This window comes from bacterium, assembly GCA_021108215.1.
GTDB lineage: Bacteria > Oederibacteriota > JAAXVQ01 > JAAXVQ01 > JAUVAV01 > JAIORK01.
The window spans coordinates 1-57,671 of record JAIORK010000048.1; the positions used below are offsets into that span (position 1 = coordinate 1).

General features: G+C 47.1%; 27 protein-coding genes (1 of these 27 running past the window's edge). 23 read left to right on the plus strand and 4 right to left on the minus strand.

Translation table 11 applies throughout. The features are described from left to right. The first annotated feature begins 143 nt into the window (after window positions 1-143). A complete protein-coding gene (locus K8S19_10990; protein ID MCD4814202.1) occupies window positions 144-1,073 on the plus strand; it encodes a methyltransferase domain-containing protein in 930 nt (309 codons plus the stop codon). A gap of 92 nt (window positions 1,074-1,165) precedes the next feature. Here K8S19_10990 and K8S19_10995 read toward each other — a convergent pair whose 3' ends face one another. Then, a complete protein-coding gene (locus K8S19_10995; GenBank protein ID MCD4814203.1) occupies window positions 1,166-2,269 on the minus strand; it encodes an NHL repeat-containing protein in 1,104 nt (367 codons plus the stop codon). 484 nt (window positions 2,270-2,753) lie between these two features. Between K8S19_10995 and K8S19_11000 the strand changes: the two genes are divergently transcribed. From K8S19_11000 to K8S19_11080, 17 genes are all read left to right on the plus strand, one after another. Beyond that, complete coding sequence (locus K8S19_11000; GenBank protein MCD4814204.1) at window positions 2,754-3,905, plus strand: DegT/DnrJ/EryC1/StrS family aminotransferase; 1,152 nt, start codon at window positions 2,754-2,756, stop codon at window positions 3,903-3,905. Window positions 3,906-4,111: 206 nt separating this feature from the next. Beyond that, the gene (locus tag K8S19_11005; protein MCD4814205.1) at window positions 4,112-6,709 is read left to right on the plus strand and encodes a glycosyltransferase family 39 protein; all 2,598 of its coding nucleotides are present in this window, start codon (window positions 4,112-4,114) and stop codon (window positions 6,707-6,709) included. 82 nt (window positions 6,710-6,791) lie between these two features. Further along, the gene (locus tag K8S19_11010; protein ID MCD4814206.1) at window positions 6,792-7,817 is read left to right on the plus strand and encodes a flippase-like domain-containing protein; all 1,026 of its coding nucleotides are present in this window, start codon (window positions 6,792-6,794) and stop codon (window positions 7,815-7,817) included. A gap of 209 nt (window positions 7,818-8,026) precedes the next feature. Next, the gene (locus K8S19_11015; protein MCD4814207.1) at window positions 8,027-9,439 is read left to right on the plus strand and encodes an NAD(P)/FAD-dependent oxidoreductase; all 1,413 of its coding nucleotides are present in this window, start codon (window positions 8,027-8,029) and stop codon (window positions 9,437-9,439) included. Window positions 9,440-9,536: 97 nt separating this feature from the next. Then, window positions 9,537-10,241, plus strand: coding sequence for a glycosyltransferase family 2 protein (locus K8S19_11020; protein ID MCD4814208.1), 705 nt, complete (start codon window positions 9,537-9,539; stop codon window positions 10,239-10,241). 20 nt (window positions 10,242-10,261) lie between these two features. Continuing rightward, window positions 10,262-10,990 carry a class I SAM-dependent methyltransferase gene (locus tag K8S19_11025; GenBank protein MCD4814209.1) on the plus strand — a complete coding sequence of 243 codons (729 nt, stop codon included), beginning with the start codon at window positions 10,262-10,264 and terminating at the stop codon, window positions 10,988-10,990. 86 nt (window positions 10,991-11,076) lie between these two features. Further along, a complete protein-coding gene (locus tag K8S19_11030) occupies window positions 11,077-12,006 on the plus strand; it encodes a PorV/PorQ family protein (GenBank protein ID MCD4814210.1) in 930 nt (309 codons plus the stop codon). A gap of 47 nt (window positions 12,007-12,053) precedes the next feature. After that, a complete protein-coding gene (locus K8S19_11035; GenBank protein MCD4814211.1) occupies window positions 12,054-12,350 on the plus strand; it encodes a nucleotidyltransferase domain-containing protein in 297 nt (98 codons plus the stop codon). Then, window positions 12,340-12,732 carry a nucleotidyltransferase substrate binding protein gene (locus tag K8S19_11040; GenBank protein MCD4814212.1) on the plus strand — a complete coding sequence of 131 codons (393 nt, stop codon included), beginning with the start codon at window positions 12,340-12,342 and terminating at the stop codon, window positions 12,730-12,732. Before K8S19_11035 ends, K8S19_11040 begins: the two co-directional genes overlap by 11 nt. Before the next feature lie 84 nt (window positions 12,733-12,816). Further along, window positions 12,817-13,617 carry a DUF3575 domain-containing protein gene (locus tag K8S19_11045; GenBank protein MCD4814213.1) on the plus strand — a complete coding sequence of 267 codons (801 nt, stop codon included), beginning with the start codon at window positions 12,817-12,819 and terminating at the stop codon, window positions 13,615-13,617. Between the two features lie 33 nt (window positions 13,618-13,650). Next, window positions 13,651-14,634, plus strand: a complete 984-nt coding sequence (locus K8S19_11050; protein ID MCD4814214.1) for a HEAT repeat domain-containing protein — start codon at window positions 13,651-13,653, stop codon at window positions 14,632-14,634. Further along, window positions 14,634-15,968: an amidase domain-containing protein gene (locus K8S19_11055; GenBank protein MCD4814215.1), complete on the plus strand. Its 1,335-nt coding sequence runs from the start codon at window positions 14,634-14,636 to the stop codon at window positions 15,966-15,968. The genes K8S19_11050 and K8S19_11055 overlap by 1 nt, the downstream gene beginning before the upstream one ends. A gap of 11 nt (window positions 15,969-15,979) precedes the next feature. After that, window positions 15,980-16,906: a PorV/PorQ family protein gene (locus K8S19_11060; GenBank protein MCD4814216.1), complete on the plus strand. Its 927-nt coding sequence runs from the start codon at window positions 15,980-15,982 to the stop codon at window positions 16,904-16,906. A 100-nt stretch (window positions 16,907-17,006) separates the two neighbouring features. After that, window positions 17,007-18,023: a T9SS type A sorting domain-containing protein gene (locus tag K8S19_11065; protein ID MCD4814217.1), complete on the plus strand. Its 1,017-nt coding sequence runs from the start codon at window positions 17,007-17,009 to the stop codon at window positions 18,021-18,023. Between the two features lie 46 nt (window positions 18,024-18,069). Next, window positions 18,070-18,390 (plus strand): nucleotidyltransferase domain-containing protein, encoded by a 321-nt coding sequence (locus K8S19_11070; GenBank protein ID MCD4814218.1) that lies wholly within the window; start codon window positions 18,070-18,072, stop codon window positions 18,388-18,390. Next, on the plus strand, window positions 18,374-18,787 hold the full coding sequence (locus tag K8S19_11075) for a HEPN domain-containing protein (GenBank protein ID MCD4814219.1): 414 nt from the start codon (window positions 18,374-18,376) through the stop codon (window positions 18,785-18,787). The genes K8S19_11070 and K8S19_11075 overlap by 17 nt, the downstream gene beginning before the upstream one ends. After that, window positions 18,784-20,628, plus strand: coding sequence for a PorV/PorQ family protein (locus tag K8S19_11080; protein ID MCD4814220.1), 1,845 nt, complete (start codon window positions 18,784-18,786; stop codon window positions 20,626-20,628). The genes K8S19_11075 and K8S19_11080 overlap by 4 nt, the downstream gene beginning before the upstream one ends. Here the strand turns inward: K8S19_11080 and K8S19_11085 are convergent. Then, window positions 20,609-21,925, minus strand: coding sequence for an NHL repeat-containing protein (locus tag K8S19_11085; protein MCD4814221.1), 1,317 nt, complete (start codon window positions 21,923-21,925; stop codon window positions 20,609-20,611). The genes K8S19_11080 and K8S19_11085 overlap by 20 nt on opposite strands. 216 nt (window positions 21,926-22,141) lie before the next feature. Between K8S19_11085 and amrB the strand changes: the two genes are divergently transcribed. Further along, window positions 22,142-22,957 carry an AmmeMemoRadiSam system protein B gene (gene amrB / locus K8S19_11090; GenBank protein MCD4814222.1) on the plus strand — a complete coding sequence of 272 codons (816 nt, stop codon included), beginning with the start codon at window positions 22,142-22,144 and terminating at the stop codon, window positions 22,955-22,957. A gap of 108 nt (window positions 22,958-23,065) precedes the next feature. Further along, window positions 23,066-25,270 (plus strand): GAF domain-containing protein, encoded by a 2,205-nt coding sequence (locus K8S19_11095; protein ID MCD4814223.1) that lies wholly within the window; start codon window positions 23,066-23,068, stop codon window positions 25,268-25,270. 22 nt (window positions 25,271-25,292) lie between these two features. On the opposite strand, the gene K8S19_11100 is transcribed toward K8S19_11095, so the two are convergent. Continuing rightward, entirely contained in the window at window positions 25,293-26,231 is a 939-nt protein-coding gene (locus tag K8S19_11100; protein MCD4814224.1) for a transketolase family protein, read from the minus strand. A 97-nt stretch (window positions 26,232-26,328) separates the two neighbouring features. Then, window positions 26,329-27,090: a transketolase gene (locus K8S19_11105; GenBank protein ID MCD4814225.1), complete on the minus strand. Its 762-nt coding sequence runs from the start codon at window positions 27,088-27,090 to the stop codon at window positions 26,329-26,331. Window positions 27,091-27,706: 616 nt separating this feature from the next. Here K8S19_11105 and lnt point away from each other — a divergent pair. The 3 genes from lnt to K8S19_11120 all read left to right on the plus strand — a co-directional run. Continuing rightward, entirely contained in the window at window positions 27,707-29,377 is a 1,671-nt protein-coding gene (lnt, locus tag K8S19_11110) for an apolipoprotein N-acyltransferase (protein MCD4814226.1), read from the plus strand. Between the two features lie 264 nt (window positions 29,378-29,641). Then, entirely contained in the window at window positions 29,642-52,693 is a 23,052-nt protein-coding gene (locus K8S19_11115; GenBank protein MCD4814227.1) for a hypothetical protein, read from the plus strand. Between the two features lie 534 nt (window positions 52,694-53,227). Further along, the coding region annotated (locus tag K8S19_11120; GenBank protein ID MCD4814228.1) for a hypothetical protein crosses the window boundary (this coding region is incomplete at its 3' end): on the plus strand, window positions 53,228-57,671 show 4,444 of its 8,732 nt. 4,288 nt of the annotated region lie beyond the right edge of the window.

The following is a 57,671-nucleotide window of genomic DNA, read 5'->3' on the forward strand; positions in this document are numbered from 1 at the left end:
TTACGCAAAAAGGTCTTCTGAGTTGAATGTGTCGCACTATAAGTTACAATTCACCGTTCGACAAAAAAATGGTGAACGGTATTGACTTATCGAAGACGAATGGATGTAGAAAATATGCAAAAAAAGGATCGCGATCAGTGATAATGACCGACCAAAAAAAAATTATTGAGCACTTACTGTCGTGTCCGGTTTGCCAATCATCAATAAAAATGGAGGGTGAGTGTATTCAATGCCAATCATGCCAGGCTTTTTTTCCCGTCGTGGAAGGTATTCCGATCATGCTTCCCGGAGAAAAAGATAAAGCATCCATTCAACAGGCAAAAGCAGTTTGGGATGCCAATTGGCAAGCTGTCGAAATGATCGATATCAATCGGATTGAAGATGATCCGGCCTATGCGGATGCGATGAATCATATTCGTGAACATGCGCCTGGAAAATCCTGGGATGTTTTTTTTGAAGCCGGATGTGGTGATGCACGTAAATCTTTGGTGCTTGCGCGGGAAAAAAAAATTCAGGTCATTGGTGTGGATACCAGTCTGTCAGCTTGTCGCCGCGCACGGGATTTATTTACTCAAGCCGGACTTGAGGCTTTATTTGTTGTAGGTGATTTGCGCCAATTGCCCATTCGAGCGTCTGTGGTTGATTATATCTATGCGGGCGGGTCTATGGAGCATTTTCCTGAGACAGAATTGGCGGTCCAAGAGGCCTATCGTGTTCTTACACCGCAGGGGCGCATCACATCAACCGTTCCTTGTTTGTCGATCGCATCATTGACTTATGCACAACTGTGGGGAAATATTCCTGAGCTGCCCATCATCCGTCCTATTGCAGAATGGTTTCATATGCGTTTATTGAAGGGGAAGCATATGAAGTATGGATATGAAAAATCATTTATGCTAAATACATGGAAAAAATATTTTTTAAACGTTGGATTTAAAAATGTTCGCGTGGATTTGTTTAAAACGTATATGGGTTTTCAATTTATTCCCTGGAATTGGTTAAAACGTATCGCGAGAATGCTTACTGGTTTTCGTTGGTTTTGGCCTGTTATCTATGTGGATGCCGACCGTTGAACGGTGTTTGAAAAAAACGGATTAAATGTTTTTATCGTCTGTCAACAAGCATGTTGATTGATTAAGAACGAATGATTTTTTAAAAATAAACTTTATTTTTCGGCGATAAAACTTTCAATTCCGCCACTGCCGGACATATAGAAAACATTTTTTTTATCGACCGCCAATGTGACAGGGAATGGGATGGCGGCTTGCCAGGCCAGTTTCCCTTTGGACGTATATTTTTTTAGCATGTTGTCAGTTAAATCAAGCATATAGACTTCGTTTCCCTGGAGATCAATTACTTCAGCGGTGGTTTTCCAATACCGGACGAACTTACCGGTTGGAGAAAAAACATTGACCCGCTTTGCACCCTTATCCACCACGTAAAGATTTCCCTCGTCGTCCGTGGTCAGGTTTCGCGGTTGGGTGAGTTTGTTTTTTCCAATCGTTTTGAGTTGTTGTCCTGTTGGGCTAAACTGAACCACCACATTTCGGGTTGCATCAGAAATATAAACATTCCCAATCGAATCAAAAGTCAGTCCGCTGGTGGGAGGAACCTGCCAGCGTTGCATGAATTTCCCGGTGCTATTAAAAATAACAATTTCACTGTTGGTTCGGTCCCAAGCTGCGATATTACCATCACCATCAACATCAACCAGGTAAGGATCAAAGGTTTCTTTTTTTGCTTGTATGCGGGTTATATCAAACAGGGATTTCCGTGTTGCAATATCCCATACAATAATTTTATGCAAATTAATATCAACCAGTAAAAGTCGATTGAGGGAATCTTTTCTTAAATATATGGGACCGGTAAAATGGCCGGGTCTGTCGGGGAGACCCCGGACACCAATGATATCGGGCAATCGTCGCAGGACCCTTTGCTGATCAGTTTTTGTTTTCACGACATAGAAGACTTCAAAAGAAACCAAAATGCCGAGTAATAAAATGATTCCAACACGAAGAAAATTCGGAAGTCCCCGTTTTGGGGGTATTGGCTCAGGTTGGATTGTTTGTATTGGAACTGTCACGACAGGTTCCGGAACGCCTTTTTTTTGTTCAATGTGCGCCTTGGTTGGGATAGGATCAGCGGCAACCACTTTTTTTGTCGCTGTTTTTTTTGTTACAGCCTTTTTTGTGGTGACTATGCGTGCTTTGGTTGCCTTTTTTTTGGTTGTTTTGGCCGTTTTTGTCTGTTTTATTGATTTATCTGGCATTGTGGCAGCACCTTTTCAAAGAATTTTATCGTGCCAACGCAAACACAATGGGTAGCCTGCCCGGCGAATGCCGGGTAAGCCCATTGATGAAGCGAGTTAATATCGCCGAAGGCGAACATCTCAGGACAAAAATACCACGGGCGTCAAGTGTGGACCCGAGAAGAATTATCATATATCATGTGGGTTAAGTCTGTGGATTTTTATCGTTAAATTTTAAGATATTATAGAATAATCAATATGCTCATACAAGTAAATTAAACAAAGATATCCGGTTGGTATAAAATAAAATATTGGAATGCACGACTAGAGGAATAAAAAAGTAGAAAAAATATATGAAATAAGTAAAAATAGCTCTGCTTCTTTTGAAGAGAACTTTTTTGTGATCACGCAAACAAGTGATGGTTAAAGCAGGTTGAATAAAATGTTGATTTTTTAAGGATGAGCAATCAAGCAATACAGAGAAAAATTATAAGGATACCAAGAAATGAGGCATATTGGATCGATGAAAAATAAGGCGCAAACCGTGAAAAAAAATCTTGTACCATTTATAAATTTACCCCAACAGCATAAAGGTTTGAAAAAAGAATTGCTGGCAGTTCTGGGGGAAACCCTTGATTCGGCCCAATTTATTATGGGGCCTCAGACTAAGGCATTGGAGAAGGAGCTGGCCCACGTTTGTAAAGCGAAGCATGCCTTGGGTGTCAATTCCGGAACCGATGCCCTGATTTTAGCCTTGCGGGCATTGGATATTGGTCCGGGTGATGAGGTGATTGTACCGGATTTTACTTTTGTAGCAACGGCCACAGCTGTCATGCTGGTTGGTGCGACGCCGGTGCTGGTTGACATTGATGAGGCGTCATTTCATCTTGATTTGGATGCTGTTCAAAAAAGCATAACCCGTAAAACCAAGGCAATCATCCCGGTTCATTTATACGGGCAGGCAGCGGACATGAACCGGCTGATGGCCATTGCCAGGAAAAATAAAGTAGCGGTGATTGAAGATGCCGCCCAGGCGATCGGTGCCATGTACCGGAAAATGCCGGTCGGTGCGATCGGTCACGTGGGGTGTCTCTCGTTTTTCCCAACAAAGAACCTGGGCGCCTTGGGTGATGCCGGAATGGTGATGACCAATAACGCAGATTTGGCAAAACGGTTAAACCGGCTCCGGCAGCATGGTGCTGACCGTAAATATTACCACGATGAATTGGGGGTGAACTCCCGATTGGCGGAAGTACAGGCAGCGGCCCTGCGTGTTAAGCTGCCATTGCTGCGCGCGTGGAACAAAAGGCGTCAATCCATCGCTGCGGCCTATGCCAAAGCATTTGCAAAGCTGCCGATTTTCACACCACAGGTGGTAAAAGGCAATACGCATGTTTTTCATCAGTACGCGATTCGCACAGCTAAGCGTGATTTGCTCCAGCACTATCTTTTGGAAAAAGGCATCAGCACGGCAGTGCATTATCCGCTGCCGCTGCATCAACAGCCGGTATTGTCCAACAATGTTTCGGCACGCAGGAAGTTTCCCAACAGTGACCAAGCGGCCAAGGAAGTTCTCTGCCTGCCGATTGTACCGGAAACCACGGACCAGGATGTCAAGCAGGTGATTACACAGGTGCAGGCTTTTTTTAAGTGTTAATAAAAAAGATTTTATAAAAGCTTGAAAACAAAGGCATGATCCACAGATTTCGCAGATTTTTTGGATTAGGTCTAAAAGACAAAACATAAAAGCAAATGATTTAAAGTTTTTTAAAATCGGCGTAATCGGTGTAATCTGCGGATAGGAATTTGACTTTATTTGGACAAGAATGCTTGGGAAAGCAAAAAATAAAAACGAGGAATGCAATGGCAGGTAAAACGATGCGCAAGAAAAAAATATCTCAGCAAAAGCGTGGGCAGCGAAAAAATATTGTAGCAACTGCCGGAGCACCCAAAATTTTTCAATGGCTTGAACTGTATAAACCCGGTTTTGTCGGTATGGCAGTGATCCTGGCCTGGTTGGGACAAAATCAGTTTGCGGCCCGGCACTTATCTCTGGGGCTTTTATTTTGGGTTTTGGCAGCAGTGTTTGCTGTGATCGCTTTTTGGAAACAGTCCGATCACAGATCTTCTGAAATCGACCAGGACTCCAAATTTGAGGCAATGGCATTGGGACTTATTGTTGTGGTTGCCATCGTGGTCCGGGTATGGCGGTTGGCGGAGATTCCGCACGGGTTTCATTTTGATGAGGCGGTCAATGCGTTGATTGCGCTTCAGATTATTCAGGAACCGGGTTATTTGCCTATCTTTGGTCCTTCTGACGCACCTTTACCGACATTGTTTCATTATTTTAATGTTGTGGCGCTTGTTTTTATTGGGGTCAGCGCTACGGCCGTGAAGTTTGTTCCGGTATTTGCCGGGACCGCGACGGTAATTATGTTTTATTTTCTTGCACGGCGGATGGTTTCCCGTCCGGTTGCCCTGGCAGGCGCGCTCCTGTTTGCACTGCTGCGCTGGCATATCAATTTTTCGCGGATTAATTTTGTGGGTATTCTCACACCCCTTTTCGGGGTGGCGGCGGCTTATTTTTTAATTCGCGGGATGGAGACCAAGAACCGGTGGCATATGGCTTTTTCCGGGTTGTCCGTCGCACTGGGATTGTACACCTATTATGCCTCCAATTTAGTGCCGTTTGTGCTCGGCCCTTATATGGTGCTCCAGCTGGCCTGGGACAGAAAATTTCTCAAGGAACAGTGGCAAGGACTTTTGGCTTTTTTGGTTGTTTCCCTGGCGGTTTTTATACCGCTGGGTCATTTTGCACTGACTGAGAAGCATCGTTTTTTTTCCCGCAACGGGCAGGTGATTATTTTTAGTCATGTGCCGCCCGAACAAGCGCTGGAAGCCCTATGGCGAAATATTAAGACTACACTTTTGATGTTTCATTATTTTGGAGATTGTAATGGCAGACACAATCTTCCGGAAGCACCCATGCTTTCGCCGATTGCCGGACTGTTGTTCGGTTTTGGTCTGATTTGGTCATTCATGCGGCTGCATCGCCGGCATACGTTTCTTGCGGTCTGGTGGTTTTTGGTTGCGTTGGTGCCGGGATTTTTAACCATTGAAGCACCGCAGAGTTATCGCTGTATTGGCGCGATTGTTCCGGTGATGCTCATTATGACCTTTGGCTTGGAACGACTCTGGCAGGCGGTGCGCGAGTTGACCGAGGGGATGCGTATCCGGCCGTGGCTTTGGGTCGGTCTGGTTTTGTTGGTTGCGGTGATCGGCTCCCGCAACCTGTATGATTATTTTGTGCGGCAGGCCGGGCATGTTGCCAGTTGGTCGGAGTTTTCTTCTCAACAACATGCGATCGGCAGCCGGATTCATGCGCTGGGATCCGATTACCATACTTATATTTCAGCCGGGTCGTATTATTATCCCACGATTCGTTTTATGGGATATCCCCATCATGATACGGAACCATTTGATATGATTCAGTCCATTCCATCGGACTACCAGAAAGAAAAAAATCTGTCCTATATGTTACTGCCGATTCATGACGGCGCTTTGGAACTGCTGCGTTATTACTATCCCGATGGGAAAGAAACAATCCATCACAGTCCGTATGATTTTTCCTTGTTTACATCGTATGAGGTGCTTCAGGCGGAGATCCAGGCCTCGCGGGGTTTGCTGGCAAGTTATCAAGACAGCCGAGGCAGGGTCATCACGGAGCACGCCGGCAAACAGGGATTCAGCATCAACCTTGCAATACACGAACTGGCGGCACCTATCCGGGTAAGCTGGACCGGAAGCATACGCGCACCTGCTTGGGAAACCTATCAGTTTCGTTTGCAGGGGGAAGAACGCGCTGTGATACGAATTGAGGACCGGGTTGTTTCGGGTAAGGGTGTTGAATTGGCGCAGGGCATGCACCGTATTTCCGTTCAGGCCAGGTTGAGGGATAGTCGGAAAACAGTGACCTTGCAATGGAAGCGCGGTACTACCGGACCCTGGAACACGGTTCCCGGACATGTTTTATCGCCGCGAATCCAGGTGCATGGACTGGTGGGGACGTATTACCGCGCAACCGACTGGAGCGGCCGGCCCACATTTTGCCGCGTGGATCCGCTGATTTCCATGTTGGGTCATGATTTTACCATGGCATCACCCTTCTCGGTTCGTTGGGCAGGCACCATTTTGATACCTGAGACAGGCCGTTATACCTTTGGGACGTTATCCAATGAGCGTTCCTGGGTCTTTATTGATGGCCAGGCAGTGGTGGCCAATGATAAAGTTGATCGTGAAGCACAGGGCAGTACACGCCTGAGTAAAGGGAAACATTCGATTCGGATTGATTATCAAAAGACCGAGGGAGCCTATCCCAGAATTGTTTTTTACTGGACGCCGCCGGGTAAACCCAAGGAGAAAGTACCTTTTACCGTGCTATCCGTCGAGCAGGGACGCTGAGCCGGACGTAAAGATTAGGGCGGTAATTTTTTTAATCTGATTGGATCAAGAAAAAAGGCATGATCCTATTAAGGAAGGCAAAATGAGTTTACTAAAAAAGAAAAGATTTTGGATCGGTATTTTTATGACCGGTTTGTTTTTGTATTTGGTTTTTCGTCAGGTGGATGTGTTCGGTTTGAAAACCGCGCTGGTGCATGCGGACTATCGCTGGTTGGTGCCCGCATTGATTGTTTATCTGTTGGGGTATGTGTTGCGTGCGATTCGCTGGCAATACTTGATGCACACGATTAAGCGGATATCCTGGCAGCAGCTGTTCCCTCCGCTGATTTTAGGGTTTATGTTTAATAATGTTTTTCCTGCGCGGGCAGGTGAATTTGTCCGGGCGTATGTGGTTGGGAAACGTGAAAATATATCCAAGAGTGCGGTTTTTGCCACCGTGATCATGCAACGTGCTTACGATGGCCTGGTGATGGTATTGTTTGCCGGTGTGGTGCTTTATTTTTATCACCTGCCGGAAACGCAGGGGAATGCGGAGTTTGTCCAAATGATTAATTTGATTGTTAATCTGACAACGCTGCTGTTTGTTGCCATGTTTATAATCCTGTTTGCGATCATCACCTGGAAAAAATTAGCGACAACTGTTTTAGGGAAGTTGACCCGGATGTTGCCCGAGAAAATCGGCCGGCCTGTGGATAAGATATTCGGTTCATTGCTTGATGGTTTTTCCGTACTTAAAAGTAAGCGCAACAGCATGCTGGCGTTTACTTTTTCCGTATTGGCCTGGAGCGGCGAGAGTGCGGCCTATTATTTTGTGCTCCGTGCCTTTGGGCTGGAGCTGCCGGCCTATGTGGCGATTATGCTTATGGCAGTCGTGAATCTCGGTATTATGATTCCGTCCTCGCCGGGCTATATCGGACCTTTTGAGTTTTTTGGTGTCGGTACTTTGATGCTTTTTGGTATTGTGAAAAGCACGGCCCTGCCATGCATTTTAGTGATTCATACATTGGTGTGGCTGCCGATTACATTGTGGGGATTTTATTATATGTGGACCATGAAACTCAGCTTTCGCGAGATGGAGGCTAAAGCGCAGGAATCCGCAGGAATATAGCACGAGATGGGTATTCCCGGCAAGTGGTTATTTTATTCATGCGAACACGAAAAATCCCGGATTATTTACCGTAAATGTTGCTGGGCGAACAGTTTTAGTATACTCAATGATATCGCTTCGCATGAATAAAATAACCACTTGCCGGGAATAGTAATGTCTTGGGATGCTGACGCTGAATCGGGAAATTTTTAGTACAAGGAGCCTATTGTATGAATATCGGTATTATCGGAGCAGGGCTGGCCGGGTTGACGGCGGCCCGTCAATTATTAAAAGCCGGGCACAACGTTACGGTTATTGAAAAAGAAAAAAAAACAGGCGGACTGGCCGGGACTTTTTCGTTTCAAGGTACGCGCCTGGAGATTTTTTATCACCATTTTTTCACCACCGACCAAGAGACCGTGCAACTGATTAAAGAGGTGGGTCTGGCGGATGAAATTATCTGGCAAGAGACGCCCATGGGGATTTTTAAGAACAACCGGCTGTTTAAGTTTGCCTCACCCCTGGATTTGATCCGTTTTAAACCGCTCTCGTTTTTTAACCGCATCCGGTTTGGTGTGGTTGTGCTGTATTTATCCAGGATAAAAAATTGGTGGAAATATGAGAATGTTTGTGCCAAAGATTGGATTATCCAGGCGTTTGGAAAGCAAGCATGGGAGGTTATTTGGGGCCCCTTGCTGCATGGGAAATTTGGTGAGTATGCATCTGAAATCGGTATGCCCTGGTTTTATTCCCGGATTCACACCCGCGCCGGGAGCCGCGAAAAAGGGATGACCAAAGAAAGCCTGGGATATCTTCGGGGAAGTTTTCAGGTGTTGCATGACCGTTTGGTACAGGACATTAAAAAGTTGGGCGGCAGCGTCCGCTGCAGCGAAGCAGTCCGTCAAATCGTGGTAAAGAATGGGAGGGCTCGAGGTTGGAAGACATCCGCCAAAACAGAGATATTCGATAGTGTGCTGGCAACCTTGGCGCCTCAGGGTCTTATAAAATTACTTTCAAAAAACAGTGTTGGCGATTACTGGGACCGTCTCCGGCAGGTGACCTATATCGGCAATGTCTGCGCAGTGTTGACATTGAAGCGGTCATTGTCACCGATTTACTGGATGAATATTCCTGATCGACAAAGTCCCTTCATTGCTGTGATTGAGCATTCCAATTTTATTGATAAGAAAAATTATCAAGACCGGCATGTACTCTATCTTTCTTCCTATCTGCCGACAGAGCATCCCCGCTACCGTGCAGACGATAAGACACTGCTCAAAGAATATTACGACTATCTTAAAAAAATTATTCCTTCTTTTACGCCGGCGGATGTTGTACAGAGTCATGTTTTTCATGCGCCGTTTGCCCAACCCGTCATTCGGGCTGGATTCGGAAAAACCCTGGTTCCGTATGCGTCGCCCATTACCGGGTTGTATCTGGCAAATATGGCCCAAATTTATCCGGAGGATCGGGGGATGAGTTACAGCATCCGCCTGGGTCGGGAAGCGGCGGAAACCATAAAAGAATATATACCGGAAAAGAAAGCTGTGCGGTCCGGGATTACGAAAGCAACTGGTTTGAAAAAGATTAAAAAAGCCGGGCAAAAACGCGTAATTTGGAAGAAAACCACGAAGCGAAAATAAAAAACTGCTATACTGGATGCATTCATGCAAGGGAAGTTGTATCATTTGTAGTAATATATTTTTCAAATTTTTTTTTAAAAAGGATCGGTTTATCATGATGGACAAACAAAAATTAAATATTTCCGCTTTCTTTCCTGCGTACAATGAGGCTGCGAATTTAGAAAAACTAACCCGCAAAACCGTGGAGACTTTACAACAGCTGGCCAACCAATGGGAGGTCATTATTGTGGATGACGGCTCATCAGACCATACGGCTGAGGTGGCGGCAAAACTGGAAAAAGAATTTCCCGGTGTCCGTTATATCCGGCATCAAAAAAACCAGGGATACGGCGGTGCGGTCAAGACCGGTCTGCGTGAGGCTAAACTGGATTGGATTTTTTTTACAGACGGTGACGGCCAATTTGATACTTCAGAGATCGCCCTGCTGCTGCCGGCAACCCAAGCAGCTGATTTTGTTGCCGGATACCGCCTGAAGCGGCAGGACGGTTTTCTACGCTCCTTAAATGCTTTTGCCTGGGGAACGCTGGTGAGGACTTTGTTTGGGCTGCATGGCAAGGTCCGGGATATTGACTGCGCGTTTAAACTTTTCCAGCGGCGTGTGGTGGATGGTGATGAAATTCAAGCCAAGGGCGCCATGATTTCAACCGAACTTTTAGCCCGGGCAAAAAAGATGGGGTACACGTTTCGGGAGGTGGGGGTCCACCATTACCCGCGCATTGCCGGGACACAGACCGGAGCAAATATTAAAGTGATCCTGCGTGCATTCGGGGAGTTGTTCCGGCTGTATGGGAAATTGAAATGATCGGACGGAGTGTTTGAGCCATGGTACGATCCATTTCGCGGAACAGGATTGTCCGCACTATTTTTACAAAATTGGCAATATTCTATGATGTACTTGAACCGGCTTTAATCAGCAAACAAGGAGCGCAGTGGCGCAGTCATGCGATAGATATTTCCGGTTTGGTGAAGCCGCATCGTATTTTGGATGCGTGTTCCGGGACCGGCATTCAGTCCATACAGCTGGCGCGCCATTTTGGGTCACCCACGCATGTGGTGGCGGTCGATTTCTGCCCTGCCATGGTGACGCTTGCCAAACAAAAAATTCGCAGCGACCATCTGCACCGGCGGATTGAGTGCAAAACCGAGAATGTTGAGATTATGCCTTTTCCGGATGAATTTTTTGATGCCGTGTTTATTTCTTTTGGGATGCGCTTTGTCTCTGATATTCGCACTGTGCTCAAAGAATGCCGCCGCGTTTTGAAAAAAGACGCCCCCATGATTATCCTTGAATTGGCAGTGCCGGTAAATCCCTTCTGGCGTTTGTTGACGATCGTGCAGCGGGAATACTGGCTGCCATTTTGGGGATGGTGGAAGGCGCGTATTCCCAGCAGTATGCTGCACCATCTGAATGATTCACTGATCCACTATCCGGATGCCGACAAATTAGGGCGCATGTTGATTCGTGCCGGTTATGATGAGGTGGAGTACGAAGAACTCAGCGGCGGGACGTTTACCCTCCATCGGGCCATCAAACCCGGCGGAGAGGAATAATTTTTTTTAAAAAAAGTGCATGGAAAAAAGCGAAAATCAGTCTAATAGTAAAGGCTGAAATTCAATTGAGGGGAGAAAAAACCAGAATGAAAAAAGTTATTATTTTACTGAGTATTTTGCTAATGCCGTGTGTGGCAGGGGCGGATGGCAACAACTATGGTGCCGGGTCTTATTTGTTCCAAGGTGTGGGCAGCAGAGCATCCGGTATGGGCGGTGCCTTTGTCGCGCTGGCGGATGATGCCACTGCCGGTTATTGGAATCCGGCCGGTTTGGGGCAGATGGATTTATATATGTACCAGGCAGGCATGCAATATGCTTTTTTGGATAATAAGATGAGTTCAAGTTATCTGTCGTATTCTTTTCAAATTCCCGATCTGGGTGCATTTTCCCTGTCATGGATCAACTTTGGTGTGGGTGAACTGGAGGGCCGGGGTGAAAGCGGAGAGGTCACCAATACGTTTAGCAGTTCAGAAAACACACTTATTGTCAGCTATGGCAAAAAAATCCATAATTGGGTCAAGGGATTGAGTCTGGGGGCCAATTTGAAAATGCTTCATCAAGGTATTGATGCCTATTCAGCGTATGGGTTTGGGCTTGATGTGGGGGCTCTTTGGCAGCCGGTACTGTATTGGGACCATACCCTCGGGATTAATATCCAGAATCTTTTCCAGCAGCTTCACTGGCAGGATTCGGATGCCAAGGATGCTTCGCTGGTAAATGTCAAGCTGGGTGCTGCTATGCGTTTTTTGCCGTCTCAGGAAGAAATATATTTTAATCATTTGATAACCGCCATTGATTTTGAATTCACAGAATATCAGCGTTTCAATGCCCGGATCGGGGTGGAGTACTGGTATGTCGAGAGTCTGGGTGCGCGGGTGGGGTACAATGGCCAGGAAGTGACTGCCGGCGCGTCCTACCGTCCGAATATTTATGAAATTGATTATGCATTTCATTATGATTTGTCCGAAGTCGGCGCCCACCAGCACCGGATATCGGTCTTGTTGCGGTTTAAGTAGGATAGCCATGGTTGTTTGCAGGCGGTGTGTGATACAATAAATTCGCTATGACAAACAGAGAGCAGGAAATTCAACAAAAAATTATTGCGGTTCTTCAAAAACAGTTGGCACCTGACAGGATTATATTGTTCGGTTCACGCGGCAAGGGTTTACATGCACCTCAGGCGGATTTTGATGTTGCATTGCCCGGGAAATCACCGGGTATTGATAAAATGCAACAGATGCGTCAGGAACTTGAAACTGTTTTAGGGCTGTACAAAGTGGATGTTGTTTTTCTAAATGATGTAGATCCGGAATTCAAACAAATTATTTTGCAAACCGGGAAAACACTCTATGAAAAATGAAATTAAGTTTGCATTTGAAAAATTAGGGAAAGCGCTCACGAAACTGGATGAAGGTGCGCGGTCGGCGCGCGAGGAACTGGAAAGAGACGGCGTCATCCAGCGTTTCGAATTTTCTTTTGAACTTTTTTGGAAAACTTTGAAAATTATTTTGGCAGACCAGGGCATCCAGGCTGCCACGCCCAAAGCCATCCTCCAGGAGGCTTTTCGGCTGGGATGGATTACAGAAGATCAAGTATTCCTAAACATGCTTGAAGACCGCAATCGTACGTCCCACATCTATGACAGCCGGACAGCTCTCGCCATTTTTAACCGCATTCAGGAACAGTATGTGTCCCATTTGAAAGAAGTTTTTCAAAAAGTTGCGGAACAGTATCACGATTAAAAATAATTTTAAAAAAATTAAATGAAAATCAGAAAAGATCAGTCTAAGTAATTAAAGGGTGATATCCCAAAAAAAGGAATGTAAATGAGGAATAAAATAATTATTATTTTTTTTCTGTTTATACTGTCGATTTGTACGATGTGTCGGGCAGAAAAACCATCAGAGGAAATATCCTGGATAAGTCTGGAGCAATTGGATAATCAGGATGAATGGGAACCATTGGAAAGAAGCAATCCCGATTCACAGGGCAATTCAGTCAATGCAGGGGAAGTGATTGTTTCTGTTGATCTTGAAGAACCATCTGAGGTGCTGAATCCGCCGGAAGTGCTTATGGTCGGGACTGCCGAAGATGGAAAAAATATGGAAGAAAATTCGGTGGCATTTCGATACAGCCTGTTGTTTGACCCCCTGAGATTGGCTATTGAAGATGATGATTGGACACAGACGGTCGAGGCTCAATTGGAAAGTACGATTACAGACAAAATATCCATTGTACTCATTGGATTGTATTCTTTTTTAACTTCTGAACGAAATTATTTGGCGGGGAAATATAACCGGTACGGATTTGGAGGTGGGATGCGTTATTATCCTGCCGGAGAGACGGGGAGCCAATGCGGCTTCTGGTTGGGTCCCAAAGCGACTGCTCAGTTTGGAAGGTATGCCTTTGAAACCGTAAGCGGTTATTCAAGCACGCTTGATGATACAATTCTGACTGTCGGCGCCGAGGCTGGTTTTAAATGGTTTGTCGGCAGGGATGTGGGGATCGTTATTTCGCCTTATGCCGGTTATTACTACATGACGGTCCAATATCCTGATGAAGATTATTTGGAGAAGTTGGAACATGATTACTTTTTTATGGGGATTTATATTGGGATGGGATTTTAAAGAAGAGGACTATTAAAAAAAGAGGATTAAAAAATGAAAATGAATAAAAAGGTCATCATCATTTTATCTGCAGTCGGTATTGTTGCCATTGCTACAGCAATCACAGCAACTACCGGAGGACAAATGTCGTTTGAAGAGGCGTTTGCGAAAAAAAATGCGGCTAGAAAGGCCGCCTATCAAAAGAAATTTAAAAAAGAAAAACCTTTAGAATGGAATTCGGAAATTCAGGCGCGTCAGTTACAGGAAAAATATGGAAAAAAAGTGGATGCAAATATCAAACGGGTGGAAGAAGTATTGGCCAATCCGGGGAAATCCAGTGATCAAACGATCATGTACTTAGGATGGGCTAAAGATATTAAAGCAATACCTGTATTAAAAAAAGTACTGGAAAAAGATATATGCGCAAAGAGTCGGCAATTTGCGGTTGTGGCATTGCAGACAATCGGGGATCATTCAGTTATCCCTGCTTTGCAAAAAGCATTGGAGGATAAAGACCAACGCGTGAAGGTTGCAGCAGCCATAGCATTAGCCAAATTCAATCAAATTAATCAGGCATTTCCAACATTAAGGGATACTGCGCTAAAGAAGGGCATCGAAAATTGGATCATTGATTTTAATGGAGAAGCAGGCAAGAAATATTTATTAAAAAATCGAAGAGATGTCCAAAGTAAGACTAAAAGCTTACCAAGTAAAGCATTGAGGGCTTTAGGGGAAATTGGAGACGAAAAATCCATTGAAGTTGTGCGTCAAAGCCTAAATGATAAAGTGACCTACGTGAGGTTTATTTCGGCATCAATTTTGCTCAAAAAAAATGATAAAAAACGCGCATTACCTGTACTTGAAGCAATAATCCTTGATTCAAATACTTCGAGCACAATTAGGCCATCGGCCATTGGCGTGGTTGTTCAAAGTAAAGGATGGCAAGAGAAAAAGCTCATCAAGCAATTGCTCAATTCTCGGAATTCGATTATTGTGCAGGAAACAGAAAAAGCAATTCAAAGGCATAAGGACGATTGATGATGAAAAGAAAAATAATATTTATTCTAACCGCTTTATTTGGGTTTTCTTTTTTAGCGCAATCAGTTGTTGCTTACAATACTGCGGTTGTTGCGCAATATGCCGATGATTATTGGGATAGGAGAAATCCTGATTATGACAATTTTCATGGTGCTGATTGTGCGAATTTTGTTTCACAATGCCTGATTGCGGGTGGGATGATGCTTGGAACAGATGAAGACAAAGCTCTTTTTATCGATGGTGTACTGGAGGATCACATAAAAAAAGGCGGTGTCATATCAACAGTGGTCAGTTTGATGCCCTATATTGAAAATTTTGAGCATGCTGAAAAAATAATATCAAATTCTGTTGAATATTTAAATACCGTACTGAATGTTGGCGATGTTGTGGTATTTGGCTACGACGATGGAGATGTTTTGAGTAATGAATATGATGAGTTTTCACATTCAGCGATTGTGTATAAAAAAGATCAGGGTGAAATATTATTAGCATACCATTCAACGGATAGTATTGACGTTACGATTCAAGAAGCAATTAATAATGGGAATTATAACAGAATTATTGCATACCATTTTCCGAACAGCACAGAGACCGGTCAACATGTAAGGTTTTACGGAACCGGGGAATATTATGGTGATCATACGTTGGACATGATTGTGATGGATTCGGGATATAATTATGAAGGTTATATTATTGATTCAACAGATGATGGTGAACAGGATCTTGTGGTTGGTGAAAATACCAGCTCATTAAATGGCTGCGCGCACTTCATCAAGGCCTATTGCAGTGATGCGCATAAAGGTATTCCGGATGACGGATTGATATTCGGACAGCCCTGGACCAGTCACGATCCAGATCATTGGGCCTATTGGGCCAGGTTGGCGGTTGTTTATGCCAACCAAAATAATTATTCCAGCTTGGATACGTTACAGGCTATTTGGTATATTACGGATCGCTCAGGTTCGTACAATCAAATTTTAACAGGCATCGGATATGCTTCTGACGGGCCGGATAAAAATATTTCAGGCTATTATCCTCCTGTGAATGACAATTCCATCAAGTTATTTCATAATAAGTTCAATCCAATAAATAACGAGACGATGAGTATTGTTTACAATCTTTTCGAAAGCGGACCGGTTTCCATTAAAATTTATACGATTGACGGTACATTAGTGGTGACAATTTTGAATGGCGTTTTTCGAAATGCGGGGTCACATTTGGAAGTGTGGCATGGTAAAAATGAACGGCTAAATATTGTTGCCAGCGGTATTTATTTTTTGCATATTGAAGCGCCAGGGCTTAAGGATACCAAGAAAATATGTGTTGTGAAATAAGGAAGGCGTCTATGTTTTTAAGTTTTTTAAGAAAAATAAAAAGAACTTCAATTGTTTCGGTGATGGTTTTTGTCTGCTTGCCGTTTGCGGTTTATTCAGAGGATTATGCAGAGACAGGCGGCAGGTTTTTGTTGCAGACTGCAGGAGCGAGAGTATTGGCGATTGGTGAGGCGTATACTGCAGTTGCAGATGATATTTATGCACTCTATTATAATCCTGGCGGTTTGGCCAAGGTCAAACGCGGTGAATTGAACGCACAATATCGCAAGGGCTTGGTGGATACCTATTATGGTTTTTTAGGTATCACGGTTCCGACCGAGCATTCAACACTGGGAGCAAGTTTTTTTACTTTTCAGGGCGGCGAGATTGAGATTAATGAGCTGGATGGGACCTCGGAAACCTTGAAAGCGGAGGAAGACTATGTTGTGAGTCTGGGGATAGGATATTATCTGGATAGTGTGCCTGGAAAATTGGGGTTTGGTGTGGCAGTGAAGGTTATTTCTTCAAAGTTGGTTGAAGAATACGAAGCCTATGCACTTGCGATGGACATTGGCGGTTATTATGATACAGCGGTCAAAGGATTGTCGATTGGTTTTGTTTTTCAAAATATTGGGACAAAAATAAATTATCTGGAACATGCTGATCCATTACATTTTACTTCCAGGCTGGGTATTGCTTATAAGCTTGACATGGGCATGCAAAACCATTTATGGACATCTCTGGATATTATAAGTGAGGATAAAGTAAACGTTGGTATGGAATTCGCCATCAAACAAGTTGTTTTTTTTCGTGCAGGATATAAACATGGATATGATCTGGAGTCCTTTACCTGTGGTGTTGGTTTCTCGGTAGGGATGCTTAGGATTGATTATGCATTGGGCTTGATGGGGACGCTGGGAGAAAATCACCTGATTTCAATCACATTCCGTGATAGCTAAAAATTATATTCAAAATTGGTTCGGTTTGAATCCAAAGCTTGAGACTGGTCAGGAAATAGGCTATACTAATAAGATAGCGTATCGCTAATTGGAGCCTGTTATGATAAAAAAATGGTTTTCTGGAATCGTAGTGGGGTTGACTGTTGCAATGGTTTTGACCCCGACACTATTTGCGGCTGAACTGATTTTGAATCGTGATTTTTTATCATCCAATCCTTCTTATATTCCGCAATGGGTGACCGGAGCCAGTCCCACGTCTTTTAACCCGACGATTCATTCCGGGGTTGTCCAGCCGGACGCCAATCCAGGCAATGTTGCGGTGGCACCGGGCAATAGTCTGGGCGGGTATACAAATTCTTATTTACAGCAATATTTGCATATTCCCAGAGATGCGGTGGGCAGCACCCTGACGTTTTATTATCAATGGAAAATTTCCTATGTCTTTGGAACACAGTTGTATATGGATGCGCATTTTGGCGGGATTGAAGTGGCCCGTGAACAGGGGAATGGGGAGTTGATCCAGGCGACACCCACACCCGGCTGGACACAGGTTCAGCACTATCTGAATCTACCGGCTTACAGCGATCAAAATGTTACCTTGCGGTTTCGGGCGTTTGATGACGGGGTTTCGGACCCTAATTATATATATGTAGATGATGTCTCTTTGGATGTGATCACTGCCACCAAGACCATTACCCCGACGATCACACTGACTGCGACGCGCACACCAACGTATACCATCACACCGACATTCACCTATACACCGACCATTACGCCTACCTATACAATTACACCCACCATAACCCAGACGGCCAGTGTCACCCCCTGGCCGGTGCCGCAAGGGGATGTGATTGTCTATCCCAATCCGGCTTCCGGTGATCAGGTGACGTTTATGTATTCGCTTAGTGCACCGGCGGATATCAGTATTGATATCTATAATTTACTGGGATACAAGGTTGCGCATCTGGAGGATAACAATAAAATTGCGAACATCAACCGCAAGACAACCTGGAATATTAAAGATATTGCGCCTGGGGTGTATTTGTTTCAAGCTAGTGTGAAAAGTGCCCAGGGGACCAGTAAAAATAAAATCCGGCGTTTGGTGATTACAAAATAATGAAAGTAGGGAACGGTCGCGACCGTTCCCTACTGGGAGTTTTGAAATGATTTCGGAAGAAACCATCAATCAGGTCACAAATTTGTTAAAAGCGGCAGCCCCGCATGCCACGGTGATCCTCTTTGGATCGCAGGCCCGGGGAGAGGCAGGTGTACACAGTGATTTGGATATTATGGTCATTGAACCAAAGGTAACTGCCAGGCGTGCTGAAATGGTACGGCTTTCCGATGTTCTTCGTCCCTTGAAAATTCCGGTGGATATCGTTGTTTCCAGCCGGGATGATTTTCAAGAGTGGTCTGACATGCCAGGCACGGTTTTTCATAGAGCAGCCCGTGAAGGACGTGTTTTATATGACACAGCAGGATAAACAATTTTTTCTTTTAATGAAAAAGGCCAGGCAGGATGAGTATATTCTTGAAAAATTGGTTGGTGATGAAGATGCGCCGGTTGAAATTTTTGGTTTTCATGCCCAGCAAGCATCAGAAAAAATACTGAAGGCGGTTTTGGCAAAAAGCGGATTGTTGTTTCCGCCAACGCATCGGCTGGTGGAATTAATTGACCTGGCAAAAGACGGTGGGATTGAGGTGCCGGATCAGTTTGAAGAAATAAGGCATTTAACACCCTTTGCTGTGGAATATCGTTATGATGTTTTTGAAGATGCGCAATTTGAACCATTGGATAAAGAACACATCCGCCAATTGGTGCACCAATTGCATGAATGGGCGGAAATAACACGTTTCCATAAAACAGGAAATCACTCATGAATTATTTTTTTAAGTATCAAAAGATACCCATAATGAAAATGACAACTTTTCTGTTTTTTTGTGTATTTTTTGGATTGTTGGCAGTTAATCACGCCGCTGACCTTGAAGAAAACTACGCCTATTCGCAGGTGGCGATGCCGGAGATTATGATCGGCGCGGGGACCCGGGCAACTGCCATGGGCGGTGCGGCAGTTGCCGCCGGCAATGACTTGAGCTCGCTTTTTTGGAATCCGGCAGGCTTGGAACAGTTGAAGTCCACCCAATTTTCGTTTATTCACAATACCTGGTTGCAGGATATCAACCGCGAAACAGTGATTTTTGCTGTGCCGTTTGGTAAGGATTTGGTCGTGGCCCTGGGAGGTAATTACTTGGGACTCGGTAGTTATGAGAAGACCGGGATTGCCGCAGACGGGGTGATGATTTATAACGAAGAATCGGTTGCCATGGCGATGTTTGGCGGCTCATTGGGTGCGGGCATGGCAATAACCTCCGATATCAGTGTCGGGGGTGCGGTGAGTTTTGCCATGCAGGATTTGGGTGAGGTCTCGCCCATGACAGTGTATGCTGATTTGGGAGCGCAATACCATGGGATGAAAAATATGGTGCTGGGCATCAACTTTGAAAATTTGGGAATGGGCGTTGAGGGATATTCGATTCCCATGGGTGTTCAAGCGGGCGGCACCTATCAGTTTAATTTTGGGAATCCGGGCGAACTGCTGCTTGCATTGGACACAGAAGTGTTATTTCATGAAATTGCCGATTCGATTATTCATTTTGGGTTTGAATACATCTATGTCCGGATATTAAAAATCCGGGCAGGCTATCAGTTTTCCGCAGCTGCCAAACCGGAAGGATTATGGGGGTTGACCGCCGGTTTGGGGGTCAATCTGGGTGCTTGGGATTTTGGATACAGCTTTGCGCCGCAAGGTGACCTGGGCATTGCCCACCGTATTTCTCTTACACTGGATTTGAAAGATATTGGCAAGTCGTCCAAAAAAAAGCGGAAGAAAAAAGAGAAGAAAAAGCCGATCATGACACCGCGGATGGGATTCGGCATTGATGGTGGTTCCATAAGCGCAAGGCGGGTTTCGCCGATTGCTGCGATATCAAAAGAAGAGGCAGCCATGCGATCCTTTTTGAAGGGGAGCTTGAAGATAGAGGCACGCGTGACCAAAGCCAGGAAAAAAGGGGCCCGGGAAGTGCATTTTCGTGTCAAGCGCAGCTCAGGGGCACGCGTGAAAAATTGGAAAATGACTTTGCGGGACCGGCAGGGCAAGACGCTGCAGGAATTCAAGGGCAAAGAAATTCCCAAGCTTATTCGTTGGAACGGCCGGGACAAAAAAGACCGGATTGTTGAGGATATCAAGGGCGTACGTTACCTTATGGCGTTGCAGGATATCAACGGCCAAAAAGAGGAGCAGCAGGGAAGAATTGGGGTTAGTAGCAAGGGGACGCTGCCTATGCAGAAAAATCCGCGCCAAGAATTTTTTAATTCAAAAACATTTGGGCCGATTCTTTTTGGCCGGAACCAGGCAGAGGTTTCGTCTAAAGCAGCCCGACAAGTTGCCGCTATAGCGGAATTTATTTATCAGCATCCGAACACTAAAATTTATATTGAAGGTTATACCGATTCGGTCAATGAAGGGAGCAGAAAAGTTTATCTTGCAAAAGCCCGTGCCGAGGCGGTTGCCCGTTATCTGACTGCTTATCATAAAATTCCTATGTCGCGCATTCTTATGCGTGGACGCGGCGCTTCCAATCCTGTTGCCAATAATCTTGATCCGGATCTGCGGTACAAAAATCGCCGGGTTATTATTACGGTCAAGGGGCAGAAGAGATAGCCGGTACGAGTTTTAGCAGTTTTCGTTTGGCTTTAAATTGACTGGATGAATACGTCGCAACCGCCAGCACTTCGATCGCAGAAGCTTTCGCCGCACTCTGACTTGGCAGATGCCAGTGGTGCAGATGCGCTCCTGAATCAAACCATTTTTTATCAAACAGTATTTCTTGTTTCTTTGTGGACGGATTCATTCGAATTGTGATCCAGGCAGGTTCGGTTAAAAAATAGCTGATTTTTATAGTGGCTGATTTGAGTGGATCACGAATTGCCCGGGCATCAAGAATATCTGTTCCGATCCAGAAATAATGGGCAGCCTGTTTGTCTGCGACAAAAACCTGACCAAAATGCCGGTGAATGGCAATGCCGGTCGGAGATTGAAAAAAGCCGTCCCCTTTGCCTGGTTGCCCAAAGCTTACCAGATGATCCAGCTGCCGGTTGAATTTGTGAATTTCCGAGCGCTGCGGATCAGTGACCCAAATATTTTCATAGTAGTCCAGTTCCAGCCAGGCAAAAGCAGCGGGTTCTCCGGAAAAACCCAGAGAGGCGGCAGTGCGTTGATGATGCAAATTACCCGCGAAATCCATTCGTGAAATTCGTTGTCCATCCTGATCGGAAAAAAAAATAAAAGCACTTTTGTAAAAGGACCAGGGTTCACCGGGATCAACCACAGAAATTGCACGGGGAGCTGCCAGACGTTTTTTATTTGGCAGATCGGGTCCGATACTTTTGGTATAGGCGTGGTCCGGCGTGTAAATTAGAATTTGGTTTCGCAAGGTATCGGTAATAAACAGGGTCCCTTGGGAATCCAATGCAATGCCCCAGGGTTTTTGCCAGCCGCCGGGTGGTTGTGGCAAGACTCCTTTTGGGATCAATCGGTTGTTTTTTAATTTTAAGATGACAACCTCTTTTCGTCCGGGATCAACGACATAGGCCGTACCATTCGTGTGGAGAGCGACTCCGGCCGGTTGGAGGAACGCATGCGGAGAATTCAGATCATCGCCCACTACATCGAGATGGGTCAGGTCGGGATTGTAAATAAGGTGGCCTTGGCCGCTGTTGGCGCCCAGTACGCTGATTTGAAACTGAGGTCCCGGTTTTTGTATGCCAAGGTTATGCAAAAGCAGGTTACACGTCAGGTCTTGTGGTTGGTCGAGATAGGTGCGATTACCCAAAAACAGCCGGAGCAATTCCGGGGTTCCCCGATGGATGCCGAAGGGAGTATGCCAAAAAGGCGGATAGAGTAGAGACGTCGGTTCTTTTTCCACAAGCTGCGGCCCGGCAAAAAGAGTGTGCGCCATGAATGTTAGCGAACCTGTCAGGATGAACAACCGGACCCAAGAGTGCATCTCTTTGTGTTAGCATGGAGGAGGGGTAACTGTCAAATTGAAAAGTCGGCAAGCTGCGGGGAACAAGCGATGTGCTTGCAGTTATTATCTTTTGAAAATTCCGATTCAATTTTAAGATGAGATATGGCATTATTTGAGCAGAGACATCAGTATGTGAAGGAGGACGGTATGCTGCGTTATCCGGCAGTTGCCGGGATGTTTTACGAAGAAAACAAGGCGGCGCTGCAACTTCAATTGGACGGGCTCTGGCCTGAACCGGGCATGCCAAAGCGGTCTGCGCTTGGCGCCATGGTGCCTCATGCAGGATATGTTTTTTCCGGACGGACGGCGGCCAAAGTCTATGCAACTTTGAAACCGGCAGATGTCTATTTTCTTTTAGGCCCCACGCACAGTGGGCAAGGGGGTGCAATTGCACTTTCCCGGGCAGCGGAATGGGAGACACCCTTGGGACGCGTTTTGGTTGATGGTCCCATGAGTGCGGCCTTGAAAAAAAGTTGTTCCGGTGTATCGTACAGCGACCAGGCGCATGAAGGGGAGCATGCCATAGAGGTGCAGCTTCCGTTCTTGCAGAAAATGAGTGGTGGGTTTTCCATTGTGCCGATAGGATTGGGAACGCATTGCATGACGCAGCTTCGCAGGCTGGGGGAAAGCATTGCGGCGTTGATCCAAAACAGCCGGAAAAAATGTGTGGTACTGGCATCATCTGACATGAATCACTTTGCATCTTTGGAAGACACACAGACGCTGGATAAAAAGGCGTTGCAACCTTTGCTGGCATTGGATGCAGAGGGACTTATGGAGACCGTGGCTGAACAGAATATTTCAATGTGTGGTGTCGGACCGGCGGTTGTGATGGCAGTTGCTTCCAAAGCGCTGGGTGCGACTCGGGCAGAGCTGATAGATTATACAACCTCGGCGGAGGTATCAGGTGACGAAGACCGGGTGGTGGGTTATGCCGGTGTGTTGGTCTGTGCGGACACATGATACCGTCAAATGATCGCTGGGAAAGCGGCGAGACAATGTCCCTATGTGCGGCAGGCTTTCAGGATTATCATGACTGGGTGATCAAAGAAACCGGAGATGTTTCCTAGTATGCCGGGAAAGAAAACAGTAAAAAAACCTATTCGGAAAACGCCTAAAAAAATGAAGGATTCGTTTGTCCAAGGCGTGCTCAAAGCCGGCAGCCGGAAAGAGGTTGCCGGACTTATTGCCCGGGAAGCCGGACGGTTGTTTGGTGCATGTCCTGCCTGGATTGTGATTTTACCTCCGGATGGGAGCAGACCGGTGCTGGTGGCGGCATCCAAACAGCTTCGTTTGCCAAAAGCACCGGACGATGAGCTTATCCAATGGGTCGCGGATCAGAAAAATATTTTACAGGTGATCCCGGGAAGGCAAGTCATTTTTCAGGAATTGAAACCCAACGGGGAACAATGGCGCAGTCCAGCAGGTCCGGCAATCATGCTGCGTCGTTATCAAAAAAGTCGGGCATGGTTGGGTAAATCCTTTGAAAAAGGCGCAGTGTTCATTGCTTCGCTGGACACACCGAAAAAAAAGAGCCGAATACTTCCCAAGGATGGAAAAACGATTTTGGTTTTGTTTGCCACGGCGTTGACCGAACAGGTTAAAGCGGAGGTGCAACCTTTTATACAGACGGCACGCATGGCAGTCGGTATGACAGGTCAGAAAAAGAGTCTGGCAAAGCGTCTGCGGCAAACCACTTCCATTGCCGAGATTGCGCAAAATATTAACGCTATTTTGGATCTAGATATTCTTTTGCGGTTGATCATTCTTGAAGTGGCAAATGCCATGCAATGTCAGGCCAGTGATATATGGATGACAGGTGAGCAAACATCAGAATTGGTTTGCAAAACAAGCCTGGGTCTGGCGGCTGATTTGCGGGGGCGTCCTTTGGCGGCAGCGTATACCCGGCAAGCCATGAAGACGGGTGATGCGGTTTGGATTGAAAATGTCGGAGATGACGAAAAATTGGATCAGGAACTTTTGCGTAGCGCCGGGATTGTATCGATGGCGGTTATACCGCTGAAAATTAAAAATAAAATAATAGGTGTTCTCCACCTTTTTGCGAAAAAACAGCATGCCTTTGTTTCCGAGGAACGGGTGTTGCTGAAAACGTTGGTCAATCAGGCCACGACCGCGATCGACAATGCCAATCTGTTTGAGGAGACCAAACAGCGTGCCCAGGAATTATTGGCACTGTATGAGGTGGCGCAAGTCATCAGTGAGGTGTCTAATCTAACTCATGCTCTGGAGCAGATTGTCGGGAGGGTGAGCGAGGTTTTAAATGTCGAAAAATGCTGGCTGATGTTCTTGGATAAAAAAAACGGGAGGTTAAGCGCGCATTCCGCCGCAGTGGGATTTTATGAAGAACAAATTGAGGCGATGAATTTGCCGCTGGATGCGCCGGGAATTTCTTCCCGGGTTTTTCACAGTGCACGTGAAATGTTTACCAATACCGCAGAGCAGGAGCCGTTGGTTGAGGCGGAATTTAAAAAGCAGTTTAAGTTGCGAAATTTAATGGCTGTGCCCTTGCGCGGTCAGGAAGAAACCTTTGGTGTGTTTTTTGTAGCTAATAAAAAAGGCGGCAATTTGTTCAAAGGCAATGACGTACGTTTGTTTAGAACCATGGCTTCAGAGGCTTCTGTGATTATTCGAAATGCCACGCTGTATAATAAGCTCAAGAGCAGTTATCAATCAGTGATTCAGATTATCACCGGTATGATTGATGTTCGGGAACCCTATACCCGGGGGCATTCGGGGCGGGTTGCGGTTTATAGTGCCATGATTGCCAAACAGTTACAGCTGCCGGAAGACATCATTGAGCGTATTCGGATGGCGGGTCTGATGCATGATATCGGTAAGATCGGTATTCCGGAAAATGTACTGCTCAAAACCGAAGCATTGACCCCGGAAGAACAGGCTGCCATGGAACGCCATCCGGAAATCGGCGGTCAGATACTGGAAAATATTGAATTGCCCTGGAATATTCATGATTTGGTTTTGTGTCATCACGAAGCCTATGATGGCAGTGGATTTCCCAATGGATTGCAGCAAGAGGATATTCCGCTGGGATCGAGGATTATTGCAGTGGCCGATGCCTTTGATGTGGCCACCAGCAGCGTGGGGCAGCAACCTTCCGAATTATCCCAAGATGGGTTTGCGATGATTTTGAAAGAATCCGGCAGGCATTTTGATCCGCGTGTGGTGAGCGCATTTGAGAAAATCCGGACGAAAGTGCAAGCCGTGATGGCGGAACGGCACCGGCGGAAAGTGGATTGAATGATCCGGAGTCTTGAGTTGTTTACCGCGCGGCGAGCAGTTGTCTGACTTGGTCGGCAAGTTGTTTTGCAGTCAATCCATGTTTTTCGAAGAGTTCTTCCGGTTCGCCGGATTCACCGAATTGATCACGTACACCCAGCCGCTTGAATTTTGTCGGGATCGCTGATTCTGCCAACACTTCAGCTACCGCACTTCCCAACCCACCGATAATCGTATGCTCTTCGGCAGTGAGAACAATGCCGGTTTCCTGAGCGGCTTTATAGACAGCAACTTCATCCAGTGGTTTGATCGTGTGCATATTAATAACCCGAAGGGTGATGTTTTCTTTTTCTAAAATTTCCGCTGCTTTGATGGATTCCTGTACCAAGGTGCCACAGGCAATCATGGCGGCATCAGATCCATCCCGAAGCACCTGGGCTTTGCCGATTTCAAATGATTGGTCCGTCTTCAGACTTTCAACCTTTGGCCGTCCCAGACGAAGGTAAACCGGTCCTGGTAGATAATAAATCGCCTTGGTGGCTGCCGCAGCCTGCGGACCGTCGGCAGGGACAACTACTGTGAAATTGGGCATGACCCGCATAAGCGCAATGTCCTCAATGGCTTGATGGGAAGCACCGTCAGGACCGACCGAGAGTCCGGCATGGGTGGCACAAATTTTGACATTTAATTTGGGGAAAGCGATTGAGTTGCGAATTTGATCAAACGCGCGGGCAGTGGCAAAGACTGCGAAGGTGGAGGTAAAGGGGATTTTTCCCGAAACGGCCAGTCCGGCCGCCCAGCCGGTCATGTTTTGTTCGGCCACTCCGATATTATAAAAGCGGTCCGGATATTTTTTTGCAAAAACACAGGTTTTGGTAGAGCAGGAAAGATCCGCGTCAAGCACCACCAGGTTATCATGTTGTTCCCCCAGTTCGGCCAGCATGTTTCCATAGGCTTCCCGGGTTGCGATTTTTTCAGTCATACAAAAACTCCTTCGAATAATTACCGTCTCAACCGTATGTCTGCTAAAAGTGTTCGCTGCGGTTGGGTTTTATCAAGGGGAGAAAGCCCGTTGATTTTTATTTTTTTAGTTCCTCCAAGGCCTGACAGACCTGCTCTTGCGAGGGGGCCACACCGTGCCAGCCGGCTTTGTTTTCCATGAAGGTGATGCCTTTTCCTTTGACCGTCTTGGCAACAATAACGGTCGGCCGGCCGGTTTCATTTCGGGCTGAAGAAAGAGCGGCCAAGAGATTTTGCATGTCATGCCCATCGGCTTCAATGACATTCCATCCAAAAGCCTTCCATTTGTCGGAAATGGAATCCATATTCATAACATCCTGTGTCCTGCCATCAATCTGCAGGCCGTTGTTGTCAACAATGGCACAGAGATTATCCAATTTGTAATGAGACGCACTGGCGGCAGCCTCCCAGACTTGTCCTTCGTTTAACTCACCATCACCCAATACGGCATAAACCCGGTAGCCCGGTTTTCCGCTTTTATCACGGGCGGCGACGGCCATACCACACGCGACAGACAAACCCTGTCCGAGTGATCCGGTGGACATCTCAACACCCGGAGTTTTATTCATATCCGGATGACCCTGTAAGCTGGAATTGAGCTTGCGGATGGTTAAGAGTTCATCGCTGGAAAAATAACCGGTTCTCGCCAAAGCCGCATAAAGCGCAGGCGCAGCGTGTCCCTTGGATAAAATAAAGCGGTCCCGTTCCTGCCAGGACGGATTTTGGGGATCATGTTTGAGTTCTGAGAAAAAGAGAGTGGTTAGGATATCTGTTACCGAGAGTGACCCGCCGGTATGTCCTGAGCCGGCTTCTCCTAGCATTGCGATAATATCGCATCGGATGATTGTCGCCTGTTTCGCCAGAAAGGCAGGATCTGAATTTGTTGGGAATGGCACGATTAGAAAACCTCCATAAAATATGGGGGAAATGGTACTATTCCGGTCTGGTCTTTGTCAAGTGATAAAACCGGAACATTTTTGATTAAATAGTTGATCCTGAAAAAATCAAATTGGAACTCATTTCCCGATGGAGCCTGGTCAAACGATTGAGCAAGTACGCCGGGCATTGCCCGGCGAATGCCGGGTGCCGGGATTCGGATGATACGATGATACCTCGCCTTCGTTGACCGCTACTTTAGTGTCTATCCATATCCCCGTTCCGTACTTTGTTCTTTGGCAGCTCACGCGATCAATTGTTTGACCAACCGATAGTAGGGAATGGTCGCGACCATTCCCTACTATCGGTTGAGACCTGTGCGTATTGTTTCACTCCCATGCAGCCTATTCGTTCAACAACACGCGTACCAATATCCCTAACACTTTTCGTGTTTTTTAGGATCGACTCAATAATTAAAGAAGTATGGGTTTCGGCTGCTTTTCGAAAACTGCGGCAACGGCTAAAAAAGAATGTTATACTTTTTTCACGAAGGAGGTATTTGTGGGCGCACTCTCATTTTTTAAGCAATCGTCCCTTTGGAGGGATTATGCATTTGCCGGTTTTTCCGGTATGTTGCTTTGGTTTTCCTGGCCCAATGCCCTGTGGCCAGGATTTTCCTCACTTCCCGGCTGGCTGGCTTTGATTGCTTTGGTGCCTTATTTTTCTCTTTGGCGAAAAACCGGCTGGCGGGGTAATTTTGTCTATGGCTGGGTGGTAGGGTTTATTTATTTTTTGGGAATTATTTATTGGCTCCGGCTTATCAACAAAGATACAAATGTAGACAATACGATCGGCTGGATTTTTTTTGCTGCATGCGGAGGAATTTATTTCGGGCTTTTTGGCGCTTCGGCGCGTCTGCTCCGCGACCGGTTGCAGCTCCCTCATTGGTTGGTACTCCCGATTGTTTGGACAGCCTGGGAATATGTGCGTGGACAGATTCTCACCGGCGGGTGGCCCTGGGGGAGTTTGGGGCATTCCCAGTACGCCAATCCGCTTTTGCGACAAGTGGCGGCAGTCGCCGGTGTGGGCGGGGTTTCGTTTATGCTGGTTTGGATCAATTATTTTGTCCTTTTGGGCATAGACCGGCTAAACAATAGTGTTAGACATAGGGAACCGGATTTTTCAAGCATGTATTTTTCAAAAAAAAGAATTCAAGCGGCGCTGTTTCGAAAACCGCTTCATTTAATCCTGGGCGCAGTCATCATCCTCGTCTGGAGTGGCCTGCTGGGTATGCTGGTTATAGAGACGGTCCGGTTCGTGAGGGTAAAACCGCAGGCCCTCACCATTGCAATGGTCCAGGGAAATATTAATACGGACCAGCGTTGGGATGCTAGCTACAAGGACAAGGTTATGACCAAGATGGAGAGTCTGCATGCCCAGGCGGCGCAGGGGAAGCCGGATCTTATTATTTGGGCTGAGTCCTGTTTTCCGAGTTTCCTGGAATACACCCCGGAAAAAAAATGGGAAGACCGATTACGTGCATTGATACGCCAACACCAAATTCCGACAGTATTGACCAGCAATGAGTACCAGAAAACCTACTTGCTTGAGGGGCCTAAATACCATCATTATAACAGTGCTTTTTTATTAGGTCCGCAAGGTGAGGTTCTGGGGCGCTACCGGAAAATAAAATTGGTTCCCGGCGGGGAGTATATTCCATGGGAGTGGATGAAATCTTTCATGCAGGCAGTGGTGCGCGAACCGATTCCAGTGGATTTTGAACCCGGAACAGAGTATACGGTATTTCAGTGGGAGTCTTCCAAATTTTCAACGTTGATTTGCTATGAGGATCAATATGAAGTTCTGGCCACCCGAATGGCCCGGAAGGGTGCGGATTTTTTTATCTCACTTTCCAATGACGGATGGGCAGGAAAATCCGCCATGAGTACTCAGCGGGTTGCCATGTCGGTTTTTTTAGCTATTGAAAATCGTGCTTATTTTGTAAAAGCTGGTATGACCGGGCCCAGTATGCTGATTGATCCCTGGGGACGCCTTGGCAAACCCATTCCGCTTTTTGAGCCGGGAATCAATCCGGTTGTCATTTATCCCAGGACATTTTTAACAAGTTACGCGTGTTTTGGGCATCTTTTTTCTTTTGCCTGTTTCATCCTGATGAGTGCTTTTTTTTTGGCTGCGTTTTTACCAGTTCGGGTGCGCGGGAAGGTTGCCTAGCACTTCAATTGCCCAATTTTTTATAAATTAAAATTTTTTAAACCTGTAAAAAAAAATACTATTTTTGTAAATTATAGTTTTCCAATAATATCCTTTTAAAACAGCTGTATTATTTTTGCGTTGAATTTTGACTCTGCTATTTTTCGGTGATATACTTTAAAAGGCAAGAATTATTTGAGTAAATTTTTGCAGATTTTAATAGAAACAAAAAATTGAATAAATTTTTGCAGACTTACACAATAATTGTATAACGGGGTGATGATTATGATGCACTTACATTTAATCATGAATAAAGGAAAAAAGACGATGGATGACTTCTGGCGAATGCTGCGGGAGCGGCAACGCAAGATCATTTCACTGATCATCGCTGTAACCTTTGTGTTCAGCATGACCGGTATTGATGTGATCTTGGTCCATGCGTTTGACCAGAATCATCATGAAAATTATAATCAGATGGATGATTTGTATGCGCCGGCCAACCCCCTGGCGGATAGCAACCCCGATGCGTTTATTGATATTTCCACAGATGAAAAATCCAGTGACCCCATTATTAGTGACACAAAATTAAATGTTTTAAAAGCGGAGTATGGAGATCTGCTTAATACGGTTTCTTTGCAGACCGTGGCTGAGCGGTCAACCAGTGGTGTGAATCTTGAGTCCGCGGTTATCAATGCATTGCAAGACCAGGGGCAATTAACCGGTACCGAGCAACCGGTGGATTCCGGCACTGAAATGATGCCGGAAATCGATCCGACGTTGATTGCTGAAGCAGCGACGACCGGTCAGGGCCCGCTTTCGTTTACCCTTGAGCTGGGAAGCCTGGACATTGGTGTGCGTCAGGATGAGGGAGGGACCGGTATTGTGAAACTTCCGGTTCCGGTGGTTGCAGTTCAGGAAGAGGAGCCGCAGCCGGAGACAACGGACACGAGTACGCAAGTGGCGGAAACAGAAGAGGACACTGCCGGCGCGACGATTGCCACGAATGAAACACAGCCGCAAGCGGATGTCGCAATACTCCAAAGTGAAGACCAAACCGATCAGAATCAAACAGTCCCCGTGGATACGGAACAAGCTGAAACCCAGGAGATCGTAGACCTCCCGGATATCCAGGATTCCGAGCAACCGGCCGAGACCACGGAGACAGAACAGGCGGAAGAATCTGAAGGTACGTTGATGGATCTGGCCAATGAATTTCTTTCCCGCCTGGGATTTGGGACAGAAGACCAGAAGGATGATGTGCTCAATGTTGAAGAGGTCGCGGTGGAAAATGAAGCTGAGACAGCAGGAACCCAAGAAACGCAGGAAGAAGGCAATGAAACAGTAGACCCGGAAACTGAAAATACCGAAGACATTATTGTGATGACAGATACTGAAGGTGAAGAAGGAGAAGGCGAGGCAACCCCGGGGACGGAGGATGAAGAGGAAGGTGAGGTTGTTGTCCCGGGCGAGGAGAGTCCTGAAGAAATTGCCGCCAAAAACGATGAGGATGAAGGTGAAGGCACGGAAGAAGAAGCGAGCCTGCCTGATTTGATTGCGGCCTTGCTGCTGGGCGAAGATGAAGGCGAGACGGAAGGTGAAGTTGATACGGAATTATTGGAAGCGATTATGGATGAATTTCCCGAGGAGCTGCCTGAGATTGATACGGGTGAGGGAATGGAAGGTGAAGTGGATATTTCCGCTTTGTTGGATGAGATGGGGATTGAACTCGATAACGAAGGCATGCCTGCTGAAGCGGAAGAACTCTCGTCGGTATTGGTGGAAGAAGATGCACCCGATGCGGAGCAAGGTGAAGAAGTGATTGAGGAAGATACCGGATTGGAAGATGCGCCGGTGACCAATACGGATTCAGAGCACGCGGAAGAAGATGAGACCAGCCTGGTCGGTCCTGAAACCACGATGAAGGAAGAAAAACTGGTTGAAGAGGAAGAGGAAGAACCTGAGGAAGGAGATCCGAGTCCGGAAGATGTGGCGGAAGCAGCAACGGTGGCGAAAGACGATGTACTGGAAAAAGATCTTTCGGATTTTACCAAAGAAGCATCTGCGATTAATGTTCTCAAGAGTATGAATCTTGATCTTCCCAGCGGCGTGGAAGCCGGTTATTTGAAAAAATTGGGAGGCAGTTTTAAAGACGGATTGAATTTGATTACCGGCAAAGACAAGCTGGATACCCAATTTCTCAAAGGCATAAATGAGAGCGGCGTGGACCCGAAAAATCTTGAAGTTCCCGAAGAGATCGGCATGACGGTTCAGGCACTGCCTGAGCAGATTGATGTTAATATGAAGCTGGTCATGGGTCAGGTGAAAGACGATATTAAAAAAGGCAAGGATGAGATCGGCCGACTTAAATTAATGAGTGTGATGGCGGTCGCAGGGCTCTTGGAAGAAGGCAGTTCAATCCCGGATGCGCCCAATGTAGATACCGATCCTGTGTATCAAGATTGGACCGGGAGTCATAGTGTGAGCGGGAGCGATCCCTGGACGATTTCAGAAATGTATAGCCATCCGGAACCGCCCGAGGAAGAGCAGCCGGATCCGGAATGTTCGGATTATCTTTCTTTTGGTATTGTGCTGTTAATTTTCGGTATTTTTGTTGAATTTGAAAATTTCCTGGAAAATCCCAGTTGGGAATCATTCGGTGAATTTCTCTGGGCCATGTTTGATCCGGTCGGTCATATGATTTATGAACTGGTTAATTTTGACTGGGATGAACTTGCCGCTTATGGTGAGTTCGCCCAATCGCCGATAGGCAAGCTTATTATGTTTATTATCACGATTATTCTCACCATCGTGACCTTCGGCAGTGCCGCGCCGATTCTGATTGCCCTCATTATTTTAATAGAACTTATTCAGATGTTTGTTCCGCTTCCTAAATGGTTGGATATTGCACTCTCGATTGTCAAAGCAGCTTTGGGTGGATGGGCCAGCGCGATCAAGGGCGTGATTAAGCAGGCACTTAAAGTTACCATGGCAATAATTATGGAACTTCTTAGTACCCTGACACCAGCTGTCATTAAATCCATTATTAAATCCATCATTAAAGAAATCCTTATGCAGATTATGGCTGAAGTGCTGCCGGATGACTTAATGATTTTGCGGACAGTTTTGGGTCTGGCAGCAGATGTTTTGGCCAGCGGTCTGGCAGAATTGCTCACCGGCGGCAGCTTGGAGGATATTGGTGCTGCTATGCTGGAAAGTTTAAAGAATATGTTTGGTCTTAATAGTACTGCGGATATGAGTACGTTGTTAAAAGTGATAACATCATCAGCAGTACGCGCCATTGTCGTGGTCTGTATCCAGGTGGCGATTATTGAGAATCATGATAACGCAGGGCAGGGAATGATGGCCGGGGCCATCTGGGGTGCTGTGGCCAGCGGAACACTGGGCTATATTGGACAAAGTTTTGGGACAACAAGGCCAACAGATGCCATGGATGAATTTATGATGGCATTAACCCAGATCGCGGCACCGGTGGTTGCCGCATCTCTGTCAACTTTTATGCAGCTTTATGGGTCACAGGATAATGAAGATGCAGGATTTGCGCGCAATCAAACCATGCTGATGGGCGACATTCTTTCCTCTTTTGGTACGCTGATGGTGGGTTCCTATTCGCCTGGCATCAACGGGGGTTACTCCAATCTGGTTACCACGGTAATGGAAATGGTGGCACCCGTCAGTGCCGGATCTGTCCGTACGGGTGATATCAGCAATGCGATTGAGATCAAAGAAGGTGATGGAGAAGGCGACGGTGATGGTGACAAAAGTGGTAAAGGTGTCAAGGGTACTAAGGGTGTGAATGCGGGTAGTAATCTGGTGGGAACCAGCAATGTCATTAGTGATTTTGATGGTCTGGCACCTAATGGCCTGGCTCTGGCAGTTAATAATGCATCATTGTCCCAACCGATGGAGGCAGAATTGGATTTAGGCGATTCTGAGGTAGAGACGGAGGATGCGCAGGATAATTCTACCAGCAGCTCAGTTTCTAGTGATAGGCGCTCGAATAAATCTTCTCAGAGTTCCTCACATCATGGCATGAATTCACAGACCAAGAAAAACCAGCCGCAACAACAGGAAATAAAAAAAGAGACACCAAAAACAAGTAGTTCGATTAAACCGCAGACCAGTGAACAACCGCAACAGGTTCAGCAAGATACTCAGGAACAGGCGCAGACTTTATACACCTCGTCGACCGATATAACCAGCGAGGAGAATCTTTTAACCAGCAGTGCAGATGGGGTTGACCGGCAGGATGCGCCGATTGACCGGAATAATTCCGATCATAAGCAGCAACAGGAGCAGCAACAGATTGAAGTGAAGGACCTGAATAAAAAAATGGCAGGCAAGACGATTGCCGAGCAATTATTAGAAAAAAACAATTCGGTTATTAAAGAAGAAGGCCGTCTTGATGAGGAAGGAAATAATATAGCTGCCAACATTAAAACTTCTGGTACCGGCGGCGGCGGTGACGGTGATGGTGGCGGTGGCGGTGGCGGTGACGGCGCAGGCACAGGGGGCAAGGGATTGACGGGAACCGGCGGCAGCGGTACGAATGTAACAGCCACCACCAACATGGCAGCTATGAATTTGAGCCAGCAGTTGCAGCAGTCCGGTAATACAGGGAATCTTCCTGCGAATTACCAGGCTAAATCCGGGTCAACCACTAATTCCTCTACCATGAGTTCGGGCATGGCCAAGAATCAGGACCATCTCCAAACCGCCATGCAGGCATTGAAAGCAGCGGATGCGCTGCCAGGTGGTAATCCCAGTCTTAAGGTGGATACATATATAAATGAAGCCGGTAATAATATGATGGCAATCAGCCAGGTCAATGCCGATGGTTCCACCAGTTTGCTTTCTGTTAGTGAGAGTCTTGGGGACCAGACTCTGACCACGGTATTCAAGCCCAATGGCAGCGGCGGTTCTACGGCAAGCACATTTGCCGGTGATGCGAATAATGCCAAGCAGATAGGTCCGGAGGTTGATGTCAGCCGTAATTTGACTGAAGGATTTAATCCGGCCGGAGAGAAAGGGTTTAACAGTACTGGCCCGGGCGGTTCACAATCTCGCGGCGGTTCTCATGAAGGTGACCAGATTGAACTTGTGGATGATCTTGATCCGGTTACCGGCAGCCAGAGCAATGGTGCCAAGTATGATGAATCCGGTAAATTAATCAAACCGGGACAAGGTGAAGAAATCGCGCTCGGTTCAGCCGGAGAATCCACACTTGCCGGAAAAGGCGGCACAGCTGATTCTTCGGCAGTTGCCGGATCACTGGCAAATGGTGAGCAGGTGAAATTGACAGTTGATGGAGCAGGCAATGTCCAAGTCAACGGGACGTCTGAAGCACTCCAGGATTTAATGGCAGGTAAATCAGAGACCGTCACCCTGCCCAATGGCGAGACTGCAACGCTTAACTATGATGCCGGCACCGGGAAGGTTTCAGTCAATGGCAGCTCCACTGCGCTCCAGAGCCTGCAAGATGGCGCAGGAGGAAGCGGCAGTATCGGCGGAACCCGTTCTATGGATGTTAAATTGCCCGGAAACCGGGATGCCACGGTTTCGATTGACGCTGCCGGTAATGTATCGATGACCGGCAATCCGGAGGAGCTCAACAGCCTCAAGGCTGATGGCGGCGGATCACTGGATGTCACCCTGCCTAATGGGAAATCGGCTACGATTGATGTGGATGGCAGCGGGAAGATGACCATGTCCGGATCGATGGATGCTTTGGGTTCGGCCATGGACAAGGCACGCAATACAGCCGCTCCTTTGGCTGATATGAGTGGCAAGGAAGTGACGCTTAAACTTAAAGACGGCCGGAGCGTAACTGGCACAGTCAGTCCGGATGGTACCCAGTTGCTGATGAATGAAGATCAGGCGGCAAAATTAAATCCAGGTGGGAATGACGGCCAGAAGACTAACTTAGGCAATGATCCCGGTAAGACACCCCAAACCCGGGATATGCAGATTACGATGCCGGATGGTTCAAAAATAGATGCAACGGTCAGTGAGAATGGACGGCAGATTAATTTGAACCAAAGCGGTGATCAGAACGGTCGCGGCGGCGGCGGCGGATCCGGGGAAGCTAAGCTTTCAGATCAAACCAAGTCAAGCGATAATCCACTCAATCCTTCCGCCGACAGTCAAAATATTGTAAACGATCAAAACCAGAAATCCGAGTATACGACGGGCAGAACCAAGCAGCCTGAGGCTGACAATTTGGCTGAAGGTCAGAAAATTATTCCTAAAAAAGCCAACTGGGCGCAAAGAATAGTGGGCAAAATTTTTGGAGTTGATGTCAATGGGTTTACCGCAATTCAGCAGACTTTCACGGTTGAATTGGATGGCAAGGTTTTAGATATAACGTTTGAACCGCAATTTCTTATAAACGCCACAGATGCCAAGACGTTTATGGCAATAGATCAATTTGGCAATGATTTTATGGTTTCAGTAAAACCTAATGGAGAAGTATTCAGCATTACACGCTCGATAAAAATCGGTTCCTGGCATCATTTCGTTATCGCTTATGAAACCGTTTATTCATCAAATCCCGCTAGTATCGGCCAGGCGGTTACCTATGATGAGAACGGTCAAATCTACAGTGTCTTCACGCGTGATCCCCAAACCAGTGAGTGGAAGATGACGTTTAAGCGGGACTATACGAATGACGCCAGCGGCATGCAGGTTTCTGCGCTGTTGGATATTAAAGACCTACAGTTACCGCCCGGCGCCCGGAAGGCCTTGATTTTATCGAATCCCAATGTGATTGCGCAGAATCCTTATTTTAATCAAATGATGGAAGACATGGGAATTGACATTCGTTCGGAAGAGTATGGTGATCGGGTGAAAGCCCGTGCCATGGTTTTGGCTGCCGAGGGTGTTCGGGCGGCACAGGTATATTTGCAGGCAGTAAAAACAGAACTGGGCCAGAATGAAACGGTTGTTAATATTATGGAGCAAGAGGCATTCAAAACCGCAATTGCGGTTTTGGCGCAGACCCAGGTTACGCAGTACTGGCTGGACAATAGCAAAGTCACCATTAACACGATTGCCACCAATGCACTCAGAGGGAATGATCCGGCAGTCATGCTCATGGCAGCGAATTTAAAAGTTTCTACTGCCGAAAATGTTCAGGCAGATATTTTGGTCACAACCGCTATGAATTTGATTGAAAATTCCAAGACAATGCCCGTCTCAGTAAAGCTGGAACTCTCCATTCAGGCTATGGAGATTTTAAGTGATGCAGGTCGTTCGAACAACAGAGCGTTTAATTCAGTAGCTCAGTACGCTGCTGGATTGATTAAAACCCGCGGGTCATCCTCAGCCGTTAATTTTGCTCAAGCTGTCCGTCTGCTCAATGTGAGCGATCAGACCGTTATCGACCGCGCCATAATAACTGATTTGCAGATTTTGGTGACCAACACAGTCAATGAGTACGCTGCGAACTTGGCACCCACCAAATCGGTTAATATTGCAAATGTAGGCATCTTAACCCGGTCGGTGGATGGACGTTTGTTCCTGACCCAGGAAGCAAATGGCTTTGGAGTCACGATCAGCTTTACACGCGATGATTCCCAGTCCAACAGCTGGGAACAGATCGAGAGCATTTCAATTAGTGATCAACAGGGTGAGCGCATTACCTTTAAAATGCAAGACGGTTCTTTAAGCCTTTTTCAGCATCGTGTGACAATGAGTATGGAAATAAATGGTCAGGATACTACGCGCAATATTATGGTCAAGGCGCATATGGTTGTCGAGAATGGGACGAAGGCTACGGCGTTTTTCAAGGAAGACGGCAAAGACTATCTCCTGGAAATCAATCTTCAGACCAATACTGCGATTGCGACGCTTCAGTTTGATCGCAGTTGCCATGATTTTATCCAGCAAGGTTTGCCCGACGCGTTGGTATCGCAGAACAATGTATCCTTTATTATTGAAAATGGGAAAGCATTTTTCATTATTAATGGTCGCCGTGAAGCAGCCAATCAAATCCCGGAAGTCAATGCGAAACATTTAACGGCACTTGGCATACCGGAGAATTTAGCGTCTGCAATCGTCAGTAATTTGACGGGGAAGCCGGCTTATATAGCGTCGGATGGTACGCTCATGATTGGATCACAGGCGGAAATTTTGGCTGGGAAGTATTATGTGGCCGGACGCAATCAATTCACCGGTAGTACTGAAACCCTGGGATATTTTGGGCAATATGAAAATGGTATTATTAACCGTGTTGACCTTTCGGATAAACGAATTATTTCATATTTAAATGGCGGCACGCAATATTATACAGTCACCCAGTACAGTCCGGATAAAAAACGCGTCATGGTATCGTTGTACAACAACGGCCGTCTGACCGGATCAAAGTTGATTCTACGCGATTTTAAAAATTTGGAGCTCATTTATGATGTTGAGGGAAACATTACTCCGGAAAGTTTACGCAGCCTGCGTACCCACGGGATCGATGGGATTTCTGTGAAATTCGATCCGGGTCAGGGTTTCACGATCCGCAATGAGCAGACAAAACAGGAGATCAAGTTCAGTATGTCCGGGCGTCATATGCTCGAAACCAATGGTTTTGATGATCCTAAGGGCAAAACCACCCCCAAAGGATTGCAGGAGTCCGCGGAATTTGATGTCAAACGTTCCATGTCTTTCAATGTGGCGGGTTATCACAATCAAGGTGTGCGCGTCACCGTGCATACCCATGAGAGCTATTCCGTTACAGTCAGTGTTAATAATGCCGGGAAATTGACGCGCGTCCTGACACGGACAGATTTTTTCCATGCGCGCGACCAGTTTGTTCAACATACCGAGGGATATGTTTTCAATCCGCAGACAAGTCAGTTTGCCTGGATTTTGCAGCAAGTCCGTGCCTCACAAGCGTATTTGCAGGAAAATAATTATTGGCCGCAGCAGGCCTTTGATGCCAATCGGGCTGAGACCAATTCGTTGAATCATCTTCAGGCGGACCAATATAACTTGTTCGCAGTAGGGATCAATCAAGATAAGCTCACATTGATGGGCAAGACCGGCAATGGTGCCATGGGTTTCTGTTCCGTTGAAGTGAAACCCAATCATCTGGGAGAACAGGTTATGCACTATTCCTTCGGTGCTACCGGCACGCCGGAGCAATTGAGAGAGCTGGGGCTGAAGGTCGATGATCTGCGGAAACAAAATCAAGCCGATCTGGGTGAGCGCCTGATTCTGGATGAAAATAAACGCTACACTGTGGTGAAAAGCAATGGTTCGCATACCCTGCAGGGCCAAACCGCCAATGGAACCATGGCGTTTGTCACCGTGGATCGCAATGGTCGTTTTACCTTTGGCGGAACCGGCACTGTTGAGCAGTTGGACGAATTGCAACTTAGAGCTTCTGATTTGCTCAAAGTCAATGGTGAAGATGAGCGCGGTGATATTTCGCGGGAGATTAAGGGAACCCATGATGGACAGTATACTGTGGTGGAGAGTGAAAACGGCTCGCATATACTTCAAGGCAAACTGGGTGATAAAGAAGGTACCACGGCATTTGCAACCATTGATAAGAATGGCAAGTATAGCTTCGGCGCTACCGCAGATCTGGAAAAACTTGATGATTTGGGTTTCCGCGCCAATGAGATAAGTAAAATGAATATTGCGGATGAGCTGGGAGAGGCTTCGCGTGAGGTTTTGTCAACCGACAGTGAATATACTATGGTTGAGACCGAAGCCGGGATCAATACCCTGCAAGGCAAGACCCGGAATGGTGCCGATGCATTTGCAACCCTGGATGCGGATGATAATTATAGTTTTGGCGCCACAGCTGAAGATTTGGCCACACTTGATGCGCTGGGCCTTAAAGCGACTGAAATTGCTGATTTAGCAGTGAAAGATAAAGGTAATCCAGGGCAAAAGAAAGATAGAGATATTGGCGCAAAAGATGGGAGATTTACAGCGATCGACAGCTTCAAGGAACAAGGGAAACATGCTTATACACTCCAGGGACGTGCAGGCAATGGTGCTGATGTTTGGGCAACACTCGACTCAAAAAATAAATATTCCTATGGTGGTAACGGGGATTTAAAGCAGCTGGATGATTTGGGGCTGGATGCTACCAAAATACTCAATAAGACTATTGCTGATAATAATGGCGAAATTCCCCGTACAATTCAGGCAGATGATGGCAAGTACACTGTAGTGCAGAACCGGAATGCGTTTACACTGCAAGGGCTTGCATTTAATGATGCCAAGGCCTTTGCGACGCTTAAAAACGGCAAGTACACTTATGGCGCGACCGGCAGCACCACCCAGCTGGATGATTTGGGACTTAAAGGAACGGATATAACCACACAAAATCAGGCGGACGCAGCGGGTAAAAAATCACGCACCATTTTAGCGGACCATAACGGTGATTATACAATCGTCCAGGATGGGAGTTCACGCACACTCCAGGGTAAAACCGCCAATGGTGCCAATGCATTTGTCACGCTTGCAAGGGGAAATAAATATTCTTTTGGCGCCACATCATCTGATTTGAAAGTGCTGGATGAGTTGGGACTCAATGCCAGCTATTTGGCGGGGCGCGCCTACAATGACACTGGCAATGGCGAGACGGTGCGTCGTTCCATTGGACGGCGTGACGGCGTATACACCGCCATTGATAGCGGCGGCGTATATACATTGCAGGGTGTTGCAGCCAATGGCGCCTCGGCATTTGCCACACTCAGCGACGGCAAATTTTCGTTTGGCGCTTCCGGAACAAAGGAACAACTCGACGCGCTCGGCCTGGAATGCTCTGATCTGCTGGAAAAGAATGCAGCGGACAAGGCAGGAACTGTATCCCGCGGTATTCATGGAGATTCCGATACAGGCTATTATACCGTTGTACAAAATGGCGATGTCAAAACACTTCAAGGCGTACTTGGTGACAAGACAACCAAGGCATTTTTCTCGAAAAATACAGTGGAAGGAAAATACAGCTTTGGTGCGACAGCCAACCGGGAAAAATTGGATGCTTTAGGACTCAAAGGATCGGATCTTCTGGATCATAATGCTGCGGATCAAGCAGGCGAGGCTTCGCGTCTGATCTCAGCTGATGAAAATGGATTATACACTGTAGTTGACAGTTATACAGGCTTCACACTTCAAGGCAAACTTCTTGGTGACGGAAAAACCCAGGCGTTTACCTCCAGGGATCTTGATGGGAATTTTAGTTTTGGCGCAACCTCCACTTCCATTGATAAATTAGTTGGTTTGGGCTTGCGCTCCGAGGATATTTTAAAACTAACCGCAGCGGACAACCGCGGCGCGGGCGTCGATCGCACGTTGCAAGGGAACGAGAAGAATGAATTCACAGGTGTGGATGCCAATGGAAGCTTTACTTTACAAGGCAAGACGCTGAATGAGGCAGATGGTTTTGCCACCCTCGATGCACAGGGAAATTATTCGTTTGGCGCAAGCGGTACATTGACACAGCTCAATGCATTGGGTCTGCGCGGCAGCTGGATGCTGAACAATAATACAGCCGGCAGCTGGGACCATTCCCGCAAGATTCAAGGGCGGGGCGAGAATAAGGATGTCTTTACGGTGGTTCAGGGCGCCAATACACGCACCATACAAGGAAAACTTCTCAATGGCGCAGATGGATTTTTAACCTACAACGCAGAGACCAAGGAGTTTACCTTTGGTGCAACCGGCACACAGGCTCAATTACAGGCGCTCGGCCTACGCGGGAATTATCTGATCACAACCAATCGTGCGGACAAGGGCAATGACGGCTGCACGGATTCGCGTCGCATCAAGTCGCGCACCGGCGAAAACAATATCAAACGCTATACCATCGTGCAAAATGGTAGTAACCGGACCTTACAAGGAAAATTAAATGACGGCACAGTGGCGTTTGCCAGCGTAGATCGCGCCGGAAATTATTCCTTTGGTGCGACTGCCAATGAAGCCAAACTTAACCGTCTGGGTCTGCGTGGTTCAACGTTACTCATACGCAATGCAGCAGAAAGTCAACATCCTGATTCACGTACGATACTACCTGTTGAAAGTGATAAATATACTGTGGTTGAGACCAAAGGGACGGATACATTACAAGGTCTTTTGAATGATAAAAAAACCTCTGCCTTCCTTAGTGTCACCAAAGGCGAAGACGGCACACGTGTCTACAACTTTGGTGCAACTTCCGAAGACTTGGTTAAGCTGGATAACCTTGGTCTGGATGCCACAAAAATACGTGATGCATCGGCCAAAGGTCATGGTGGCAAGCGTACCATTTTTGGCAAAGATGGAAAATTCACAGCCATTGAATCTTCAGCCGGTGCATATACGTTACAGGGTATCACAGCCAATGGGGCAACTGCTTTTGCAACCATTGCTGCAGATGGTAAATTCACCTTTGGCGCAACCGGTAATGTAAAGCAATTGAAAGAGCTGGGTCTGCCGGTTGAGGATTTATTATTAAAGAATGAAGCGGATGCAGCGGCATTCTTAAAAGACGGAGACTATGACAAGGCGGACGGTCTCAACCATGACCGCACCATCCAAAAAGATATGGATGGCAAGTATACAGTTGTTGAAAGTGATGGCTCTTTCACCATGCAGGGGAAACTAGCGAAAGGTACACCTGCCTTTGCAACCCTGGACAAAGAAGGCAAATTCAGTTTTGGCGCGACCGCTGCTCCGGACAAATTGAAAGCACTCGGTATGCCGTGTGATGACCTGATTGAAAATAGTGTCAATGATAAATCAGGCAATTTCTACATGGGGACACATAAGGTCGAAAAGCGTAGAATCAAAGCAGACGCAGAAGGCCGCTACACAGTGATTGTTAATGAAGAGAGCGATATGACCTTGCAAGGCAAAACCGCCAATGGCGCGCAAGCCTTTGTGAGTCTCTCTGATGGCGAGTATACCTATGGCGCGACCGGTACGGATAAGCAGTTGGATGGTCTTAATCTCAAGGGAAGTTATCTAATAGAAAAAAATGGTCTGCTGCCGGCGGATAAACGCATTGTGTCCGCTGATGGACGCTATACGATTGTTCAGAGTGATAAGAATTTCACCCTCCAGGGTAAAAATGCAGCAGGCGAAAATGTTTCCTTGTCACGAGATGAAGGCGGCGGGTACTCGTATAGTGAGACGAAGGTGCGTACTGATAATGAAGGCAATGAAGTCAGCGTGGGTGTTTCCACTCAGTTAGATGTCAATGGCCACCTCAGTGGTGAGACCAATGTCTCAGTAGGTATAGGCGAGGATGCAGCCTCGGTCAGCATGGGAAAAGGTCTGACTATCTCGATTAATACAGACAATGAGGTTGTTCTTCAAGATGCCCGGGGTGTAAAAGAAGTTTATTCGCAGTCCGGTGAACGTGAAACCGGCCGATGGCAGCGTGTCAAAAATGCCGGAAATAAATTCACTAATTATGTTTCGCAATCCTGGAAGGCTTTCGGCAACCGCTTCGACGCGATTTGGAATACTTGTAGTTGGAATGGGGAAAGCAACAGTGTCTGGAGTGTTATTAAATGGATAGGCGGTGCATTCGCCACCGTGGGGGTTGCCTTATGGTCTGCTATTGCCACAATTGCGTATACACTTGAACTTATCTTGACAGTTATTTGGGAAGTTGTGGAGATCGCAGTGGTGGCATCTTTGGATTACAACCCGCTCACAGCCGGGCTTTCATGGGTGGTGGGTGAGTTGACCGGCAAGACCATGGGTGAATGGCTGCTGGCAGGGATCAAAGAAGTGGTTGAGATCCTTTTCATTCCGATTGATTTTATCTTTAAATATGTAGGCATGGCTATTGCCTGGATTGGCGAGCAGTTCTCACTCATGTCAGAAGCGCTCTTCCACTTTGCCGGGCAGACCAATAGTTTTTTCCTTCAAGCCATTGCATCGTACTATGGTGCCTTGGCCTTTGTGGTTGGGTTTGCAGGGCAGTTTATAGGCGAAAATCTGGCGATTATCATTATTGTCGCCCTCTCCATCATCGTTCCTGCATTTGCTGTATTCGGCATGATTTTGCTGGCCAAAGACGCAATTCTGCATGGTGCGGGTAATATGTTCCGAACATTTTTTATTGAGCCCTTTACCAAACTGGCACATGGTTTTAGTATGTTTGCGCATATGAATCAACTTGATAATGACATTTCTACGGTTCGTGTTGTCACCCAGGCTTTGTTGGTGATTGGCGGCGCCCTTGTCGGGCTGGTATTTGCCTTCCTCATGATTAAAGGCATGCTGGCCAAAGCCAAGGGTCTCTATGAAAAGATGTACACCAAGAAAACGGTCTCTAAAATTCAGAGTTCAGCGCTCTCGCCGCGTCAATTGGCGAAAAAAACCATCGGTGACTTGGTGGGTGAAAAAGCCGCCAAAGGTCTTAGCCCGGAAGTGGCCAACATGACATTTGGTAAGTTACGATTCTCAAATCATAAAGGTACGATCAACAGCATGCTTGCAAAGCGCGGCGGTGCGACGAAAGTCAGTAATTTGCTCAAGTCAAAGCAATTCCGGCTCAGTGAGTTGAGTATGAATGGTAAACCCTTGACATCAGTGTTGACAGCCAAAGCACTCGGATTCAATGGTTTCCAAAGAGGTATGATGGCAGTCGGGTCTATGCTGGGAGCTTTTTTCATCCATCAGGTGGACATCTTCCGTCATGCCGGTAAAGCCATGTTCAATCTGGCTAAAGGCCGGGTGCACTACACCACAAAGGCAGGAGTGGCCAAAACAGCGGACATCCGCAGTACCGGCCTGTTCAAGAGCGTTTCGAAAGGCGCAGTCAAGATGATGAATGGTGCGCGCTCCTTGGTTAAGGGCGGCCGTACTACTGCGCAGCCATCAAGCAAAGTCGCAACAGTTGAAAAAGGATTAACCTCAGAGCGGTCCGGCAGCACGGAAAACGTGAATGTATCAGAAGCCAAACCCGGATCAACGACACGGGGTAACAACACAACCGTACGCAATCAGACTGGGCCGGGACAGGGGACAACCCGGCAACAAGCACAAACTGTGAAAACAATGCAGAGTAAACTTACAACAGCACAGGCAAATTTACAAAAAGCACTCGCCGGCGGCAAAGCCACTGCACGCCAAATTGCCGGGCTCAAGGGCCAGGTTACCAAAGCTCAGAATGCTCTGGCCAAGTCCATGGGCATGACGACCAGTCAGATGAAAATGCAGCTGGCGCAGGAAAATTTCGCCAAAGCAACCTCGCAACAAGGGCGTGCTGTTGCCAAGGCGGAGATTTCCCGGCTCAATGCAGAAGGTCGTGTTGAATCTGCCAAGGGTCGTCAAGCAGCCAAGCAGACCGAGATTGCCAAGTTGAAGAAGCAGATTAAGGATTTGGGGAAAAATCCGGAAGCCATGGAAAAACGCCAGTCCTTGGAACGCAAGCTGGATGCAGCCAAAGCGGAACAACGGACAGCAAAAATGGATATCCAAAAGGCAGAGGTGGAAATGGAAGCTGCCAATCTGCAAGGCGAAATGGCCAAGACCCAACAGAAATTGGAATCCAAATCATTAAATAGCAACGCCCGGTCAGGACTTCAAGCCAAAGTCGCCGAACTCAAAGCCAAGTTAAATCAAAATTCACTCAAGCAAAAAGCGGCAGGAACACAAAAACAGATTGCTGATTTGGAAGCCAAGCTGGATCGTATGACCGGTGACGCTGAAGTGCGCAAAGCATTAGCTGAAAAAGGCGGCCTTGAGCGGGAGATGGCTACGGCAGAAAAACAATTTGCCAAAGAGCAAGAAGCCGTTGATAAAGCGCAGGCGTCCCAAAACCAGAGCATGGTGAAAGATCTGCTGAATCAGGCACAGAAGACCAAAAAGTCAGGTATGGAAAATGCCAAAGCCGGGACCCTGGAAAAAGCCCTGGACAAGGTTATCAAGGAGTTAGGTTCGAAAATCAACAAGACGGCACTTAAGCAGATGATTGCGGATGTGCTGCTCGCTGATCCTTCAACGCGTCGTACTGCCCGGCAAATGCGTGAACTCTTCAAGGGTGAATCCGGCAAGCAATTACTAAGAGATATGGCAAATAATGGGATGAAAAATCAAGCTCAGAAGTTGTTTGATCAGCTGCTCAAGGAAACCGGGCAGACACTTACGGAAGGTATGAAAAATGCATTGCGTGAGCAGCTGGGCTTGCGCAACGGGATCAAGGCTTCCAGTAAGCTGAATCGCGGAATCATGGAAAAAGCTTTGGAAGATGTTTTTAGCATGAAGCGGGGCACAGGACGCAATCAACTGCTCAATGAGGGGCATGCCCGGGCAGAGTATAATGCCAACCAACGCATGATCAATGAGGTACAGCAATTGCAGGGTAAGTCAAGCGCAGAAGTACAACGTGGGTTGGAACGGGTTCTCAATGAGCGGTTTGGAAAAGCACACAAAGAAATGGGTACCTCGAAATTTGTACGCAAATCCACCATTCATGAGGTGGCCAAAAATCTTAGTGCCAAGCAGCTTCAGAAACTACTTGCTTCAGATAGCCCGATTGAAATGCTCAGAGAACTTAAAAAAGGGCCGGGTAAAAGTCTGACTGAGATGAATGCCAAGGCCAAGGTATTGACTGCTGCTGAAAAGCCTTTGGTTGAATCATTGGTCAAGAGTGAAGCAGGCACGCCAGGTCTCAATACGGCAGGGGCGGTCAAGCGCATGCAGCAACTGGCGACTGCCAAATGGCAGCATCAGCAAGCTGTTGCCAAACTCAATCAAGCCACCACAGCCAAAGCACGTACCAGTGCGCTTAAAGCGGTAGACAAAGCAGCCAGTAACCTCGAAAACGTAAAAAGCATGGCAGATGCAAGATCTGAGGCGGGCGGGTATATGAGTGAACTGGGACTCAAAATTAGTAAACAAGGTGGTTTAAAGGGAAAGGCCTATCAGATGCTGCCTGAAACCATCAAGGTGCGCCAGGGTCTTAAAGCAGCAGCAGCTGAGGCGGAATTAGGCACTGGTTTGCAAATTGAGAAAATCATGAAAGCCAAGGAAGCTGTGGAAAAAGCGGTTCAGGAAAGAAAAAGCATGAATGTGGATAAAGCCAAAGCAGCGGTGAATGAGCTGATGACCTTGCGTGAAAACATGATTAAATTGGAACAGGTATCAGAGAAAGCAGCGCAAGCGCATCGCCGGAGTCAGTCGCAATCAAAGGGTCCCAATTCATCGCAGGTCAGGAAGGCGGCCCAAGCGCGTACTGAGGCGCAGAAAAATTATGATATTATGAAAAAGGCATTTGATGCCAAGATGGCGGAACTCAAATTAACTAAAGCGGATCTCCAGAACCTTTCCAAGTATGATCAGGCTTTAAGCGCTGCAGATGTCACCTCAGCCATTGAAAAATCTTGGAATGATACATACAAAACGCTTATTGAAAAAGCGCGTCAAAGTGGGAAACTTCAGGAATATGAAAATAGTATAAAGCGGTTTGATGCGGAGATCAATAAAGTGTTGGATCAAGTATCTGCAAGCGAGGTGAAAGTCAAAGGCGGTACTGCTTTCCATGAAGCGTTCATGAAATTCCGTGAAAACTATTTAAAAACAAACGGAATTGAAATGGGTTCAGCCAAGGATGTTCAGATGATCCAGAGTTATTCCCAACGGGTGATGGCCAAGATCACCGGTTATCCCGGTCTGCGGGTTGCGCAGCAGATCATGCTGACGGAATTTTTACGCGGCAATAATATTGGTTTGCGTGCCGGTGGCGGCAAGACCCTGCCCTTTATTATGTTCCCGGGCCAGATCCGCATGCTCATGGGCAAGGTTTTACGTGCGGAGCTGCTGGTGGATGATCCGGCTGCGATTGACAAGTACATTGGTGAATCATTCGGCAATAAAGTAGGCGGTAGGAGTATGGTCCATCAGGATCTGGCCAAAGCCATGGGTATTGAACTGGTCAGTGGAAACAATATGTATAAACAGGCTCAAAAGACCGGAAATTACAGTGAGCTAATCAAAACATTAAATGATCCTACCAAGACGGTTATCTTTGATCACACCACGCGTGCCCATCTGCGGAATGCTGCGATGCGTAATGCAGGTTTACACAATGCGCTGAAGAGTACCAATCTGATAGGGATTGATGAAGTGCATATGCCGGCTACCAGCCAGACGTCCGCCATTGTGGGAGGTAAGATCAAGGCACCTACTGAGGCAATGATGAAAAATGTGAATGATCTTTTGGATGCATTCAAATTTGAGTCCAAAAGTTTTGAGAAAGTATTTGAAAACTATCAGCAAAAATATATCAATAATAAAACTGCTTTTGCCGGTAAAAAAATTATGCTGGGTGAATTTGAGGTGGTACACGAGGGTCACCTGACCAATGCCAAGGCTGCGCAATATAATTTACGAGGCCGTAAGACCATTGTGATCACAGAAACCGAGGTTTTCCTCAACACCAAAGCTCAGCAAGCGCTAAAGAAGTTTAAGGGCGCAGATGTCTCTTCAGCCATCAAGACTTTGTTCTCACAGCAGGGTAAGGCCGGTGAGTTGAACGCCTATGCAGTTGAGAATGGCTATATCTATCCGGTGGATAACCTGGGTAAGATTCAGTACGAGCAGATCAGCAATGATATCACGGGCCAGATTGTAGCTGCCCGTAAAGCCGGACTCCGGCATCCTTCCCGCGCGGTGCGGGTCAATACCACTTCCATGCAAACGTCACTCTCTGCGATGTATGCGGGGAATAATGGAGCACGGATTGTGGGGGCATCCGGCACCATTGCAGGTCTGGAAAATTTGATGCAGAGCAAAATCGGTTCAAACTCAGTTCACTTGTCAACCTCGCGGTTTAATGTGCAGGGAGATATTCTGAATACCGGGGGTAAGATTCTGACTGATCTTGCAGCTGCCGACCGTATTGTGATTGACTCTTTGACTCGGCAGCGCCGCAGTGCGTTGGTTTTTGAGACCGATCCGGCCATGCAGTTAAAATTAGTGGAAACCTATATGGCCAAGATGATGAAGAACATTGACAGCACACAGGTCCACAAGGTCGACGGTCAACTGGTCAGCAAGGTCAACGGTGCGCCGGTCATCAAGGTCAACGGCAAGCTGATGGTCGCCAAGGTCAACAACATACCCTCGATCAGTGTAATCAGTGCCAGCGGTACCGGTTACTATGTTCCAGAGGGAACAGCAGCCCAGTTGATTAAACAATTGAATCTGCGGGACGTAAAAATCCACACGGCTAAGAAGAATGCTTCGCCGGTTAAGGGACTTGATTATATTCAGGTCAAGAAGGCCGGTATCCAGACGATTGTGGAGGGTGTGGGCAACAAGGCCATGCAGGGCAACCATATCTGTATTATCAATGAGCAGGCGGCTGTGGGTAAAAATTTCCAAGCTGATTTAACCCTGGTCGCCCGCAACACCACAGGGCTCACAGCAGATATGTTTACCCAGCTACTGCTGCGTAGCGGGCGTCCGGGCGGCAAAGGCCCCAATGGCACATGGGCCACAACCCGTTATGCAGTCATTGATCCGGTTAAGCTTCAAGCCAATCTGGAGCTTATCAAGACACGCAACGCCGAGTTGGGCGAGATTTGGAAGAGCGATTCACAGATGGCCAATCAGATGACGCAGTTGTTGAAAGGACTGAGCAAGACCGATTTGAGCAAAATGGACTTTAATAATCAACAAACTTTGTCCAATGCCTTGAAACTCAACGGCGAATTCCGACAAGCTGAGTTGGTGGGAAATGCCACACGCTTTAGTGTTCAGGACACCTTTAAAGATAAGCTCGTGATTGAGCCCTTGAAAAAGGCCATCCAGAGCGATTCGTTTGCCCAGCAAACGACTATCCAGAGAATTTTGGAAAATCAGATGAGTAAAGTGCTCAATGAGCGCGCTTCTAAAGTGGATGTCTCGCTCAAGATTCAGAGTGGGCTTCAACCACATGAAATAAACAATCAATACGCACGCAGCACCTTCTTAGCCAGTGTGCAGCAGGCACGGGGCGTTTGGGGTTTCAAAGGCGTCCTGGGTCAAGCCCTGATTCCGACCAACTTCTTCCGCGGTGGTTACAAGCTGGTGGGCATGAGTCTGTGGACATACGGGAGATTGATGTTCCAGGCCCCAAAGGTTGTCAAAGCCGCGCCCTTGGAAAATGCCAAGAGTTTCGCTGATATCCAGGTGGGTGAATTTCAGAAGCTTTATTCGGTTGGGCACAATCTTATGCAAGGTGTGCTTTCCTTGAACAGCGGCGGTATGCAGGCGGCTAAGCTGCAAAATGCAACCGTGGCCATCAACCGGGCGGTGAATCAGAACCGTACACCCAGTGCTGCAGAAACAAGAGATTTTCGCAAGGCATGGGGCGAGAGCAACAATGCCATCAGGAATATTATTAACAAGCACGGTTATACCACTGAGGCAGTTAATATGGCTGCCGAACAGCTGGGTGTGACAGCCAATGTGGCAAGAATTGCCATGGCGGAAAACTTTCATCAGGCCACACAGATGCTTCAGCATCAGATGCGCAACAATCGTCATGTGACTGGTATCCCGTTAACTTACGAAGGTCCGGCTGTGGCACCGGATGCATTGCCGGAGCTTTCCAAGCCCATACAATTGGCAGGTATGAATCGTTTTGGGAAGTGGATAAAGGGTCTTCCCATGGTAAGCCCAATGCTCAATAACTTCGATGCGCGTATGGCATCAACCGCCGCCGCCGCCGTCCAGATTCGCGAGGCTGAGGCCAATTTCAACAGTCCGACCTGGCAGGCACAGAACCAAACCCAGGTTGACTCATTTAAACAACGGTTTGGCGACAAGTGGGTAGCAGGTGCCATGACAGAAACTTATGGCCCGGATATGTCCTACTTGAAAAGTTATAACAGCAGCAAGACGGGTATCCAAAGAACTTTTGCCGCTTTGCGTCAACCTGCTCAGGGTCAAAAGGCTTATACCCAGACCCTGCACAATATTCAAACCGTGAGTCAGCGTTTACCGGAATTGCAGACGGATTTACATAAAACAATTACATATCAAGGTCAGACCATGAGCCTAAGTCAGGCTAAATTGTATTTGAATAATCAGGTGGCGGCAGCATCATCGCTTGCAACCCGCTATGGGCTGAATCAAGGTAAAGCACTGAACTTCCTTAATAATAATAACCATTGGTCAAAGCAAGCTGATGCAGTGGAGACCCGGGCCAATGTGATGGCGCGTGCAGCAGCCACCGGATTGGATCAACAAAATTGGTTCAGCCGTGGCATGGATTATGTGGGGCAAAAGTGGCAAGGCATGCTTGAAACTTTGGTACGTACATCCGTGATTGCACCGCTGTTTAAAACTGAGAACGGAAAGATTATACCCGCAACCACCACAAAGCTTATGACCGGTGCGGTTGCATTGTCTGTGTTGAGTCTGGCGGGTGTAGGCGTTCCTTTGTTGGGGACCGCCTTGCTGGGGATGGCGTCGGGGACTCTGCTCAAGCCCCTTATGGCGCGCATAACCCCGCATATGGCAATGAAAAATGCGGCAACAACGAAAAAAGCGAGGGGTATCTTGACCCGCTTCGCGATACCGGCCGTGATGCTGGCAGCGGGTATTTTCTTCCAGATACCCATGATGGTGGGTGCGTCGGTTGGATCGTTGAACAGTGAAGTGGTGGAACATGTCATGAGTTCGAAAAACGAAGCGGAGATCACGGTCAATGACCGCGGGGGCTACTTGCGTGAAAAACAGCAGAAGGAAGCTGCCACCGACAAAGCGGACGAGACCATGGCGAAAGAAGCCAAGCAAGATCTGTCAGTGGTTGAGGAATGGAAGCAAGCCATGGGTGAAGAAAAAGATGGCAAAAAATCCGCAGAGACACTGAAGGATATTTTAAAGAAACGCAATGTCCAAATGGTAACCGGATCTGTCGCGCAGCATTATGGATACATGCACATGTTGGCGGCACTGGTCAGCCTGGTGCCGCAATCCTTAAGCAATATTTCGCGTATGGAAATCGGCGAAAAATTGGATCAAAAAGAATTGGAGCAGATTGATAAGGCCAAGCAGAGTGTGGTGGTTGATCAAGGGTCAATCAAGTTCCTTGACCAAAGTTTTTCTGAAATCATTCTGACCCAGTTGCTCCAGGCAGTAACCGATAAGTTGTTCACAGATGCCACATCATTTACGTTGAAAGAAACCTTGCGTCAGCATCGTTTGTTCAAGGAATATGGTGAAAATTCTCTGGTGGAATTTATGAAACAATACATCACCGATGGGCAGAGTTTGTGGGCCTTGTGCTCAGGGGAAAAATCCTTACGCAAGGTTTACGAGCAAGTGGCCGAGACCATTGGGCGTGAGTATGCGCAAAGCGATCTGGCTGAATTAACTACCGCAGCCGGTGAATTGGAAAACGAGGCAGTTAGTTTGATGAAAAAACGCGCACAGGAAATCAAGCAGGCGGATGAACAGGATCGCCCACTCCAAGAAATTGAATTTGAAGCCATGTTTGGTGTTTCTTGGGAGAACTACAATAAGATGATCAATCCTCCGTTTGCACAGCGTATTTTGACCCGGTTGGTGAGTAAGGAGAGATTGAAAGGAACGGACTCGGTTGTGGCAGTCAGGAGTGTCGGCCAGCAATTGGTGGGTGTGGGTCTGACACTGGTTGCAATTGGTACTGCGTTGCTAATCATCACCGGTATTTTGCCGGTGATGGCGGGTGTTGCGGCCGCGATTGTTGGAATAGGTCTGGCGATTCAGGGGATGTTTAGTTGGATACAGGCGGAGCGGATTGCGTTTAATCTCAATCCCAGCAATGCGGTTAATGAACAACTAAGCAAAGCAACCTTTGCTTCGGCCAATTCGAGTATGTTGGGAGATGCAAAGGTTATTGCCAATAAGACCGGCGCTGCTGAGTTCAAGCTGCAGAAAATATTTGAGGCTCAGTACGACATGACCTACGAGACCTTCTCGCGAGTCTCAATTCATGCGCTGCTCGAGGACCAATATTTTAAAAAATCTGTTGAGAAATTGCGGGTGGCGGGTACGGAGCAGATGATTTCAGAGACCATGCGCAACCGTGCCATCCGGGTAAGTTTACAGCATTTGTTGGGAGTGGTGGAATCCGACATCAGCCGGGAGATGAAGCTGGACATCACACGTGATATCACTCAGATACTCGGGTTCCTTCAGTTTGATATCAACATGACCTTCAAGAAATATGCTGATGAGCTTTCTGTAACCCTGACACCGGAAGTTGTCCCGCGCACCTTGACGCAGGATCATAAACTCGGACGGATCATTAAGCGCCTGGAAGGCCTGGGTGTGGGTATCAAGCTTGATATTCAACCGATCCGGAAGCAGCCCAAGCTTAAGACCACAGGTGCTGCGGCCTAAGTAATAAAATTGACAAAAGGACCCTGGTGTAAAAATACACCAGGGTCCTTTTGTTTTACGACAGTCTGGGTTGTATTTATCGTGCTAGTGCGAACACGATGGACGCAAGTCCATCGATGAGCAAATAAAAATATCGCCAAAGGCGAACATCTCTCGACAAAAATACCACGGGTGTAAACTCGTGGATTTTTATCGTGCCGGCGCGAGCACAATGGGCGGCTTGCCCGGCGGACTTGCCCGGCGAATGCCGGGTGCCGGGTAAGCCCATGGATGAAGCGAGTTAATACCGCCGAGTGAAGGTGGAGCACCGAATTGATATTTCAGCAGATCGGTGCGACATCCTGCCGTATTTGGGGCAGGATGAACATTTTTCTTGCGGAGCAAGGACAAGCCCGTGGCATTTTTATTCCTATAAAATAAGAGTAAAATTTTAGGCTATTTTGACTTTCGTATTTTCCGATGATATACTTATACTGTCTAAAAGCAACTAATTGTGAGTGAATTCTTGCAATTAATGGTAAATGAGGTGACGGAATGATCGGATATTTTCGGAGAATTCTATTCAAAATAGATAAATATATTGATAAAAACGTGCAAAAGTATTCGCGAAAAGTTATTTCTTTGCTTATCGCTGTGTGCTTTGTATTTTCCATGACCGGGTTGGATACAATTTTAGTCTATGCATTTGAATCTGACTATCATCAACCGGGTACCACCCTGGATAACCCTGCGAACACACAATCGTACAGTGATTTTGTCGGAAATAATCAACCGGATGCCTTCCTTGATATTTTAACCACAGAGACAGATCCGAAAAATAATGAAGCAACCGTAAATGATACGACTTTAAATGTGCTCAAATCAGAATATGGCGATTTGCTGGACACGGCATCGCTTATGACAATCGCTGAACGATCCCTGACAACCGGCAGTCTGGATACGGCCGCCAACCTGGTGATGACAAACCAAGATATTTTAATGCCCGTGCAAGAACCATCCTCGCAGGAAAAAGATCAAGTGACATCCACGGACCTTCAACAGACAGAACAGTCGGAGCTAATGGAAACTGGATCACTTACCGAGATCATTGAGATGGGCGGCATCGAAACGGAAAAGCGGCTTGATGAGGCGGGTGAGCAATCAGATTACCTCCCAACCGCAGCGGTTGTTGCCAAAGAAAATGAAGACACCGCTTCCAGCGAACCGGAAGAGACACAAGCTACAGATGAAACCGATCCGAGTGTGGAAGTGGAGGTTGTCAAAGACTTCGATGATTCACAACCTCAAGACGTCATTGACATACCTCAGGAAAATGAGAACGATGTAATTGAAAACGCAGATATAATTGAAATTCAAGATGATCAGAGCGTGGTGGAAACAACTGAGGAGAATACGGACAATGAAAACCAGCTGCCGGAGACCAACGGAAATCAGGATGATTCCGGATCGCTGATTACAGATGTTGCCAATCGAATTAAAAGTTTACTGGGTATGGAAGAATCGGTGAAAGATGAAATACTGGAACAACCGGAAACACCCGAACACGATATTCAGGTAACCGGCAAGACAGATAATAATGTAGTGACAGGAACGGTTGATGAGACCGAAGCCGACACGGATGGTCAAAGCAACCAGGAAACGGATAAAGTGGCTGTGCCGGCAGAAAAAAACCGTGGTGTTGAAGATCTGGTTGAAAGCGAAGCGGATGATACAGAGCAGGAGGGTACGCCCGGCGAGGATGACGAGTCTGAGGATGTTTCCAAAGGGGAAGAAGAGGAGGAGGAAGAGGACGAGGAGGGGAATGAATTCTCCGATCAAGTTTTGGCCATGCTGGGAATGTCTGATGAGCAGGCAGATGAAAGTGATCCGGAGAATCAACCGGACACCCCGGATGAAGGGGATTCGGAGTTGTGGATTACAGAAGGGGATGATGAGCCGACCACCGACGAGGTGGCGGTTGATGTTTTAGTGCCTGTGGAGGAAGCCTCCCGGGGCAACATCAAAGATATAGATGAAGATCCATCACCGGTTTTGACGGAGATGGATGAAGAACCGGCAGGTGAAATCGAGCGCGACGATACGGACGAGGGCAAGGGTGATGTTCCGGTTAAAAATACAGACTCAGAGCTGGATGATACCAATGAAATTGCAATCATTGGACCGAAGACGATTGATAAAAATGGAGATGATAGTGAGGAAGACCCGCAAATACCATCTGTGGATTTTGTGTTGGCCGCTGCGGTGGAGACCGATACCACGCCGGGCAGCATTTCACCGCTGAATATAGATGATAATCTTACAGCTTCGCTTGTGTCCGGTCCGCCGGTTTCCCGGAAAATTGATACGGTAATAGGCACTATTACAGAATTGGTGAATCAAAGTATTGTGCAAGTCACAGGACCGGGCAGCAATACAAATCCAACAATCCTGCACACCAAAGTAATCGGCACACGGGAAGTCATCAAACCGGCTGAAAAAAAAGTAGCCGATACCATCGGCACGGCACCCAATTACAGCACACTCTCACGAAGTGAAAATATGATTCAGGGCGCGGTCAGTGGCAATGGCAATAACACGCAGCAGGATTTAAAGGTTTATGCGTCCATGAATTTATTTGATGTCCTCAGCATGGCATCCGACCGGTCGGGGCGTACAGACGGCCGGGTCCCGCCTTTGCCGGATGTAGGTCTGGATGATGTTTTTGCTTCCGCCTGGCCGGAATACAGTACAGCCGGTTGGGACGCAATACAAGAGGAGTATGCCACCCGTCACCACCATCGCAATTCTCCGGAAGATAAGCTGGACGAGCCGGATGGTTGTGCGGCATTCCTTATATCGCCGCTCGGCAAGTTTACCATGTTTGTATTCAGCGCAGTCCTGACAGTGGTGACCTTGGGAACCGCGACACCCTTGCTGCTCATCATCATCATCACGATCCAGTTTTTGTTGACTTGTGTACCTATGCCTGAAGAATTGGCCACGCTATTGACCATTGTAAGCATTGTCTTGTGCGCCTATGCGGCAGCGATCAATGCTGCAGCCAAGGCCGGGGAAATAGCTGTGAAAGAATATGCCAAAAAAAGTCTGGAAACCATGCTTAAGAACAGTGTTTTTAAGCAGGAATTCATCAAAAAGGCACTCGCACCATTATTGGTCATGTGTGTTATAGAGCTATTCCCGGATGCCGGTGTATTGGAAATTGCCATGGTATCCTTGCTGGCTACCATTGTGTCCAGTGGTGTTGCCGCCGAGCTTTCGGGAGGAGATTTTTGGGGCGGCATTCTGGAGGGTCTGCAGGATACTTTCTTGAATGAAGATGTCAAATTTACCGACAAAGAAGGAAGAATAGGTGCGTTTCTTACATCAAAGTTTGTCAAGGTGATTGTGGATTTGACAGTATCCGCTGAGGTTGCCGGGTTATTGAATGATACAAAAATCGGAAAAATCACAGGCATGATGATGGGCGCATTGACTGTTGGATTGATTGATTTTACGGTAGCGGCGGAATCATGGACTGCCGCTGATAAGATAAAGCCGGAAGTAGGAGGTTCTGATTTATTAGAAACCATTGTGGCGCCGATTATAAGCACCGGCGTGAGTGCCTATTACACTCATTTTGTGGCACCTCATGATGTGGAGAACGGTTATTCGGAACGACAGGCGCAAAACTTTGGAAACAAATTAGGTGAGTTTATGGGGGCAATGATTCCGACTTTTAACTCGACCACCTCAAAGTGGGTCAATGTTATCACCCGGTTTTCTGATGCCATGGATAAACTGTTCTCATCGCCGGATGAGGTGGCGGGTGCCAGTGCCAGTTCAGATACGAATCCTTATGACGAGGGCGGTTCGAAATCCGACAACCAGACGGGATCTGACAAAGACGGCGAAGCCGGTGTGGATCCCGGACATGATCCTGAAACCGGAGTGGCCATCAATGAGAGTTATGCAAGAACAACCGGGGGGGAGGCGGATGGTGCGGAAGCATCACCTGGAGTGAGTCAACCGGGAAAAACCGTAATCATCGCAGAAAGTGTGGCTGCGGAAGAAATCGGAGAAATGGAATCAACCCAGCTTCAGCCTGGCTCGGAGTTTGACCAAGCCGGTATTCCCCGGCAAACAGATGATTCCCAACAACAATCCCAAAAGCCCCCGGAAGTGGTGGAGGATCAGGGAAAAAAAGGCTCCGGGAACGAAAAAGTGGTCAATGATTTGGATAAACGCCGGAATGAAGAGGACGCATCCCGGCAAATTATTCCCCAGGAGAAGCAAGCTGTCCCAAATGCCGAGGCGCTCTTGCTTGACGGCACCATCATGCCGGAAACAGAGCTGCAGGAGGAAAAGACGAACCTGGATGAGAGTCGTGAAGCGGTGGAACCGGAGCCGGGAAAAGAGGATCAGTTCAGAGCGGAAAAAGAAGAGCATATGGAAAAGGGTATTATGGATTTGGAGGAAGATATTCAGGAGGATATTTTACGTCGCGACGAAGACCTGCTCAGTGAAGAATCAAGCAAGGTGGATCATACCGGCGGCGGGGAGGGTTCTGAAGAAGTCAGTGAAGACGAGCAGACACAAAAAAACAATAATGAGTATAAACAGCAACTGCAAAATGCTGCAGCCACAGGCGAATTGCCTGCCATGTATACCCCGGCCATGGCGGGTGAAACCGACAAGACCTCTATTCAGTCTTTGGAACCTAAAGCAACGGAAAATTTGCAGGCGGCAGGTGATGTTCTCAATAAACTTCGGGCCGCGGACATGCTTCCGCAGGACAGGGCGGACCTGACTATTGAACAATTTGAAAACAGCAATGGTGATCAGGTGTTGCGGGTTTCAGGTACCGGCGAAAATGGTGAGCAAAAAATATTGGCAGCCAGCGTACAATCCGCTGATGGAAATGAATATACCACCTTGTTTGGCAACAATGCGGAAAACCAGGCAGAGGCCGCCCCCTCGGCCGTCACCTATACCAATGGTA

Bases quoted from the DNA above. Each gene is read 5' to 3' on its own strand.
- K8S19_10990 (MCD4814202.1), top strand. From the start codon at position 144: ATGACCGACCAAAAAAAAATTATTGAGCACTTACTGTCGTGTCCGGTT.
- K8S19_10995 (MCD4814203.1), bottom strand. From the start codon at position 2,269: ATGCCAGATAAATCAATAAAACAGACAAAAACGGCCAAAACAACCAAA.
- K8S19_11000 (MCD4814204.1), top strand. From the start codon at position 2,754: ATGAGGCATATTGGATCGATGAAAAATAAGGCGCAAACCGTGAAAAAA.
- K8S19_11005 (MCD4814205.1), top strand. From the start codon at position 4,112: ATGGCAGGTAAAACGATGCGCAAGAAAAAAATATCTCAGCAAAAGCGT.
- K8S19_11010 (MCD4814206.1), top strand. From the start codon at position 6,792: ATGAGTTTACTAAAAAAGAAAAGATTTTGGATCGGTATTTTTATGACC.
- K8S19_11015 (MCD4814207.1), top strand. From the start codon at position 8,027: ATGAATATCGGTATTATCGGAGCAGGGCTGGCCGGGTTGACGGCGGCC.
- K8S19_11020 (MCD4814208.1), top strand. From the start codon at position 9,537: ATGGACAAACAAAAATTAAATATTTCCGCTTTCTTTCCTGCGTACAAT.
- K8S19_11025 (MCD4814209.1), top strand. From the start codon at position 10,262: ATGGTACGATCCATTTCGCGGAACAGGATTGTCCGCACTATTTTTACA.
- K8S19_11030 (MCD4814210.1), top strand. From the start codon at position 11,077: ATGAAAAAAGTTATTATTTTACTGAGTATTTTGCTAATGCCGTGTGTG.
- K8S19_11035 (MCD4814211.1), top strand. From the start codon at position 12,054: ATGACAAACAGAGAGCAGGAAATTCAACAAAAAATTATTGCGGTTCTT.
- K8S19_11040 (MCD4814212.1), top strand. From the start codon at position 12,340: ATGAAAAATGAAATTAAGTTTGCATTTGAAAAATTAGGGAAAGCGCTC.
- K8S19_11045 (MCD4814213.1), top strand. From the start codon at position 12,817: ATGAGGAATAAAATAATTATTATTTTTTTTCTGTTTATACTGTCGATT.
- K8S19_11050 (MCD4814214.1), top strand. From the start codon at position 13,651: ATGAAAATGAATAAAAAGGTCATCATCATTTTATCTGCAGTCGGTATT.
- K8S19_11055 (MCD4814215.1), top strand. From the start codon at position 14,634: ATGATGAAAAGAAAAATAATATTTATTCTAACCGCTTTATTTGGGTTT.
- K8S19_11060 (MCD4814216.1), top strand. From the start codon at position 15,980: ATGTTTTTAAGTTTTTTAAGAAAAATAAAAAGAACTTCAATTGTTTCG.
- K8S19_11065 (MCD4814217.1), top strand. From the start codon at position 17,007: ATGATAAAAAAATGGTTTTCTGGAATCGTAGTGGGGTTGACTGTTGCA.
- K8S19_11070 (MCD4814218.1), top strand. From the start codon at position 18,070: ATGATTTCGGAAGAAACCATCAATCAGGTCACAAATTTGTTAAAAGCG.
- K8S19_11075 (MCD4814219.1), top strand. From the start codon at position 18,374: ATGACACAGCAGGATAAACAATTTTTTCTTTTAATGAAAAAGGCCAGG.
- K8S19_11080 (MCD4814220.1), top strand. From the start codon at position 18,784: ATGAATTATTTTTTTAAGTATCAAAAGATACCCATAATGAAAATGACA.
- K8S19_11085 (MCD4814221.1), bottom strand. From the start codon at position 21,925: ATGGCGCACACTCTTTTTGCCGGGCCGCAGCTTGTGGAAAAAGAACCG.
- amrB (MCD4814222.1), top strand. From the start codon at position 22,142: ATGCTGCGTTATCCGGCAGTTGCCGGGATGTTTTACGAAGAAAACAAG.
- K8S19_11095 (MCD4814223.1), top strand. From the start codon at position 23,066: ATGCCGGGAAAGAAAACAGTAAAAAAACCTATTCGGAAAACGCCTAAA.
- K8S19_11100 (MCD4814224.1), bottom strand. From the start codon at position 26,231: ATGACTGAAAAAATCGCAACCCGGGAAGCCTATGGAAACATGCTGGCC.
- K8S19_11105 (MCD4814225.1), bottom strand. From the start codon at position 27,090: ATGCTAGGAGAAGCCGGCTCAGGACATACCGGCGGGTCACTCTCGGTA.
- K8S19_11115 (MCD4814227.1), top strand. From the start codon at position 29,642: ATGATGCACTTACATTTAATCATGAATAAAGGAAAAAAGACGATGGAT.